A 57,671-nucleotide genomic window follows, 5' to 3' on the forward strand; every position below is an offset into this window, starting at 1 on the left:
AAAGGCCGCTGGTTCCAGCGGCCTTTCGGGACAGGGTGGTAATCGGTTTTAGCGGGTACCGTACACCACCATGGTCTTGCCCTTGACTCGCACCAGGCCCTGGTCTTCAAGGGTTTTCAGAACCCGTCCGACCATCTCCCGGGAGCAACCCACGATCCGACCGATCTCCTGGCGGGTGATCTTGATCTGCATGCCATCAGGGTGGGTCATGGCGTCCGGTTCCTTGCACAGGTCCAGCAGGGTGCGGGCAACCCGTCCAGTCACGTCCAGGAAAGCCAAATCACCCACCTTGCGGGTGGTCTGGCGCAGACGTGAGGCCATCTGCTCGCCGATGAAGTACAGAACCCTGGGGTCCTGCTGGGCGATTTCACGAAACTTGGTATAGCTGATCTCGGCAACTTCGCACTCCGTCTTCGCCTTTACCCAGGCGCTGCGCGAATCCATGTTGTCGAACAGCCCCATTTCACCGAAGAAATCCCCAGCGTTCAGGTAAGCCATGATCATCTCGCGGCCATCGTCGTCTTCAATAATGACGGTAACGGAGCCCTTGACGATGTAAAACAGGGAATCGCTTTTGTCCCCTGCATAAATAATGGTGCTCTTGGCAGGGTAACGCCGGCGATGGCATTGCGAAAGAAAATAGTCCAGATGCTTGGTTTTCTGCTCAACCGGCTTGACGATAGTGGCCATAGTGCGAGTCATGCCTCCTTTGTACTGGCGGGATCCCAATGTTTTTATTCACCCTGCTTTCCCTGCGGGTTTATTCATTATGAGCGCAACTTATAACAAGATGGCCCGGTTTCGGCAACCTGAAACATTATAGACCACATCAGCGGGGCTGCTTTTCAGCGGGCTGCTGGTGCTGACGGGATGTGCTAGCATCGCTGCCAATCGTACGTTATATCCCACTCGGAGCGCGAAATCAGATGAAAGCAACCATTGACTGGACCGGCGACGCCAGCTTTCGGGCAACCAGCGGCAGCGGCCACTCGGTGCAAATGGACGGGCCACCCGACCATGGCGGCAAGGACCTGGGGCCACGCCCCATGGAAATGATGCTGATGGGGCTGGGCGGCTGCTCGTCCTTCGACGTCATGAGCATTCTGCAGAAAAGCCGTCAGGACGTCACCGCCTGCCATGCCGAACTCGAAGCGGAGCGGGCCGACGCCGTTCCGGCAGTGTTCACCCGCATCCATCTGCATTTCGTGGTCACCGGAAACAACCTCAAGGAAAACCTGGTGAAGCGGGCCGTCAGCCTGTCGGCCGAGAAGTACTGCTCTGCGTCTATCATGCTGGAAAAGGCGGGCGTTGCCATCACCCACAGCCATGAGATACGCGACACCGCCTGAACCGGCAAACAACAGGTTCCCACAACGCGGTCACAGCGGCCTGCCAGTCTGTGGCAAACCGGCGGTTATTACGGATGCTAGAATGTTGCCCCGTACTCTACCCAAATTGAAGGTCGATGTGCATAATACGCACCCTTCTCCGCCGGTCTGCGCAAAAGGTAAACAATCCGGTCAGTTATCGGTGGCGGCCTTGGTGGCATGCATCAGACAGACATGACCACTGACATTCATCTCCAGACAATTGGGGGGGCTGAACATGGAAACCAAACTACAGTTACATGGTTTCAATAACCTGACCAAATCACTGAGCTTCAACATCTACGACATCTGTTATGCGCAGACCGAAGAGCAACGTGAAGCTTACATTGACTACATCGATGAGATGTACAATGCCGAACGCCTGACCCAGATCCTCACCGACGTGGTCAAGATCATCGGTGCCAACGTGCTCAATATTGCCCGTCAGGACTATGAGCCCCACGGCGCCTCTGTCACCATGCTGATTGCCGAACACGAACTCAGCAACGGTGAACCGGACAACGAAGAGTCACCCGGCCCCCTGCCGGATGCCATCGTGGCCCACCTGGATAAAAGCCACGTAACAGTACATACCTACCCGGAGAGCCACCCCTACGAAGGCATCAGCACCTTCCGGGCGGATATCGACGTGTCGACCTGCGGTTTGATCTCGCCGTTGAAAGTACTGAACTACCTGATCCACAGCTTCGACTCCGATGTGGTCACGGTGGACTATCGTGTGCGCGGCTTTACCCGCGACGTGGACGGCACCAAGCACTACATCGACCACGACATCAACTCGATCCAGAACTACCTGACCGAAGACACCCAGAACGCCTACCAGATGATTGACGTCAACGTGTATCAGGAAAACCTGTTCCACACCAAGATGATGCTCAAGAATTTCGATCTGGATAACTATGTGTTCGGAGTCAATGCCAGCGATCTTGACCCCCAGGAAGCACAGTCCATCGAGGATCGTCTGCGCCGGGAAATGCTGGAGATTTTCTACTCCCGCAACGTAGAGTAGTAACACGCACAGAAAGATTGAGCCTGCGCCTTACCGGGGCGCGGGCCAACTTGTTCAATTTAACTGAACAACCATTCCAAGATTCTCCGATTTCATCTTCTTCCGTCACGCAGTTCAATAGCCTCATAGCGTTCTAATCAACCAAGAGGCTCTGAACATGAAGAATATTCTCATTATTACCGCAAGTATTTTTGGTCAGGACGGCCAGTCATCCAGACTCGTCAGTCAGACACTGGACCAGCTCCGGCAGACCTACGGCGACATCCAGGCCACCTATCGGGATCTCTCCGCAGAGCCGGTACCGCATCTGGACGCCGAACGGTTCGGTGCCTTCCTGACCAACGCGGACGACCGCGATGGCTCACAGCAAGGCGTCGTCGATTATTCAGATTTGCTGATCAGTGAAGTTGTCGACGCAGACGTCATTGTTATGGGTGTGCCGATGTACAACTTCGGTGTACCGTCGGTGCTGAAAGCCTATTTCGACCACATTGCCCGTGCCGGCATCACTTTCCGATACACGGCAAGCGGCCCTGTTGGCCTTCTGGAAGATCGGCCGGTGTACATCCTGGCGGCGCGCGGCGGCCTATACGCCGGCACGCCGAACGACTCCCAGACGCCGTTCATTCGATCCTTCCTTGGTTTTATCGGCCTCAAGGACGTTCACTTTGTCTACGCCGAGGGCCTGAATATGGGGGATGATAAAAAAGAGAATTCCCTGCAAGAGGCCGGACGAGCCATTGAAACCCTGACCGCCTGAACCCGGCGATTTTTGGCATTGGAAGGAGATCCGTCATGATAGAACGAACCCTCAGACAGGTTATTCCCGGTACCGAAACGTCCGATGGCGCCGGCGTTCGTATCAAGCGCTCCCTCGGACAGCAGCAGAACGTCCGTCTCGATCCCTTCCTGATGCTGGACGAATTCGGTTCCGACCAACCGCAGGATTACATGGCCGGCTTCCCGTCACATCCGCATCGCGGATTTGAAACGGTGACCTACATGATCGAAGGGCACATGCTGCACGAGGATCATCTCGGTAACCGGGGCAACCTGAAGAATGGCGGCGTGCAATGGATGACCGCCGGGCGGGGCATTGTCCACTCTGAAATGCCCCAGCAGGAATCGGGGCAAATGCGCGGTTTCCAGCTGTGGCTCAATCTGCCGGCTGCGGAGAAAATGAAACCGGCGGGTTACCGCGATATCCAGCCTGATGAAATACCAGCCATTACCTTCGATGGTGGAGTTATCAAGCTGGTGGCTGGAGAGCTGACCGTTGACGGCCAGATACACCAGGGCGCCGTCACCGGCTGTAGCACACGGCCTTTGTATGCAGATATCCACCTGGAACCGGGACAGGAAACCCTGCTGCCGATCGATCCGGAACTGGAAGGCCTGCTCTATCTGTACGCCGGAGAAGCGTCCCTGCATTCAGCGACAGACCCCCAGCCCCTGAAACGCTCAGCGGCAAGCATTCTTTCCGAAGGTGACAGTGTCCACATTGGCGCCGGTAAGAACGGAGCCCGAGTGCTGCTGATTGCCGGCAAACCGATTGGCGAGCCTGTGGTGCAGTATGGCCCGTTCGTGATGAACAGTCGTGAAGAGATCGAGCAGACTCTGCGGGACTACAGGGACGGCCGCCTGACGGCCTGAAGGCCTTCAGGCAAAGGGCTTATGGGCGATCAGTTCCTGCACCAGCGGGCGCATGGTCAGATCCATGGCCAGCGATAGCTTGGTTCCCGGGATGACCAGCGTGTCGTACCGGGACAGGCTGCTGCCGCCAATCATTTGCAACAGATAGGGGAAATCCACCTCCGATGGGTCTCGGAACCGGATGACGATCAGGCTCTCGTCTTCTGTCGGCACATCGCGGACCACAAAAGGATTGGAGGTATCCACCAGCGGAATGCGTTGGAAGTTCACATGGGTGTGCGCGAACTGAGGGACAATATCGTGCACGTAATCGTCCATACGGTTGACGATGGTCTGAACGACGGCGTCCTGTGAGTACCCTCGCTTGTTGGTGTCGCGGTGAATTTTCTGGATCCATTCCAGGTTGACGATCGGTACCACTCCCACCAACAGATCCACGTACTGGGCAATGTTGTAGGCATCGCTGACCACGCCCCCATGCAGCCCCTCGTAGAACAGAAGATCGGTTTCCGCCGCCAGCGGTCCCCAGGGGGTGAAGGTACCCGGTTTGTGGCCGGCCTCAATCAACCGCCGGTCTTCGTCATGCACATACTGGCGGAACTGGCCGTTGCCGGTGTGCCCATAGTCATAGAACAGGGCTTCCAGCTTGTCGACATGGTTCGCCGCCAGGGCAAAATGATTGCGTTCACCGAACTGCCCCTTCGCCGCGAGGCGGGCCATCTGCTCACGGTTGTAGCGGTGGAAGCTGTCACCACTGACCATGGCGGCCCGCAGCCCTTCGCTGGCAAACAGGCGGCTGAATATCTCACCCGTAGTGGTGGTTCCAGCGCCGGAGGAGCCGGTAACCGCGATGATCGGATGGCGTTTAGACATAAGCAGGAGGTCCGGAAAGTCAGTCCAGGCTGGTCAGCAGCCGCGGCTTTTCGATGGTGAAACCCTGAGCGTAATCCACACCCAGACTGGTCAGCATATCGAGAACCGCGCGGGTTTCAACCCGTGAAGCAATCACTTCCCGTTTCATGTAGTGCGCCATATCCACCATGGACTTCACCATGGCCTGATCGGTTTCACTGGTGTCCAGTTGGCTGGTGAAGGCGCTGTCCAGCTTGATCATGTCCACCGGCAGGCTGCGCATGAACTGGAACGACGTTGGCCCACTGCCAAAATCCCCCAGGCAGAAACGGCATCCCAGCTCCTTCATTTCCTCAATGAATTCTGAAATGCCCTGAATGTCGTTGATCGCGGAGGCCTCGGTTATTTCGAACCACAGTCGTTCAATGGGTGCGTCCTTCTGGCTCAGCTTGTCGTAAATAAACTCCATCAACTGCTGATCATTCAACGAGTGGCCAGAAAGGTTGATGCAAATCCCCCCCATGTGCTTCGGATCCGGTGCGTGGTCGCGCAGCCAGTCCAGCATATGCCCCACCACCCAGCGGTCCACCGCCTGCATGCGATCATAACGCTCCGCCATGCGGACAAAATCCTTGCCGGTGATAAGGTTGCCGTCATCACCATACATACTGATGAGAACCTCATACTGCGCTGCCATGGACGTACGCGCGTGCAGCGGGATGATCTTCTGGCAACGCAGCAACATACGCTCCTCGTTGAGATCCCCAAGGTTGGCCACCTTCGCTGCAATCTGCTCCTGACGGGCATGGTCATGCGCATCCAGGGTGTATTCCATCACCTTGCCATGGCCGCGTTTCTTGGCCGACTTCATGGCTTCCTCCGCCGCCTTCAGCCAACGTTCGGCATTTGCCAGCGCCGGCAACTCAGGTGCCAGGCCAACACTGGCAGAGAGATGGTAACTGCCACTGTCGAACACAAATTCCATGGCTTCTATGGCTGAGACTATCCCACGGGACGCGTCCAGGGCGTTTTCCGCCGGCAACATAAACGCGAACTCGTTCCCCGAGAACCGGGCCAGCGGCATGCCATCACCAACATGGCTGCGAAGCACATCAGCCACCCTGCGCAATGCTTCATCACCGGCCTGATAGCCGGCCGTATCGTTGAGCAGACGGAACTGCCGCAGGTCCAGCAACACAAGAGCCCGCTGGTCCTCGCGCCTGGCCAGTTGCTGATCCAACATACGTTCAAATTCGCGGCGCCCCAGCAAGCCGGTCAGCTCGTCATGGGTGGACGCCCACGACAACTGGTCATAGACCTTACGCACCATCCGGTCGATGCTCTCATCCACCAGGGGCCGGTCGTACTGGTTGTCCGGAACGATAATGCCTTTGCGCATGTGTTGGGCCAAAGCCTCCAGCGCCAGCTCGACCACGCGCATACCCTGATGATTGACGAATACAAATCGACTGAAGCCTCGGGCTACCCATACCAGGCGGATATACTGGGGCTCATCCGGTTTTTCCTGATCCCGCAACCAGTCGCCGGTACGCAGTTGCTGTGCCCGGTTGATCCACCGCTGCAGGCTGCGCTGATCACGCTCGGACATTGCCTGACGCTTGTCGTCCTCGCTTTTCGACGGTGGAATCTCCACCATCTCGGGCGGGTTTTCAGGGCTGCGCACCAGAAACTGCTTGAGCTCGTCGCGTATCTGGGAGGACGGCATGTGGTTGCTGGAAATGGACGCCAGTCCATCCTGGATCACCCGCAGCAGCTCGGGCAGATTGATATTGCTTTGCGGATCCTCCGCGAAGGTCATCAGCGAATCGATCACCGAGAGGTAATCCTGCCACAGAGGGCTGTCCTCTCCCTGGCGTATCCAGGTCAGCGACAGCAGGTCTCGCCAGCCGCCATCCAGCAGACTGACCACGGCTTTCGGCACTTTTTTCCCGGCCAGTTTAAGCTCCAGCACCCGGGCAACCGCCTTCTTGGATTCAGAAACCTTCTGGGCGCCCTCCGCTGCTGCCGTTACCCTTTCCACGTTGCGGCGGTAGACCAGGTTCTGGCGATCAATCAGCGAGTCCAACTCCTGCACCGCGTTCTCGAACACGCTGGTATCCTGTTCAAAATCGGTGGCTATCCGCTGGATCAGCTCATCAATACGCCGCTGAACAACCGGATTGATGCGGCCGCCTTTCACACCCAACTGGGCCAGCCGGTTCATCACGCCGCGCACCGGGCTTTCCTGGTCGTCGAAGAATTCCGGGTCGCGCATCACCACTTTCAACACTGGCACTTCCAGCTGGCGCATCCGCGACTGGGCGTATTCACTGAGTTTCGGGCTTTCCACCACACTGTTGAAGAAGCGGTCCACCACGTCCAGCGTGCCCTGTTGCTCTTCGCCCAGGGCATGTTCACCGCTTTCCTTCACTCTTTCCACGACACGTTCGCGGAGGGAGGGCTGGTCCGGAGCCACCGTCGCAGCCTGTACCTGGAGCTCCTGCAATTGCTTCTGTAACTCTCCGGCAGACAGTTCCCTCGCACCAGGGGAAAAATCAGCAGGAGCAACGTCGCCCCTTGCCAGGCGGCTGGCAGACAGGGTACCGAGGAGGTTTTTTACCGTGGCAAAAGCGTTCTGGGCGGCGCTGGCATAGCCCCGAAACTCGGTCACCGACTTACGGGATGACTGCTGGCTGTTCTTTTGCGCCGGGGCCTGCTGTACCGCCGTTCCAGAGTCGTCCGGTTGCCGTGCTTCCGCCGGTGGAGCTGTTTTTTTCTCGCTCTGTTCAGATGTCTTTGGCGCCTGCTCACTGAGATACTTGCTGAGATCCAGGTCCGGCAGCACACCATGGCGGATCAGGATGCTGTTCAACTCCCGGTACAGCGGCCCCAGGTGCATCAGCACCGATTTTTCGAAGACACGCAGGCAGACTTTTTCTACCTCGCGATCCGCCTTGAGCTGGCTCAAGCCAACATGGAATGACTCACAGATCAGCGAAGGCCCCAACGGATTATGATGCCCCGTGGAATTGGCAATGCCCAGTTTATCGAGCCGCAACTTCAGCTGAAGCAATTCACCCCGATATTGGGTATCCGCCTTCGTGACCATCACCCGAATCGTCAGCCAGTCTTCGAACTCGCCCTTGTCGACAACCGACAATTCAGACCCTGGAAACCCCTTCGGAGCAGGCTTTAGTGGCGATTCCAGGCTACGCGCCATCTGATGCCAGATGACCCGCTGACGGGCCTGAAGCTGGCCAGAGGCGTCCATGTACTCATTCGCCTGCTGGTCATTACCGGCCTTCTGGGCAGCATCCCGCAAGGCGGTTGTCATCTGCACAAGACAGGCATCCATCAACGGCTCAATATACTGAATCACCGCCTTCGCGGATTGATGCAGAACAAACTGGACCTTGTCACTGGGTGCCCGTAGTGACGCACGGTCCTGATGACGGTTGGCACCACATTGCTCCAGCATGGCGCTGACGGCTTCCGGGTTGGAGCGGGTAAAACTCACGCCCATGGCGCCCTCTATCCGCCGCCTGATATTCACATGAAGCTCATGGCGCTTACGGCCGTCAGGGCTGCGAAAGCGTACCACCAGTTCCTCGGCACCCCGTGAGAGCACCTGATCCAGTTTTCTGGACGTTTCCCCGGAATAACGTACAAACAGGCCTTCCGCGCAAAAGTCGGCGATCTGGCACGGTAGATTGTCACCACTGCCTACATCCAGCTGAGCAGCGAGTTTAATCGGTTGGCGGGGACTAGAACGACGTTCTTTCGGATCCATGAACTACCTGATATCTGGTAAAGCCGAGTGACCCGATAGGGTAAACTGTTTCTGTCACCGGCCGGTATCCCTGAAAGGCAGCGGTAGCTACCTGCTACTTGGGGGAACATGGCTGTAATATAGCGTCTGGCAGCTATGCCAGCCAGCCACAAAATAACAGCCTGGACTATGAAACAGCTTAGTCAGATCTACTTCGTTATGCTACTGATAACGACACTTTCAGGGTGTACGACTTTAGGTTATTACAGCCAGGCGGTCAGTGGCCACCTGTCACTGATGATGTCCACGCAATCCGTGTCCGGACTGATCGACACACCATCAACACCGCCGGCGTTGAAGCAGAAACTCCTGGTGGCGAACGAAGCCCGTCAGTTTGCCGCGCATCGTCTGGCACTGCCGGTGGGAGACGCCTTTGCAGAGTACGCTGAGCTCGGGCGGCCCTGGGTGGTTGTCAATCTGGTGGCCGTTCCGGAGTTTTCCCTTCAGGCCCATCGGTGGTGCTATCCAGTGGTTGGCTGCCAGGCCTACCGGGGCTACTACGAGCTGGAGAACGCCCGGAACGAGCAGCAATTATTCATGGCGGACAACTACGACACGTTCATTGGTGGTGTCACCGCCTATTCAACCCTGGGCTGGTTCGACGACCCTCTACACACCGGCTTCACGTCGTTGCCAGACAACCGCATGGTAGCGCTGATGTTCCATGAACTGGCGCATCGCGTGGTCTATATAAGCGACGATACGGCCTTTAATGAGAGCTTCGCAACTGCCGTGGAGTTGGAGGGCCTCCGGCTGTGGCTGGAGACAGAGGGCGATGGTTCGGGGTTCCAGAGGGCGCTGGCGCGTCTACGTCAACGCAACCAGACCCTCGCCCTGGTCGAGGACGTATCACGGCAGCTTGAAGCACTCTACGCCCAACAGGGCACACTGCCCAAGACGGAACTCCGACATCAGAAAGCGCAGCTGTTCCAGGCCCTCCAGGACGATTACCTGGCCCTGTCAGCAACCTGGGAGCAGCCAGGACCGTTTGGAGAAAATCCGACCGGACTGAACAACGCCAACCTCGCCCTGTTCAGCCAGTACAACCAGCATGTGCCCGCCTTCCGACAGTTACTCCGGGACCATGCTGGCGACTTCAGCGACTTCTATAAAGCGGTGGAGACCCTGGCAGATCAGTCCCAAGACATTCGACAGCGCCGGCTATCCGATCTAGGACAACGCTTTCACGAAGACCTTTGAGTTACGCTGGGTGTTGTAGGACGCCAGCTTCGGCCCCGGCAATTCACGCACCGTGGAAGGTTGGAACCCCCGTTCCCGGAACCAGTGTTCGGTCTGGGTGGTCAGCACGAACAACCGTTGGATGCCCTGGCCCCGGGCCAGCTTTTCAACCATCGCCAGGATGTCATCACCGCGACCGGCACGGCGATAGGCCTGGTCCACGGCGAAACATGAAAGCTCGCCCGCACCTTCATCGGGGTAATGGTAAAGCGCAGCGCATCCCACAATCGTGCCGTCCCGCTCAGCCACCACGAACCGACTGATTTCAGTTTCCAGCATTTCCCGGGAACGGCGCACCAGAATGCCCTGCTCTTCCAGCGGCTGGATCAAGCCGAGAATACCGCCAATGTCCTCCACCCGGGCCTGGCGGATCTGCTCGTAGTTGTCACCACTGACCAGCGTGCCCGCACCGTCACGGGTAAACAGCTCTTCCAGCAACGCGCCATCATCGACGTAACTGATAATATGAGCCCGACGCACACCTTTCACGCAGGCGTCACAGGCTGCCCGCAGCAGATCGCCATCATGCCCCTGCACCATACCTGCCGCCAGACGATCAGATGCCTGACGAGCGGACAGTTCACGGATCAGTCCGGCATTTTCATCCAGCAACCCCTGATTCTCGGCAAACATGATGAGCTTCTCAGCCTGTAGCGCAGCGGCCACCTGGCTACCCACATCTTCATAAGACAGGTTAAAGGCATCTCCGGTCGGCGAATACCCAAGCGGCGGCAGCAGTACGATATGACCCAACTCCAGCAATTTCTCGATTCCGGCCACGTCTACCCGACGAACCTGCCCGGTATAGCCAAAATCGATGCCGTCCAGAACGCCTACCGGCCTCGCGGTGACATAGTTGCCGCTGCTTACCCTGATTCGTGCGTTATGCATGGGTGAGTTCACCAGTCCCATGGACAACTGGCTTTCCAGATACGCCCGCAGCCCACCAATGGCTTCCAGCACCGGCGTCAATTGTTGTTCCGGCGTTACCCGCAAGCCTCGGTGGAAAGTGGATTCTTCGTTTGCCGCGTCCAGACGCGACTGAATCTGGGGCCTTGCACCGAAGGCCACCACGAGCCGGATACCCAAACTGCTTAGCAAAGCAATGTCATGAATGATGTTGATCAGGTTGTCATGGGCAATCGCATCCCCCCCAATCGTCAACACCACAGTGCGACCACGGTGTGCATTAATATAGGGCGATGAGTGGCGGAATCCATGCAACCATTCGTTCGATTTCAAACTCTTCTCCTGCGAGTTTTCAGCTTATGGAGCGTTCCGGGTATTGGCGGGAGACTCTCCCAAAACACGCCCGTGAATACGTCCCTGTAGGGCTCGGTCGCGCCATCCCTGGCGCTCCACGGTTTTGGGAGAGTCTCCCGCCAATACCCTCGTTATACCTCTGAGCTACCTTCCAAACGATCAAAGGCAGAACCTTGTGATCAATCCTTTGAGGATTTTTACCGCCGGGTCCAACTGCGACAACTCCAGGAATTCATCGGGTTGGTGTGCCTGATCGATGTAGCCGGGGCCCATAACCAGGGTTTCCATACCCAATTTCTGCAACCACGGTGCTTCCGTGGCAAAGGCTACCGCTTCCGCAGTATGGCCTGTCAGTTTCTCACAGGCGCGGACCAGTTCGGCTTCGGCCGGGGTTTCAAATGGCGGCACACCATCGAACAACGGCTCAAATGTCAGCGACAACTCACGGCTTTTGGCGACCGGCTGCAGGGTGTCGAGTATCTCCTGGCGCAGTGCCTTCATGTCCATGCCGGGCAAGGGGCGCAGATCAAAATGCAACTCGCAGCGGGCGCAAATGCGATTAGGATTATCACCGCCGTGGATGCAACCCAGGTTCATGGTGGGTAACTGAACCTTGAAATTGGGGTTGCTGTATTTCGCCTGCCACCCCGACCGCAGCGCGAGCAGTTCACCCAGCGCTTCGTGCATGCCTTCCATCGCGTTGCGGCCAAGGGACGGGTCAGAGGAATGGCCGGACTGGCCCTCGAACACGAGGCGCTCCATCATGATGCCCTTGTGCATGCGCACAGGCTTCAAGCCGGTAGGCTCACCGATGACCGCATAGCGGGCCTTGGGACGACCGGCCTCGGCCAGCGCCCGGGCACCATCCATGGAGCTTTCCTCGTCGGCGGTGGCGAGAATGATCAGTGGCTGCTTCAGGTCCTGGTCCACAAAGGCTTTGGCCGCTTCAATGGCCAGCGGGAAGAAGCCTTTCATGTCGCAGGTGCCAAGGCCATACCAGCGGTCGTCCCGTTCGGTCAGGGTAAACGGGTCGCTTTGCCAGCGCTTGTCGTCAAACGGGACGGTATCGGTATGGCCCGAGAGCACCAGACCGCCAGGGCCGCTGCCCAGTGTCGCGATCAGGTTGTACTTTCCGGGCAATCCGGGCACTTCCAGTATCTCGACCTTGAACCCCATGGGCTCCAGCCATTCGGCCAGGGTACGCACCACCGGTTCGTTGCTGTGATCCCACTCGGCAGACGCACTGCTGATCGACGGCTGTGAAATCAGCCTGGTGAGCATCTCGCGAATGCCAGGCAGGTGTTGGATGGATCCGGACATAGAACACTCTCCGCCCCGGTGTGGGGCTAGCGGGCCTGGCCTTGGCGCCAGACCTCAAACGTTGCAATCAGTCTGATGGCGATCGGATACGCCACTTCCCCGCCATCAATCAGTCGTGCGACTTCCAGTCGTTCGTCACCCACGCTGACCAGGCGGCCTTCCACAACATTACCATTGTCCAGCGTAACTCTCACCGTGCGCCCGACCCAGGTTTCAGCATTCTCCGTGTCGGCCAGGTTCCAGCCATCGACGACCGGGGCACCCTCTCCCGGCACTACCGGTTCAAGCACTTCCTGAGGCACATCCGGCACCGCGGGCTCGATGCGCTCAAGATAGACATCGGGCACCACCGAACGGTTGTAGCGGACGGCCAGGCTGGCGTCTGCGGATTCATCGCTGCGAACAGGCACGCCCCATACCGGTGCCGAAGGATTCAATTCCAGGGTCAGTTCTCCGCCTTCTGTCAGCCACTGTCGGTAGAGGGCCAGCAACTGGTCACTGGCGCCAAAGCCACGAGCCGCCAGCGAGTCGCGAAACGCTGCCATGACGATACCGGCCCATTCCCCGGTTTCCACACCCGATTCCCTGGCACAGTAGGCCGCAACACGACGCATCAGGCCACCATCCCGCAATGTCACAGTAACCGGCGACTGCGTGGATTCCGGCAGGGCCGGCAATGACAGGGGATTCAGGCGAGCGCCGGGCCAGTCCAATTCCACGCTGCCGGCGTTGGCGGTCGTCAGCTCCGCGTAGAGACCATCGCCACTCTGAATGACCATAGCCTCCCCGGACACACCATCGACACCCAGACGCATCAGATCACCGCTACCCAACTGCTGGCGATGATCAGGACCGCAGACCGGTGAGAACAACGCCGGGGTTGCGTCGCCTGCTGCCGTCACCCAGTTACGGAACATGTTGGTGTCGAGACCCAGGCTCAGGTTCTCCGCCACCAATGACCAATGCGGGGGCAGGTCAGCAGGGTCCAGGAGCGCACGCACGAGGGCGACCGGAGAGCCTGCATTGAACATCAACCGGTCGAACGCCACCGGGCGGGTAAGCCGGAAATCCTGGTAGCTGCCATCACCCAGCACCAGTCGGCCGACGAGGTCCGAGCGAATATTACCCCGATCAATAACGCCCAGTTCCTCAATCGCCTGCTGGGCATCGGCCAGCCGCTGGTCAGCCAGCCACCAGACCGCCCCTTTGAACGACAGGTAGCCTATCAGGGCCAGGATAACCAGAAAGGTCAGCAGGCGCTTCATGATGTGGTCCTCTTGGGGCGTGACGCCAGGATGTTACCTCGCATTGCGAGGCAACAGGCGGCATTGGTCAGTTACGGGAGATCAGGGTGCCGACACCTTCATCCGTGAAGATTTCCAGCAGCGTTGCATGGGCTACGCGGCCATCAATGATGTGGGAGGTTCGAACACCATTCTCCACAGCGCTCAGGGCGCAGCGGATCTTGGGCAGCATACCGCCGTGGATGGTGCCATCGTCTATCAGCTCGTTGACCTGTTTTGCGGTCAATCCGGTCAGCACTTTGTCTTCCTTGCTCTTGAGGCCGGACACATTGGTTAGCAGGATCAGCTTTTCTGCCTTCATGGCTTCCGCCACCTTGCCCGCTACCAGATCGGCGTTGATGTTGTAGGACGCACCATCGGGACCAACACCAATCGGAGCGATCACCGGAATAACATTGCTACGGGTGAGCATGTCGATCACTTCCACGTTCACGCTGGCAACTTCGCCCACGTGACCGATATCAATGATTTCCGGACGCTGCAGCTCCGCGGAACGGTTCATGACTTCCAGCTTGCGGGCGCGGATCAGATTGGCGTCCTTTCCGGTCAGGCCAACTGCTGTACCGCCATGGGAGTTGATCAGCGAGACAATCTGCTTGTTAACCTGGCCGCCCAGCACCATTTCCACCACGTCCATGGTCTGGCTATCGGTAACGCGCATACCGTTCACAAAATTGGATTTGATGTTGAGGCGCTCGAGCAACTCACCGATCTGGGGGCCGCCACCGTGGACCACAATGGGGTTGATACCCACCAGCTTCATCAGAACGACATCACGGGCGAAGCTGCTTTTCAGCTCCTCATTTTCCATGGCGTTGCCGCCGTACTTGATCACTACCGTTTTTCCGGTAAACCGCTGGATATAGGGCAGCCCCTTACTCAGTACGGCCGCCACCTGCATTGCTGTTTCACGATCCAGAGCCATTCATCTTGCCTTGTTAGTCAGAAAAGTCGGTTCATTATTTCAGAGCTGTCAGAAATCCGCGACAAGGTCCGGAGCCGCCTTTTGAAGCTGCTCACGGAACACCGCCTTGATACGCTCGAGCGCCTCTTCGGTTTCAGCCTCGAAGCGGAGTACCAACACCGGTGTGGTGTTGGAAGCACGGCACAGGCCCCAGCCATCGGTAAATTCAACGCGGATACCGTCAATGGTGCTGATGTTTCCGTCACCGAAGTCCCCTTCGCGGCCCAGCTTTTCCATCAATGGGAACTTGGTCTCGTCGGAGACCTCCACGTTCAGCTCCGGGGTGCTGATATCTTCGGGGAAATCCTCAAAGACCTCATCGCAGTGCCGGTCTTCGATGCCAAGGATTTCCAGCAATCTGGCAGCGGAGTACAAGCCGTCATCAAAGCCCATCCAGCGTTCGCCGAAGAAAATATGCCCGCTCATTTCACCCGCCAGCAAGGCACCGGATTCCTTCATCTTGGCCTTCATCAACGAGTGACCGGTTTTCCACATGATTGGCCGGCCACCAGCCTCGGAGATCACACCCGCAAGGCGACGGCTGCACTTTACGTCGTACAGCACATCGGCACCGGGGTTGCGCGACACCACATCCCGGGCAAAAAGCATCAGCAGGCGGTCCGGCCAGATGATCTTCCCGGTGTTGGTCACAACGCCCAGGCGGTCGCCGTCGCCATCGAAAGCCAGGCCGATATCGGCGCCTTCGGCCTTCACGCGCTCGATAAGGTCCGCCAGATTTTCCGGCTTGCCAGGATCGGGGTGATGATTGGGGAAATTACCATCCACCTCACAGTAGAGCGGTATCACTTCGCAGCCCAACTCTTCGATCAGTAGCGGTGCGAGCTCTCCTGCGATGCCATTTCCAGCATCCAGCACCACCTTCAAGGGCGCCGCAACCGCAATGTCACCCACGATACGATCCAGATAAGCGCGGCGCACGTCCTCTGAAGACTGGGCACCATGGCCACTGGCAAAGTCACCCGTACGGATTCGCTGCAGCAGTTTCTGGATTGCCTCGCCGGACAGGGTTTCGCCACCCAGCATGATCTTCAGACCGTTATAGTTGGCCGGGTTGTGGCTGCCGGTCACCATAACACCGGAACCGTTATCCAGCTCGTGGGTCGCAAAGTAGAGTACCGGGGTGGGCACGGCCCCCACATGGATGACGTTGCATCCAGTGGCCATGACGCCCCGCGCCAGCGCATCGGCCAGGTCGGGGCTGGAATGCCGGCCATCGTACCCGATGCACAGACTGTCCACTCCCCGCTCAATAGCCTCACTGCCGATGGCACGGCCGATGACGGTGACAATATCCGCCGTCAGGGTATCGCCAACAATGCCACGAATGTCGTAGGCCCGGAATATGGTGTCTGAGACCTCGGCCTCAGGCAGGCTGACCTCTTCGACGTCTGGCGTATCGTCAAGGCCATCGGACCCGCCGAAGCCCAGCACATCGTCATCGCCATCAAGCATATCAATGTCCAGTACATCCTTGTCCTGGAACAACGGCTCATCAGCGGTTGATGGGGATGGCTGCCGACTGCCCGGTTTCGGCCGCGCCGATTCACCGGCCTTGGCAACCCGTTTTTCCACCATCTGGGCGAGCCGGTGCAGCACTTCAGCCGTCGACGCCACCATGTCCCACTTCAACGTCGGTGGCTTCACCCGCTCACCACCAAAGACCTTATGGGCCCACTGGATAACGGCCGTTACGTCCTGTCGCAGCCCTTTCTGGGCATTGCCGAGCAAGACCCAGACAATGATTGCGGCGACCAGGGCCGGAACCAGCGCAAACACAATAGCCATCGTGCCACTGAAAAGCGGCGCGGGGGCAGTGGCAGGTTTGTATCGGAGCTTCCAGTCAGGGTTGATAAGATCCCGCTCGTACGTCGGGCCATTGCCACTACCGCGGCTGACGATGTTGCGGGTTGAACCATTTACCGACTGTACCAGGGAAAACTCTCCGCCCAATGCCGAGTTAACACCGGTCATCAGGGGTTGCAGCCGTGCAGCATCAAACACCACCAGGACACTGCCAGTGACGGCTCGACTCTGGGGGTTGCGAACCGGGGTCGACATCTGCAGATACCACTGGCCGTTGCGCGGAAACGCATCCGGGAAAAGCCTTTGCCCCGTCTCGGCGCGACGAGCAAGGTCCAGGCCGGAAAAACCCAGTGTGGGTTCGGAGGAGGTACGGGGGATGTCTCCGTAGGGGAAAAGGTAGACGGCCTCAATATCCGGCAACACCTTGGCAAGATTTGCTGCGGCGGCACTCAGAGAAGCCTCCCCTCTCAGGGCGGCGCGCACATAATCCTGATCGGCGACACCCTCAACCGTGGACTGCAGCAAGGCAAGCTGCTGATTGACGCGCACGGCCACGGCGTCTGCCTCCAGGGCAGCCTGACTGTCGTAACGACGGGACTCTGCCGGAACCGCCAACAGAAAATACAGCAATGCTGCCGAAGCCACGCCGGCAAGCACCACCACGACAGCCTGGGAAACGGCAACGGACGTCAGCCGTTTATGCCGTGGGCCGGTGGCTGATTTTTTCTCCTTGCTCTGTTTTTTTGTCTGCTTCCCGTCCGGTTTGGCATCGGGTGCAGCGTCCTCAGAGTTCTTCTTTTTACCAAGCTTCATAGTCCATCCTGCAGGTGTTATTCGCCCGAATTCTTCAATTATCAGGGAAGTATAGACCCTGAGCAGCGATCTGCGCCTGACGCCTCATCGCGTTCCCGTGGAACCAAAGCCGCCGTCACCTCGCACGCTGGCGTCAAAGGAAGACACCACTTCGAAGTCTGCCTGTACCACTGGCACCAGCACCAGCTGCGCAATACGCTCACCCACATCGATGGTGAACTCGCTTTGCCCCCGATTCCAGCAGGAAACCATTAACTCGCCCTGATAGTCGGAATCGATCAGGCCCACCAGATTGCCCAACACAATGCCATGTTTGTGGCCGAGACCGCTGCGGGGAAGAATCATTGCGGCCAACGAAGTATCCGCGATGTGAATCGAGAGCCCGGTCTTTATCAGTTCGGTCTGCCCCGGCTTCAGTGTGAGCGGTGCGTCCAGACAGGCGCGCAGGTCCAACCCTGCAGAGCCATCCGTCGCATACTCGGGAAAAGGGACTGAACGACCGATCCGGTCATCCAGAATGCGTACCTGAAAGGTTTTGCGGGTCATTGAGTTTCCTTGTTACAGAGCGCCGGCTGCGCCAGCCTTTGATTTGAGGTGTTCGCCAATCAGTGCCATCAGTCGCTGAGCGATGGCCACCTTGGTGTCAGGCCCGATCGCCTCCTGGCCCTGGGCCCAGAAAGCAATCACTGCGTTACTGTCACTGTTGAAACCCAGCCCTGGCGTAGACACGTCGTTGGCCACAATCATATTCAGCTTTTTGCGTGTCAGTTTGTCGAGGGCATAATGCTCTACGTCCCGGGTTTCTGCCGCAAAACCCACGGTAAAGGGCGCATCGGCACGCGCAGCTATGGCAGCAAGGGTATCGGGATTACGCACCAGCGACAGACTCATGCCTTCATCCGTTTTCTTGATCTTGTCGCCGGCACAGCTGTCGGGGCGATAATCCGCCACCGCCGCCGTCGCAATAAACAGGTCGCAGCCTTCATCCACAGCGCCACTGGCACACTCCAGCATGTCCTGCGCGGTTGTCACACCGCGAACCTCAACGCCCGCCGGCGCTTCGATGGACACCGGGCCACTGACAAGGACGACGTCCGCACCGGCCATTTTTGCGGCTGAGGCCAACGCATACCCCATTTTGCCAGAGCTGTAATTGCTGATATAGCGCACCGGGTCAATCGGCTCCCGCGTAGGGCCCGCGGTTATAACCACACGCCGGCCCGCCAGCGGGCCTTTGGTGGCACCGGAAATCAGGTCAAACAACACAGTGGGCTCCAGCATTCGGCCCGGCCCGACATCACCGCAGGCCTGCGCGCCCTGGTCGGGCCCCAGGAGGGTCACCTGGGCATCCGCCGCCAGCAGCTCAATGTTTCTCTGGGTTCGGCGATTACCCCACATGGCTTGATTCATCGCCGGAGCCACTGCAATGGGGGCCTCTGTGGCACAACAAAGCGTGGTCAGCAGATCGTCAGCCATGCCCTGGGCCAGGCGGGCTATGAAATCCGCGGAGGCGGGCGCAATCACTACCTGATCGGCCCATTTTGCCAGTTCGATATGCCCCATTCCGGACTCTGCTTCCGGATCCAGCAAAGAGGTTCTGACCGGCTCACCGCTAAGCGCCTGAAACGTCAGTGGTGTCACGAAGGCCTCGGCACCACGGGTCATCACAACCCGTACCTCGTGACCGGATTTTTTTAGCAGGCGAACCAGTTCTGCGCTCTTGTAGGCAGCGATGCCACCGGTCACGCCCAGCAGAATTCGTTTAGCGGCCATCAACGGCTCCGTATTCATCACGAAATGAAAGGCTTATAAGATAGCATGCCAGAGCGCTGCCGGCAGCCTCACAGCCATGCTAGAATTCCAGCCGTCCACCGGGCGACCCCCACCCCGGTATTTAAGGCGCAGGATGCGCGCAATAACGGTAGAAAGGACTCCACCATGTCAAATTCAGACTGGCCCACCGACGAACGCCCGAGGGAACGCCTGCTGGCCCACGGCGCCAACAGCCTGTCGGACGCGGAACTGCTGGCCATTTTTTTGCGAACCGGCACTGCCGGCATGCCCGTGATGGCGCTCGCCCGCCATCTCACCGAAGCCTTCGGTGGCCTGCGAGGATTGATGACCGCTTCGCGCAGGCAATTCTGCGACGTCAAAGGGCTCGGTACTGCAAAGTACGCCCAGGTCCAGGCGGCTATGGAAATGGCCCGACGGGTCATGGACGAGCCACTTCGCCAGGGGGACCCATTGCGCTCGCCGGAGGATACCCGTCGTTTCCTGTGCAGCCGCCTTGGCACCTACCCCCACGAGGTTTTCTCAGGCCTGTTCCTGGATAACCGGCATCGGGTGATCCGCTATCAGGAGTTGTTCCGGGGGACCATTGACGGCGCAGCTGTCTACCCGAGGGAGGTGGTCCGGCAAGCCCTGGAGTTTAACGCAGCGGCGGTTATATTCGCCCATAACCACCCGTCAGGGGTCGCAGAGCCCAGCCAGTCGGACATTTCACTGACTCGGAGATTGAAAGAGGCACTGGGATTGGTGGATATCAGGGTTCTTGACCATATGGTTGTCGGCCATGGTGAGGTAATATCACTTGCAGAACGGGGACTGATGTAAAGAGGCTGATGTAAATCTGTTGGCGCTTCATCGGAAAACTGGCCAAATTCCCAACAAATTTTTGCGTTGGGGAAGCAGTTCTGGTATAAAAGCGTCCCTTTCTGGCGGCGTCTGGCGAGCAGCGTGCATTTTTTGAGGCGCAGGTAGCAACCAGAGACCCGATTAAACGATTTAAATACGCATTTTCAGGACCAAAGCTCAGGTCGGAGGCAAGTATGTCCAGAGTCTGTCAGGTTACCGGTAAGCGACCGGTCACCGGTAACAACGTTTCTCACGCGATGAACCACTCACGTCGTCGTTTTCTGCCCAACCTGCAGAACCATCGCTTCTGGGTTGAATCAGAGAAGCGCTTCGTAAAGCTGCGCGTATCCACCAAGGGTATGCGTGTTATCGACAAAAAAGGCATTGACGCTGTGCTGGCCGATCTTCGTGCCCGCGGCGAGAAATTTTAAGGAGCCGCATCATGCGCGAGAAAATCAAGCTGGTTTCATCAGCAGGTACTGGTCACTTCTACACGACCAAGAAGAACAAGCGTAACACCCCGGAAAAAATCGAGATCAAAAAGTACGATCCGGTTGTCCGCAAGCATGTTGCGTACAAGGAAGCGAAGATCAAGTAAGATTTTCGTTACCCAAGAAACCCGGCCATGGCCGGGTTTTTTTGTGCCTGGCCTTAAAATGTTTCCAGATACCCTTTGGGCAACTTGATGTCCATGGCGATCGGCAAATGATCCGACACCGGATAGCTGACCACCTCTGACCGTCGTATCTCCAGGCTTGGGCTGACCAGTATGTGATCCAGCGCCCTCTCCGGTCGCCAACTCGGAAAACTGTGGGCCGTCTCGGGCAGCGGGACCAGGTTCGAATGCTTCAGCGGCGTATTGCTCAACAACTGCTCTGCGTGGTTATTCAGGTCCCCCATGAGAACCACATGCTGATACTCGGAAATCAATTCCTGAATATACGCCAGTTGCCGCTGCTGAGCCGCCTTGCTGAGCGAGAGGTGCATCATCACCAACACCAGGGGGTCTTCCTCTGCCCCGTAACGGGCGATAATGGCACCCCGCCCCGGAATCAGTCCGGGCAACCGGTGCTCCTTCACATCCAGCGGACGATAACGACTCAGCAGGCCATTGCTGTGCTGAGCCAGCTGCCCAAGGTTCCGATTGAGCTGCTGGTACCAGTAAGGAATGCCTGAAGCCTCGGCCAGATACTGAACCTGATTGATGTAACCACTGCGCAGACTGCCACCATCACACTCCTGCAGGGCGACCACATCGTAGTTACTCAGCAGGGTGGCGATACGGTCCAGGTTCTGGATGCGGTTGCGGTGAGGCAGAAAGTGCTGCCAACTCCGGGTGAAGTAGTGGCGGTAGGAGGAGGTGTTGATGCCGACCTGGATATTGAAGGTCAGCAGCCGGATGTGACGATGCGCCTCAAACTCGGGAACGTGCTCATCGCCAGAACAAGCCCCGCGCGGGCCGTTCGTCGACCTGAGGATACCATTCAGCTGCTTGCGAATACGGTTGTACATGATGGCAGCTCAGACTCCTGACAAGGCCCGGTCACGGCCAGCGGACCGGGCCCATGCGTTTACTCGGCCTGACCAGCACGCTCCTGCTCAATCAGGTAATCGACAACCTCCAATGCCGCTTCATGGCTACCCGCCATGGAAGCCGTAACCCTGTACTTGCCATTCACAAGCATAGTCGGTGTGCCGGTAACACGCGCACCCCGAATCTTGGCCTGAGCCTGCTGCATTTTGGCATTAACACCAAAGCTGTTGTAATTCTTGAGGAATTCTTCGCCGTCGACACCGTGCCCGGCCACGAAATCAGCAAGAGCTTCACCCGAATTCAGCGGGCGGCGTTCTCCCGCAAGCGCATCGAACAGGGCGTCATGAACCTTGTCCAGTTCTCCCATGGCTTCCAGCGCGTAAAAGGCCTTGGCATGGGGTTCCCAGGAGCGGCCGAGGGCCGCAGGAATTTTCACGTAGTTGACGTCTTCAGGCAGATCCTCCGCCCAGCTTTCGACCAGCGGCTTGAAGGTGTAGCAGTGGGGGCAGCCATACCAGAAGACCTCAGCCACCTCGATACCACTCTCACTGGCGGTTCTCACCGGGGTGTCCAGCACCTGATAGTGCGTCCCTTCTTCCCAGTTGGCGGCGCTGGCCTGCGCAATAAACGACATGGCCAGGATGGATAGTGCGGCGTTCCGGATTAATCGGATCATTCATGGTCTCCGGTTATCTGATTGGATGATGTGAAAGGATTATGACCCAGCAGGCACGAAAAGTTCCACCGGGCATGGATTAAACAGCAGCAACTCATAAAAAACCCCGCATCAGCGGGGTTTTTTTTCAGTCGTAGCGCGTGTCAGAGGTTACTGAAGACCGGACACGTAGCTCGAAACGGCCTTGATCTCAGAGTCGGTCAACTTGGCGGCGACATCCATCATGATGGATGCGTTCTGGCCAGCATCACGCTCACCGTCTCGATATGCCTTGAGCTGCTTTTCGACGTACTCGGCGCTCTGACCACTGAGCCTGGGGTAACCGGCAGGCCCATTCCCCATGCCTCGAGGATTGTGGCATCCGGCACACGCCGGCACGCCAGAAGCCATGTTGCCACCGCGGTAAAGCATCTGCCCCTCTTCAACCAGATCGGGGTTGGCCTGGGCCACGGTAATGTCCTGACTGTCGAAATAGGCCGCAAGATCCTGCAGATCCTGGTCAGACATGTCGCTCAAAAGGCCCGTCATTTCGGCAATTTCACGCTTGCCTTCCTTGATCGCAACCAATTGCTGGTACAGATACTCTTCGCCAATGCCCGCCAATTTCGGGTAAACCGCCATGACCGGCTTGGCACCACCCTGGCCATGACATCCGGCACACACCGCTGCATTTGCTTCGCCTGCTTCAGGATCTCCCGCCCCGTGAGCCATCGCTGTGAGGCCAACACCGAGAACAACTCCTGCGATCAGTTTTTTCATGCTCGCTCCGCTTCTCTCATCCAAAAGTATTCTTCGTTATGCAGCCGGCAGGCACTGGCCAAGAAGGCACAAACCGGGGCTGTTCAGCAGCAACGCTCAGCGTACTGCCCGGATTTGGTGTAGCATTATACATTAATCCCTGATAACTGAAATCCAATAGGAATACCAACACCCGTGTCATCAGACCTGACTCAAAAAAGCCTCTCGTTCAACAGCGCCCGGTTCCTGATCAGTGCCTCACGCTTGGAGGAATGCCCTCCGGACCACGGTTCCGAGGTGGCCTTCGCCGGCCGCTCGAACGCGGGCAAATCCAGCGCCATCAATTGCATCACCACCAACGGCAAGCTGGCCCGTACCAGTAAGACCCCCGGGCGCACCCGGCTGATCAATTTCTTCTCACTCAACCGGGAAAACTGCCGGATGGTCGATCTGCCCGGGTACGGTTACGCCAAAGTGTCCCGGGATATGAAAGACGACTGGCAGAAACATCTGGGCCACTACCTGAATGATCGCCGCTGCCTGCGGGGGCTGGTACTGGTCATGGATATACGCCACCCATTAACGGACTTCGACCAAATGATGGTGGAATGGTGCGAACATAACAACCTTCCACTGATGATTCTTGCCACCAAGGCCGACAAGCTGAAATTTGGCCAGGCCAAAACGGCCATGATGGGCATTGCCAAAAAGTTGGAAGAGTTCCAGTGCGTGGAGCACCTGATTATGTTCTCGGCAACGTCAAAACGGGGAGTCGAAGAGTGCCGGGAGGCACTGACCGCCTGGCTGGAAACCGAGGACTAACTAGAGCGTGCCTCCACGCTCTATCCGGTAGCCCAGATCGATACGCGGCTCGGTGATGCCGGCACCGCCCAGGCGGGCCAGCAGCTCCTGGGCCGCCCTCTGGCCCACGGCCTCTCGTGGTGTGATCACACTCGCCAGGGGAGGTACCATCACACGGCCAACGTCGTGACCATGGAAACCGGCGATCGCAATCCGCTCTGGCACCGGAATACCCCGGCGCTGACACTCGAAAAACGCACCAATCGCAACGTCATCGTTGGTGCAGAAGATGCCATCAACGTCCGGATTCTCCTCCAGTATCCGCGCCATCAGGGTGGCACCCACACTAAAAGACGAGCGTTGCTCGCTGCGCAGGGTGACTGGCGTCAGCCCCTGCTCTTCCATTGCCCGGCTGTACCCTTCCTGACGTTGCAGGGTACGGGCATCCAGCCGCACGGCGAGATAGACCACGCGCCTGCGTCCAAGCCGGATCATCTCCCGCACCATGTCATAAGCCGCGCTGACGTTATCAAACCCGACAGCCTGCTCGAACGGGGCCGAATGCGTGTCCATGATTTCCACGGTGGGCACCCCAGCGGTCTGAAGCATCCTCAGCGTGCGGCCCGTGTGCTGGCTCTCGGAAAGAATCACGCCATCCACGTTGTAGGACAGCAGCGATGACAGGCTGCGCTCCTCAATCTCGGGGCTATAGCCGTAGTGAGACAGCATCAGGTGGTAACCGGCGGGCTCGGTAACCGCTTCCACACCCTTGATCACATCCGCAAAGACCTGGTTGGTCAGGGACGGAAGCAACACACCAATGGCGTGGCTGGTGGACTTGGACAACAGGTCCGGCGCGCGATTGGGGATATACCCCAGTGCTTCGGCTTCGGCAAAGATCCGCTCCCGCATGGGCTTGGAGACATTGTCTGCGCCACGAAGGCAACGGCTGACCGTCATCTTGGTAGCACCAACCCGGTCCGCAATGTCCTGCAATGTGGGACGTTTGTTCTTTACCATTTACGGCTCCAGCCAGAACGTTCAAAGAGGCCTATCATACCCGAGCCCGACAAGGCAGTGACGGATCACTTGCTCCGGCGTACCGGAGACATCGACGGCCACCGCGTTTTCACCTGGCCCCGGCTCCTCCAGCAAATGGAACTGGCTCTCCAGCATCGCGTGACCATTGAAGTAATGATCGGTTCGGCTGGAGTGGCGCGCCCAGATGGTTTCAAAATCCCCCTTGAGATAAACGAACCGGGTTTCCGGGCTGCCCCCCTGCAAACGCTTGCGGTAGACGCGCTTCAAGGCGGAACAGGCCAGCACCAGGCCACCCTCTTCCCGCCGGATCAACTTGGCGAGGTCATCCAGCCAACCGAGACGATCCTCATCGGTCAGCGGAATACCGGCTGCCATTTTCTCCACGTTGGCACGGCTGTGGTAATCGTCCGCGTCGAAAAACGGAACGCCGAGTTCCTGTGCAAGCCTGGCCCCGGTGAGGCTTTTGCCACACCCGGACACGCCCATCACCACGATTTTTGGTGTCTTTGGTGTCATCCTTTCACTCATGTCACTGCCACCATAGCGCCAATTGAGGGAACACAATCAGCAGACCAAGGGCGACCACCTGAAGCGCGATAAACGGCAGCAGGGCACGGAAGATCTCCCCCAGGGAGATGTCTTTTGGCGTCACGGTCTTGAGATAGAAGGCCGCCGGGCCAAACGGCGGTGACAGGAAGGACACCTGCATGTTCATGCAGAACACCACCCCGAACCAGATCGGGCTATAGCCCAGTTCCGTCACAATCGGCACGAAGATCGGCATGGTGAGCAAGGCAACGCCGACCCAGTCCAGGAACATACCCAGGATGAGCAGGATCAGCATCATGAACAGGATCGTCGTCAGGCCATGGCCACCGCTGACGGCGAAAACCATGTCGCGGACGAAATCGATACCGCCCATGAGGTTGTAGACGCCCACCAGAGCGGTTGCGCCGATACCAATCCAGATAATCATGCCGCACACCCGCAGCGTGCTGATGGTGGCCTTGCGCACCATGGCAAGGGACAGCTCACCACGAATCCAGGTGCTGATGGCAATACCCATCACACCCAGGGCCGAGGCTTCCGTGACCGACGCCACACCGCCATAGATGCTGCCCAGCACCACAACCACGGACAGCAGGGGAAACAGCAGTGCCTTGAAGAAATTCGGCATTGGTGTTTCAGGTGTGTCCTGATCCGAGGGCAGCGGCGCCATCTCCGGCTTCAGCCAAACCCGGATCAACACATACCCCATATAGAGCAGCGCCAGTATCAGTGCGGGCAAGAAAGCCCCTTTGAAGAGGTCGCCGATGGACACGTTGGCGGTCAGCCCGTAGATAATCAGTACGATACTGGGAGGCAGCATGGTGCCGAGTGCCCCACCGGCACAGGTGGTGCCGATGGCGAGTTTGCGGTCGTACCCTAGGCGCAGCATTTGCGGCAGCGCCAGGATGCCCAGCAACACCGTCTCGCCACCGATCACACCGGACATGGAGGCGAGGATCACCGCCACCACCAGCGTCTGGATGGCCACACCACCTCGGAGTTTGCGACCCAGGCGGGCCATGGCATCGAACAGGTCCCGGGCAATGCCGGAATGATCCAGCAGCGAGGCCATCAACACGAACATCGGCACCGCCAGGAACACATAGTTGCCGATAAAGCTGTACAGACGGCTGCTGACAATGGGCAGGGCATCCGGGCCAAACCAACCGAGCGCGAACACAAGAGCGACCAGACCGGTGGCAAACGCCAACTGCATACCGGTCAGGAGCAATACAATCAGCATGACAAGCATCAACAGGCTGCCATAGCCGATACCAAGGGAGGCCAGTTCAAACATCATTTATCTCCCTTGCCACGAAGGTCGCGAATAAGGTGCAACAGGAACTGAAGCGTCATGACCGCCACCGCAATCAGGATGACCACCTTCAGCAGCGCGGGAAACGGCGGGTTCCAGGCAGAGCCGGAGGTTTCCAGTCGCCAGCCACCCCAGGGCGCCCGCACGGCTTCGGTCGCCATCGACCAGCTGGCGAACAGCAGCATGCCGCAGAAGGCAAGTCCCAGCAGATGGTGGACAACCCGCAACCAACGCTGGGCACGGTGAGAGACGGCGCCATAGATCAATACAATACGCACGTGTCGATCGGTAGCCAGGGCATAAAGCCCGCCAATGACAAACAGTGTGGCACCTGCAAAGGTCACGGTTTCGTGCACCCAGAGCGTGGGGGAATCAAATACATAACGGCGGACAATCTCGTAAAACGACACCACGACAATCGCGGCAAAGACCAGGCTCAGCCTCTTGCCAAGCCAGACAATGGCCTTGTCCAGCCAGGTAAACCCGACATCCTCGCCCTTATCAGGCTGGATATCTTCGCGATCAGAACCGGACGCCGGGGCATCTGTGTTGTTTTCAACGGACATAATGAACTCCTCGCTCCGGGGCCTTAGGGCGCCCGGAGGCTGATATCGAGGGAACCTGTTTTAGAGGAGGCCCTGGGACTCCAGGTACTCAGTCACCGACTGGTAGACCTTCTCGGCATTGGGCGACTGTTCTGCGTAGACCTGCCACTGGTCACGGGCAATGGTGCGGAACTTCCGACGCTCTTCGGCGGACCAGTCGTGGATGGTAATGTCCGGGTTGGCCCGGGCTTCGTTGACAGCTTCACGATCGGCCATCGCCAACTGGGTGCTGATATCCTGGGCAAAGTCTCGGGCGGATACCGTCATGATGGCCTGAATGTCCTCTGGCAGCTTGTTCCACTCCTTGAGGTCCATCGCGATTTCAATCAATGGCAGCGAATGGAAACCAGGGTTGACCGGGTGCGGCGCAATCTCGTTCAGACCGGCCTCATGGTTGGTGGAGAACACGGTGTAGTCCGCGGCATCAATCACACCCTTGCTCAACGCCGTGTAGACTTCAGACCCCGGCAGGTTCACGGGGGATGCGCCCGCGGCGGCAAAGACAGACTGCACCAGCCCTTCCGGTGCGCGCATCTTCAGCCCCTTGAGATCCTCGACGCCATCCAGCGGTTTCTTCGACACAAACGACTCCACGCCGGTACCGCCACCGCCGACAAATTTCACGCCATAGGGCTTGTAGAGCTCGTTCATCAACTCATAGCCGCCACCATGGTTGATGTAATCAATGAGCTGGTCCGGGCTGGACCAGGCACCAACGGTGTTGCCGATCAGGCCGAATGCAGGATCCTTTCCCGAGAAATACCCGGTCACGGAAATATGGCCATCCAACACGCCCATTTTCATGGCGCCGAGGGTTTCGGTGTGGCTGACAACGCTACCCACCGGCAGCAGGTCAATCTCGACACGACCACCGGTCATCGCTTCTACCCGGTCGGCCCACGCCTGCTGGATCTCGAAGTTCTTGACGCCGGAAGGATCTGAAGACTGGAACTTGAAGGTGAAATCGGCGGCAAGGGCATTGCACGCCAGGGTGGCTGACAGAAGGCCAGCTGCGAGTCTTGTCGGGAACATATTGGTATCTCCTGATTGTTTTTGTGCCGGCGCATGTTACCGGTAACATTCACGAGTTTATTGGATTTAAAACGCTCTGACAAGGATGCAATGGAAGGTCGGTTTGGGGTTATGAGGGGAGGGCTGGCATAAAAAGCCGACCTGCCAGAAGACAGGCCGGTGAAACGTCAGGGTTTGCGACGTGCTAAAACCTGAGAACTCACTCAGGAGACACCGAGAATGTCCGAATCCCCGATGTCGTAACTATTGACACGCCAATTGATCAAAAGTTCCTCAATGATTCCAGATGGGTTCGCCCTGCCCTGAAACCGATGCGTCAGCCGCATCCGGCAAACGCGGACGATACTTCTCCCGCAACGTCATCACCTGCTCCCGGTAATCCGCCGTCAGATAGGGAATCTCCAGGGTCAGCACCTGATAGATGCCCTGCTTCAGCTCGGTCAGAGTCAGGCTCGCAGAGGCCTCAGAGGCGTGGGCGGTTTTCAGGAAAGCCATCCAGTTGGTAATGACCAACCATACGTTCAGGGACATCGCGGAACGCAGCTCTTCAGGCTGAGGCTCGATAATTCCCGCCTCCGCCAGCTTCTCGAATATCCGGCTGATCGCCGCCAGACAGCGGTTGGTGAACTCGCGGTAGTCCTGGCGCAGGCGTTGATCACTGTCGAGCAGGTATTCCAGGTCGCGGTGAAAAAACCGATAGCTCCAAAGGCCATCGAACACCGATTCGAGATAAAAGGTCAGGTCATCCAGAGTAATGGGCCGGTTCTCCGGGATATCCAGGTAAAAATCCACCAGCTTTTCATACTCGAGAAAGATCTCGTAAATGATGTCGGACTTGTTACGGAAGTGGTAATACAGGTTGCCCGGCGATATCGCCAGGTGGGCGGCGATATGGTTGGTGGTTACGTTGCGCTCTCCTCTTTCGTTGAACAGATCAAGGCTCGAAAGAAGAATCTTGTCTCGGGTTTTCATAGGCTCAGCAATGCGTGTTGTTGTGTGGGTGCCTGTGCTTTGGCGCTGCGATCCGTGGATGGCCCGATCAGCCATTAGGGCCAGCTTGACTACCTAGAGTATATACTCTAATAATAGCCCCAAGCGCAAACTGAATACTTTTTCACCACCGCATTCAGGAGCTGTCACAGGCTCCACGAACAATAAGGGCGGCGACCCGGCAGGCCGGGGCCGCGAGGAGAGAGCGATATGGTAGCCACCGTTGTCCAGCTGACTGAAAGCAAGAAGCACATCCAGCACACCCACCGTGTGTTTGAGGACCAGAAGAAGGCGTTTCGCAACAACCCGATGCCATCGCTAACCGAGCGTCAGGAAAATCTGAAGCGCCTCAAGCGCGTACTGCTGTCCAATCAGGATCGGTTACTGGACGCCATCGACCGGGACTTCAGCTGTCGTTCGAAGGACGAATCGCTGATTGCGGAAGTGATGCCGTCCATTCAGGGCATCAACTACACCCTGAAAAACCTGGAAGGCTGGATGAAGCCCTCCAAGCGGCATGTGTCCGTGTTGTTCCAGCCCGCCAGCAACCGCGTTCACTACCAGCCTAAGGGTGTTGTGGGCGTCATCGTGCCCTGGAACTACCCTCTGTATCTGGCCGTTGGGCCGTTGGTGGCCTCACTGGCTGCGGGTAACCGTACGATGATCAAGATGTCGGAGTTCACGCCGCACACCTCTGCTTTGTTCAAGGAGATTGTCGAATCTGCGTTTCCGGAGGACCTGGTCTGTGTGATTAACGGTGAAGCGGATGTCGCCGCAGACTTTTCCAGCCGGCCCTTCGATCACCTTCTGTTCACCGGCTCCACGTCGGTGGGCAAGCTGGTGATGCGGGCAGCCGCGGAAAATCTCACGCCGGTGACTCTGGAACTGGGCGGCAAGTCGCCTGCCGTCGTATCGCCGGATGTTCCGATGGAAGACGCCGCCCAGCGTATCGCTTTCGGCAAGGCGCTGAATGCGGGCCAGACCTGTGTGGCACCGGATTATGTGTTGTGCCCGGCAGACCGTGTGCAGGCGTTTGTGGATGAGTATCGCCATCAGTTTGCGGCGATGTATCCGAGCCTGCGGGATAACGAGGATTACACGGCGATTATCAATGAGCGCCAATATGACCGCCTGCAAGGCTATCTTGACGATGCGCGGGAAAAAGGGGCCGAGCTGATTGAGATCAATCCGGCCAATGAGAACCTGAAGGATGGCACCCGCAAGATGCCGATTACGCTGGCGCTGAAGACCACGCCGGATATGAAGATCATGCAGGATGAGATTTTCGGGCCGATTCTGCCGATCATCAGCTATGGCAACCTGGATGAGGCGATCCATTACATCAATGACCGTCCTCGCCCGCTGGCGCTGTATTTCTTCGGTTACGACAAGTCGATGCAGGAGCATGTGGTCAACCAGACCCATTCCGGTGGCATGTGCATCAACGATGCACTGATGCACGTTGCCCAGGATGACCTGCCATTTGGTGGTATCGGTGATTCGGGGATGGGGCATTACCACGGCAAGGAAGGTTTCCTGACGTTCTCTCATCAACGGGCCATTTTCAGTAAGCAGAAGTTCAACAGTGGCAAGTTTGTGTATGCGCCGCACGGAACGACGGCTCACAAGATGGTATACAAGTTGTTTATTCGGTGACTTGGGTGCTGGTAGTCGCCGGCCAACAAAAGACAATAAGAACAAGAGAGTCGTTATGCCTGAAAGCCTTTCTCGATCCGTGCAAACGGACCTTTCCGATACCGCGATGGACCGTCGGAGTTTTCTCCGGACCGGGCTTGGTGGAGCCATGTTCCTCGGCACGGTGAGTGTGACCGCTGGCCTGTCCGGCTGTGCAACCGCGCCCGCCGGGCGGGACTATCCGATGCCGGGGGCGATGGACCAGAGCTACGAGTTCCAGTTCCTGACCCGCGACGACATTGTGCTGTTTCAAGCTCTACTGCCGGCCATGGTGGGCCCTGGGCTGACTGAGGAGCCCGTGGTTCGCCGCCAGCAGATTCAGGCGACGATTGAGCGCATCGATGCCGGGATTCACCAGTTCGGACCCGCCAACCAGAAGGAGTTGCGGGGTCTGTTTGACCTGCTGAACTTCGGGCTGACACGGGTGACGGTTGCCCGGGTCTGGTCGAGTTGGGAGAACGCCAGCACGCAGTCCGTGGATGCCTTCCTTGAGCGCTGGCGCGCCAGTGGTGTTGGGCTGTTCAACAACGGCTACATCGCCCTGACCAAGGTCAGTAACGTGGCATTCTATGGCCACGAAGACCACTGGCACCTCTCCGGCTACCCCGGACCACCCGCCTGGGCCGTGGACGCCCTGCCCCAGTTCAAAGACAACGCCTGAGCCAACCGGAGCATTATTATGTCGTTAACGGATCGTATCGCCCGTGGGCTTGAGGCTGGCTGGAAGGTCACCGACGGCGCCACCCTGACACAGAACCAGACCCACGAAGCCGATGTGGTGATCATCGGCACCGGCGCCGGGGGCGGCACCACGGCGGAGATTCTGGCGAAAGCCGGGCTGTCGGTGATTCTGGTGGAAGAAGGCCGCCTGTATCACCAGAAAGACTTCAAAATGAACGAGCTGGACGCCTATGCCTCCCTCTACCAGGAAGGCATGAGCCGGGTCACCAAAGACGGAGCAATCGCCATTCTTCAGGGCCGGTGTGTGGGCGGCTCTACCACGGTGAACTGGACGTCCAGCTTCCGTACACCGGCACCGACGCTGAATCACTGGGCCAGCCGTTTCGGGCTCGACGACCTGACCCCGGCATCCATGAAGCCTTGGTTCGACGGCCGCGAGCAACGACATAACATTGAGCCCTGGCTGGCCGAGCCTAATGTGAACAACGACATCCTGCGCCAGGGTTGCGAGGCGCTGGGCTGGTCCTGGGAGGTGATCCCACGCAACGTCAAAGGCTGCTGGAACCTGGGTTACTGCGGCGTGGGCTGCCCCACGAACGCCAAACAGGGGGCTCTGACCACCACTATTCCCGGCGCCCTGGACAACAATGCCCGACTGTTCCACGGCCTGCGGGCCGACAAACTGGTGATGGAGCAGGACAAAATCAGTCACCTTCAGGCCTCGGCCATGGCGGCGGACGGTGTCACCCCGTCTGGCGTCACCGTGGAACTGCGAGCCCGGCATTTCGTGGTGGCCGCCAGCGCCATCGGCTCACCTGGCCTGCTGCTGCGCTCAGATATTCCCGACCCCCACGACCGCATTGGCAAGCGCACCTTCCTGCACCCGGTCAATGCCACCATCGCGGAAATGCCTGACACCGTCGATCCTTATTACGGTGCACCTCAGTCAATCTATTCCGACGAATTCAACTTCTCACAAGGCGTCGACGGCCCCGCCGGCTTCAAACTGGAAGTACCGCCCCTGCACCCGGCCATGTCCGCCGGCGTGGTTCCCGGCCACGGCGAACAACAGATCCGCGACCTGTCGAAACTGCCCCGGCTGAACTCCGTCATCGCCCTGCTGCGCGACGGCTTCCATCCCGACAGCGTCGGCGGCACCGTCAGCCTCCGCGACGACGGCAGCCCGATCCTGGACTACCCAGTCAGCGACTACCTCTGGAAGGGCCTGAAAGACGCTTTCTACAAAATGGCCGAGATCCAGTTCGCCGCCGGCGCCCAGAAAGTCCGCATCATGCACCTGGATTCCCCTTGGTACACCTCCTGGGCCGACGCCAAAGCCGGCATCGACAACCTCGCCATGGAACCCCACCGCGTCCGCCTGTTCACCGCCCACCAAATGGGCGGCTGCGGCATGGGCCGCAACCCGGAAGAATCCGTCGTCAACGGCTTCGGCGAACACCACCACGTGACCAACCTCAGCGTCCACGACGCCTCGATCTTCCCAACAAGCATTGGCGCGAATCCGCAATTGTCGGTTTATGCACTGGCTGCAAGGAATAGCACCAGGCTGGCTCAGAAACTCAGGAGTTAAAGAAAGGAGCCCCACAGGAAATTTGAGGTCTTCCTAGGCAGGTACGCAGTCCGAAGTGTCGCGTGAGGAGGGCTTCCCAGGATTGTGTAAAGCCAGGGACGGCTTTACTCAAGCGCACATGGATGTGCTCGTAGCGTATCCTGGGAAGCCCTCCTCATGCGGCACAAACTCCCAAGCAAGCAATCCAAAGTCGTAACCAGCGCGAAAGTGGAACATTTTGGTTCAAGACGAAGGCTGCTATCCTGTGCGCTTCCGGTGAAAAGGAGCTCCGAATGCCAAAAGTCATCTACCCGGGTACGTTTGACCCGATCACCAACGGCCACACCGACCTCATCGAGCGCGCGGGCCGACTCTTCGACGAAGTCGTCGTCGCCATCGCCTACAACCCCAAGAAGTCCCCGCTACTGACATTGGAAGAACGCTGCGAACTGGTGGAAAAAGCCACCTCCCACCTGCCCAACGTCAGCGTCACCGGCTTCAGCAACCTGCTCGCCGATTTCGTCCGGGAACAGAACGCCACCGTGATTATCCGCGGACTGCGAGCCGTCTCCGACTTCGAGTACGAATTCCAACTAGCCGACATGAACCACCGCCTGGCGCCGGAAGTGGAAAGCGTGTTCCTGACACCCTCCAACCACCTGTCGTACATCTCCTCCACCCTGATCCGCGAAATCGCCTCACTGGGCGGTGACGTCTCCGAATTTGTCGACCCGGCTGTGGAAGCCGCGCTCAAACAGAAATTCATCAAGGACTGACAGACGGGAAAGCGCTGCCCATCCCGGGCAGCACAGAACAACGGATCAGAATATCGGTGGCAGCGGGATCACGTTGCCATTGATGTCCAGGGCCAGATCTTCCAGTGTGCCCTGGATTCGCAGCCGGTCACCCTCCTGCACCACCATGCCCTGCTTGATCAAAGGCGCAACCTGCATCCCCAGCTCCGGATGCTGTTCCACCAGAGCCAGCGGCATGCTGACATCCAGATTGCCGGTCAGCTGCTGCATCACCATCATCATCTGGTCTTTCTCGTCGTCAGACAGCGACGGGTGCTGCACCATGATCTCGCCATTGACCGGGCCATAAGGCGTGGCAAAGGACAGCTCCGGAAACCCGAACGAGAAACCGTTGGCCGCAAGGCCCAGCATGGCCTGATTGATGCGATTCATGGATTCCATCTGCTGCTGCATCATGGCACTCGAATCGCCGCCTGCGGTGTTCAGGGCAGCCGCCTGCATGTCCGTCATTGCCGTTGTCAGGTCACTCCAGTTTTGCACGTCCAGGCCACTTAACACCATTTCCATACGGTGAGGGCCGAAGCTCTCGTCGTCCGCCGTTACCTTTTCCAAGGTAACGACAGCCTCGGAATCAATGCTCTTGCCGTCATCGTCGGTGGTAGTCTCACCACTCATCGAAAAGTCATCAAAGCGAAGGGTCGGCTCGCCCCGTGCCGCCACTTCAAGTCGCGCCAGCGACATGTCCCCGCCACCCAGCCAGACGTCGCGTGTCAGGTGTTCCATTGTCTGTTCAAGGCGAAAATCCTCGATACTGATGCGCAGGTCTGGCCCCCGAATCACGGCGCCCGGCCAAAGCATGAGGATATCAGCCTGTGAACCGTTGCCACTGATTTCTGCTCGGCTAAAGCTTTCCGACATATCGAAGGATTCGCCGGTTTCCTCGTCGATCACACTCACAGCCGGCACGGAAAGCTCGGCGATCGCCGTTCCCCACAGACGGGTCTCCAGGGTCAACCGGGGCTTTTCGTCGGGGAAGATCTTCTCAACTTCAGCGCCAAGCTCAGGAGGTGGGGTAAAATCAATCAGGCTGCCGGTAACCCCATGGCTTACCCGGGCCTGATAGTCGAATGAGTGCTCGTCACCGGTGTCCGGATCCTGGATCGTGATGGTGCCGGCGAACTCGGCTCCCATGTAGCCCCTGTCATAATCGCGGGTTTGCAGCTTGAACAGGGGCTGCGCCTGATTAACGTCCGCAGTGACCCTCTGCCACTGCTGTTCGGTTACATATCCAACGGCCCAGGGCGCAGCCACACCAACCGCCAGTACGGCTGCACCGGCAACCATCCATTGTTTTTTCAACTGCCTTTACTCCATTACAGCGCCCACATCGCCTGCACTGGGGCAGGCGATGTGGGTTATCGTTATTTCCCGGTCAGGCGTTCAAGCAGGACCAGTTGGGACGCCAGGCGATCCTCGCCCTCGGCTGCCTGATTCTGAATGTAACTACCGTCCGGCTGCAAGACCCAGGACTGGCAATTGTCCGCCAGATAGGTGTCCAGGTCTTCGCGGACGCGGGCAATCAACGCCGGATCCTCAATCGGAAACGCCGTTTCCACGCGGCTCAGCAGGTTCCGTTCCATGCCGTCGGCGCTGGACCCATAGACTTCCGGCCGGCCGTTGTTGCCGAAATAGTAAACCCGGGTGTGCTCGAGGAAACGGCCAATGATGGAGCGCACCCGGATGTTGTCCGACAGCCCCGGCACTTCCGGCCTCAGGCAGCAGATACCGCGGATGATCAGGTCGATTTTCACGCCTGCCTGGGACGCACGATACAACGCCTTGATCAACTCGCGCTCAGTAAGGGCGTTAAACTTGAAAATAATCCGGCCTTTGGGCCCCAGTTCCGCTTCACGGTCCACCAGGCCCAGAAGACGGGTATGGAGTGTGAAGGGTGAGTGAAACAGTTTCTTTATTTTCAAGGCCTTGCCCATGCCCGTCAGCTGTTGGAACAGCTTGTTGACGTCGTCACCGATGGATTCGTCGCTGGTCATGTAGCTGTAATCGGTGTAAAGGCGGGCGTTACCGGCATGGTAGTTCCCGGTACCCAGGTGTACGTAACGCCTCAGCTTTCCTTCCTCACGGCGTACGATCAGGATCATCTTGGCGTGGGTCTTGTAACCCACCACGCCGTAGACCACGATCACACCCGCTTCCTGCAGCCGGCTGGCCAGCTCCAGGTTTTCCGCCTCGCTGAACCGGGCCCGCAGTTCGATGATCGCAGTCACCTCCTTGCCACGCCGGGCTGCATCCATCAGCGCTTCGACAATTTCCGAGTCGGCACCGGTGCGATACAGGGTCTGACGGATAGCCAGGACCTGTGGGTCTTTTGCAGCCTGCCGCAACAGGTCGGTCACGGGACTGAAGTTTTCATAGGGATGCAGCAACAGCAGCGGGCGCTTGCGGATGGCATCGAACATGGATTCCTTGGCACGGATCTGCCTGGGAATCGACGGCGAGAAACCCGAATAGGTGAGGTCCTGGCGATCCACCAGCCCACCGACGGCCATCAAACGTGTCAGGTTGACCGGGCCGTGAACCTGATAAAGGTCACGATCCGTCAGTCCAAACTCGCGCAGCAGAAAATGCACCAGTTCTTCCGGGCAGTTGTCCGCCACTTCCAGCCGCACGCCGTCACCGAAGCGCCGGCTCAGCAACTCGCCGCGCAGGGCGGAGGCCAGATCTTCAAGGTCGTCTTCCAGTTCAAGGTCGGCGTTGCGGGTCAGGCGGAACTGATAGCAGCCTTTCACCTCCATGCCTGGGAAGAGCTCATCGGCATGGGCGTGAATCATGGAGGACAGGAACACCAGGTTGTCGCCACCGTTACAGACGTCATCCGGAAGCCGGACCAGACGCGGCAGCGAACGTGGCGCAGGCACGATGGCCATCCCGGTTTCGCGACCGAAGGCATCCTTACCGTCCAGCTCAACAATGAAGTTCAGGCTTTTGTTGACCAGGCGCGGGAACGGGTGGGAAGGGTCCAGCCCGATGGGGCTGACCACCGGCAGGATTTCCTCTTCGAAGTAACGGCGCACCCAGTCGGCCTGAGCTTCCGTCCATTCACGACGCCGGACGAAGTGAATGTTTTCCTGCTCCATCTCGGGGATCAGCACGTTGTTCAGGATGTCGTACTGTTCCCGGATGTACTCATGGGCCACCCGGCTGATTTCGCCCAACACCTGCTCCGGCATCATGCCGTCGGAGCCCAGGGTTTCACGGCCATACTTGATCTGCTGGCGCAGGCCCGCCACCCGGATCTCGAAGAACTCGTCCATGTTGCTGCTGAAAATGCAGCAGAACATCAGCCGGTTAATCAACGGATGCGTGGTATCCAGAGCCTGTTTGAGCACCCGGTAGTTGAACTGAAGTTGGCTCAGTTCGCGGTTGAAATAATTTTCCTGGGCGGCGACATCAACTTCCACGCCGGGGGATGGTGCTTCCACGGGAGCCGGCACGTCCGGAACATCGACAGCCTTTAGCTTGTTTGCAGATTCAGTAGTCATTGCTTACTGCTTCCATTTATCAGAGACCTTAAGGCACCCTGCTGTTGACTGTAACCTGTCAGGTGCGGTTATCACGCATCAGCCGTGCAGCCCTGACGGCAAAATAGGTAAGGATGGCGTCTGCACCGGCACGGCGCATGGCCATCAGGCTCTCCATCATCACGGCGTCGCCATCCAGCCATCCGTTCTCGGCAGCGGCCATGTGCATGGCGTACTCGCCACTGACCTGATAGACGAACGTTGGCACCTGCAGTTCCTGTTTTACCCGGTGAACGATATCCAGATACGGCATGCCGGGTTTGATCATCACCATGTCGGCCCCCTCGGCGATGTCCATCGCCACTTCCTGGAGCGCCTCATCACTATTGGCCGGGTCCATCTGATAGGTGGCCTTGTTGCCCTTGCCCAGGTTGCCCGCTGAGCCGACCGCATCGCGGAACGGCCCGTAATAACTGGAAGCATACTTGGCAGAGTAGGCCAGAATACGCGTGTTCACATAGCCAGCGGACTCCAGGGCGTCGCGGATGGCAGCGACCCGGCCGTCCATCATGTCGGACGGCGCCACAATATCCGCACCCGCGTCGGCATGGGACAACGCCTGATTAACCAGCGCTTCCACGGTCACGTCGTTCAGCACATAGCCGTCGTTGTCGATAATGCCGTCCTGGCCATGGGTGGTGAATGGGTCCAGTGCCACATCGGTAATAACACCCAACTCAGGGTAGGCGCCCTTCAGCGCACGCACCGCACGCTGGGCCAGACCATCGGAATCCCACGCGCCAGATCCGGACAGGTTCTTGTGCTCCGCAGGCACCACGGGAAACAGCGCCACGGCCGGAATCCCAAGCGCCACCAGTTCCGCCGCCTGTTCCACCAGAAGATCAACGCTCAGGCGCTCGACGCCGGGCATGGAGGGTACCGCCTCCCGCTGACCCTCGCCTTCCAGTACGAACACCGGAAAAATCAGGTTGTCGGCACTGAGCTGATTCTCCCGAACCAGACGCCGGGAAAAACCGTCAACCCGGTTACGACGCAGACGAGTGGCTGGGAACATGCGATTGGCCGAAAAGCTCACGGAATACCTCCTGTGGAAAATGGGGCTACCGCCCCATCATACACGCCCATAAGCGGCGGTGGCAGGGCCTACAGCCGAGCCACACCATCAGGCTACTACGTTCAGATGAAAGGACTGTTACCGGATGGAATCCAGGGCCTCGGCACGCAGCTTTTCAGCGCCCTCAAAATAATCATCCCTGAGCGCGTCAATGGCGGCTTTGCGCTCCGGGCCAGCAAGCCCCATGTCGTCAAGCTCCGCCAGGTCCTGGCTATAGGCCTGCCACTTGGCTTCCCATACCTTTTGTTCGGCTTCCACCTTCTCCAGCTCACGGGCAGCCTCGGCACCAAAGCGTTCCTCCCTCCAGGCGCGCAAGGCGTCGGGATCATCTGCGAATTCCGACTGCGCACGCTGGTAGTCGGCGAATTTGCGGGTTTCCCGACGAGCCTGACGAAGCGGTTCCGGGAGTGCCTTCTCGGCTTCCGCCAGCGCCTGCTCCCGCTCTTTTTCAGACAGAGACTGATCGGTTCGGATACGCAGCTGCTCAACCTGGAACTGGTCTACGGCCTCGTCCATTGCAAAAAAGGCGTCGGCGGTTTGCGCATTCATCCAGGTGCGTCGCAGGGCGCGTATTTCTGCCATTCGCCGTTGCATGTCCTCTGCATTCGTCGTGGCGTCATGACCATAAGTGGCTTCCAGGTCGCCCAACGCCAGCTTGTAGTCCAGATAATCCCCCAGAGTGTCGAGAGCTTCTGATCGGGCCGGCTCTTCAAGCCGGGCCAACGCCTGCTCTATCCGGGCAACCAGTTGGGGTAACGTCTCCTCGCCCAGAGCCGCCAGGTAATATTCAAACAACTGGCGCAACTGCGGCGTGGGGACCAGGGAGCCATTAGCATCGGCTTCGGCCCAGCCACCGGGCACGCTGGTACCCGCCAACGACGCTGGCATTGTATCCGGCACCGCAACCGCGGTTTCGCCGACCAGTGTTGAAGGCACTCCACGTCCTGACGTGGAATCCAACATTGGCACAACGCTGCTTTCTGTATCGGCGGTTGTATCAACTGTCTCCTGGGCGGGGGTCGGGGTATCACCAAAGAAAATGACCATGCCTGCCGCGATCAGCGCCATGACGACGAGCGCCGTGGTTGCAAAACGAAGGAATCCTCTCATGAACGCGGCCTGTTTAAGGGTCGAATGTGGGGTGAGTAACGGTCATGGTGCACGGAACACGCTATCCTGCAGAACGCAGCATAGAGGAATACGGGATACAGCGGTGAGACCGGCGTCAAAACAACCGTAAGCCACGAACGCAAACAAGCCGCAGCCTCAGAGGCTGCGGCTTCATGAATTCAGAGGGAGCGATTATTGAAACCGACATCCACCTTGCGGGAAGGGTCCGAACGGAATGCTGTATCCACTTCCTGAATTCTGCCGCCCTGGCTCAGAAACGATTCAATATCCTGCTGAAGCTGAGCGCGGATTCGCGCACGGCCGGCAATGGAATGTGTATCGTCGCTGTCATGTGTCCAGCTACCGGATTGCTCCAGATTGCTTTCGTCGAATTCACTCATGATTTTCTCCATCAACGAAAACAGTACAACGAGCGCGCCAAGCCTGTTATGGCACGGCCGCCCCATCTCGGCGGATGCGTCTTACTACCTGCCTTGGCGTCTTTATAATCCGCTTTCAGTTGCAACGCTATTTACTGACAACGGCTTTTTTGTAAATTTTTGTAAGCAACTCCACGATATTGTTTTTAAAGAATAATATGAACCAAGCTATACTGGTCTATTGATTGACACAAAGAATGAATAATGATTCACTACTTATAAGGAACCCGCATGGCATATCGGGAAACGGAAAAGATGCGCAATCGCAAGGCAGAGGCCCGCAAGCGCATTATCGAATGCACATACGGATGCGTTGCCGACGGCGGCTTCCGCAGCGCCCAGATAACGCGCATCGCAGCGTGCGCCGGCGTTGCTACGGGAACCATCTACCGACACTTTGAGTCCAAAGAAGACCTGTTTGCAGAGATCTTCAGGATTGCGACACAACGGGAAGTCGACAAAGTCGCTGAGGCACTGGCCGCCGAAGATAACGCCGTTTCCCGTCTGGAAGTGGCCCTTCGCCAGTTTGCGGAGAGAGCCCTGAGAGGCCCGGTGATGGCCTGGTCGCTGATCGCAGAGCCGGTAGACCCGAAAGTTGAGGAAGAGCGCCTCAAGTTCCGCCGCGCCTACGCTCAACTTTTCGAGCAGGCCATCCGGGACGGCATCAAGGAGGGCTGCCTCCCGGATCAGGATGCCAGGCAAAGCAGTACCTGCCTTGTAGGTGCCATTGCCGAAAGCCTTGTGGGGCCTCTGTCCCCGGCACAGGCTGATACCACGGAGCAGGCAGAGACCAACGACCACGATCCGCTGGTCAACTCCATCATTTGCTTTTGCATGCAGGGGTTGACTGGCACCAGGAGATAAACATGAAGGCCCGCCAGCCCCTGCAGCAGGAAACCGCAACCCCCTCCAGTGACGACCGCTACCTGGCGGTTACCCACGAGGTCTTCAATCAGCCACCTGCTCTGGAGGATTACAACCTCTTCGAACAGGACAAGGCCCTGCAGGAGGCGGTCGCCCGGGAGGGCGCCGCAGCAGCGACCAGCGACCTTAAGCAGTTTGGTGCTTTCGCCGGCGCGGCGGACACCATCGCACTCGGCTTCCATGCCAACGAGAACAAACCGGCGTTCAATACCCATGATCGCTTTGGCCATCGCACGGATCAGGTGGACTTCCACCCCGCCTACCACCAACTGATGTCCACAGCGATGGAAAACGGCCTCCACAGCAGCCCGTGGACCAATCCCGGCGCAGGCGCCCATGTCGCGAGAACGGCCAAGTACTACATGCACTCCCAAATTGAGGCCGCCCACTGCTGCCCCATTACCATGACCTTTGCCGCCGTTCCATCAATCCGCAAACAACCGGAACTGGCCGCGGCCTGGGAAAACAAAATCCTCGCCAATAGCTACGACCCCCGAAACCTGCCGGACAGCGAAAAACAATCTGTCACCATCGGCATGGCAATGACGGAAAAACAGGGTGGCAGCGACGTCCGGGCCAACACGACTCGTGCTTACGCCATCGGTGCAGAAGGCCCGGGGCAGGCCTATGAACTGGTCGGCCACAAATGGTTTGTATCTGCCCCCATGTGCGACGCCTTCCTGGTGCTTGCCCAGACCAGAAGCGGCCTGTCCTGCTTCCTGATGCCACGCTGGCGGCCGGACGGCAGCAAGAACCCCTGGCAGATCCAGCGCCTGAAGAACAAGATGGGCAACGTCGCCAACGCCTCCAGCGAAGCCGAACTGCGCGGCGCCCTGGCGTGGATGGTGGGCGAGGAAGGCAGAGGTGTACCGACGATCATTGAAATGGTCGCCATGACACGCTTCGACTGCATGATCGGCAGCTCCGCCGGCATGCGCCAGGCACTGGCCCAGTCGTCCCACCATTGCCGCCACCGCAGCGCCTTCGGTGGGCGACTCAGCGAACAGCCGCTGATGCAGAACGTCCTCGCCGATCTTGCACTGGAAAGCGAAGCCGCCCTGGCCTACACCATGCGAATCGCAAAATCCCTGGACAGCCAACATCTGGAGCACGAGCGCCTGCTGGCACGACTGGCCACTCCGGTTGGCAAGTACTGGATCTGCAAACGCACCCCCAACCACGCCTACGAAGCCATGGAATGCATCGGCGGCAGCGGCGTGATGGAAGACTGCATCATGCCCCGACTGCTGCGGGAATCCCCAGTCAACGCCATCTGGGAAGGCAGCGGCAACGTCCAGTGCCTGGACACCCTGCGCGCACTGCAGAAAGAACCAGACACCCTCGACGCCTTCTTCAGCGAAGCCGCCGAAGCCCGCGGCGCCGACGCCCGCTTCGACCGCTTCCTGGCCCAGTTGCAGAACGACTTCGCCGACATCAGCGACTTCGAATACCGCGCCCGCAACCTGGTGGATCGCCTGGCCCTGTTGATGCAGTCGTCACTGCTGCTGAGAAACTCCGACCCTGCGGTCGCCGACGCCTTCTGCGCCTCCCGCCTGGAACACAACGGCGGCCTGAACTATGGCAACCTGCCCTCCGGCACTGACCCGGCCGCCATTATCAAACGGGCGACGCCTGTAGTAGGCTAGAAAACAGACTGCTGGACAATACATAATGTCTGGCGAAGCGGACTCCACCTGAAAGGTTCGCGAACTGGAGGCGATGGGCTTTCCAAAACTGTGCGGAGCCATGGATGGCGGAGCCCAAGCGTCACATGGATGTGCCGCAGGAGCGTGTTTTGGAAAGCCCATCGCCTCCAGTTCCAGCACCAAAATCGGAACACCTATGTCTGAAGCTCTAAGAAGGCTGCTAAAAGAGGGCAATACGCCCCAGCAAACAGTCATCACGCCCCACGTGGGCATCCTGACCCTGCATTTCCAGCTCTACGGCTGCGAAGACCTCAAAGCCAAACGCAAAGTCTTCACCGCCCTGAAAGCCGTCTGGGGCAAAGAACCCGACCTGGCCGTCGCCGAAACCGCCGACCAGGACGCCCTCGACTGCGCCACCTGGACCATCGCCGCCCTCGGAGGCTCATCGCAACAGATCGCCCAGCGCCTCGACCAGATCGAAAAAGCCATACAGGAACGCATCGACGCTGCCATACTGGACGTACACCGAGAGATACTTTGACCCTCCCGCCATGCAGGGCCCATGCTGTAGCGTATGGTTTCACGACACCGTATACTACGCCCCCTCAGGGAGAACGGAACGCCCGGGACAGGCTTTGCGAATGACCACTGATAGTGTGTGGCACCTATGACCGGAAAGAAAAAATCCGCCCAGGCCTCGGTAGAGGCCATGTATCGTGTATTCACCGTGCCCGAGGCGCCTGAATCCACCTTGAGCAGGATTGACCAGAACATATCCCGCAACCTTGCCGGATTCCTCCAGGAACACATCGTTGCGGTCGAGCGGGATCTTTCCGAAGTCGAGAAAGACTTCTCGGACTACGCCATTCCGGAAAAGCCCATCTTCGTCTCCGAACAGGCCCAATTCCTGCTCGACAAGCTGGTGGCCAACTCGGTACACACGGCGTCTCCCAGCTTTATCGGCCACATGACCTCGGCACTGCCCTATTTCATGTTGCCGCTGTCCAAGATCATGATTGCCCTCAACCAGAACCTGGTCAAAACCGAAACCTCCAAGGCCTTCACACCCATGGAGCGCCAGGTACTGGGCATGATCCACCGACTGGTGTACGAGCAGGACGGTGCCTTCTACCGCAAGTGGATGCACGATCCCCGCTACGCCCTCGGTGCCATGTGCTCCGGCGGCACCGTGGCCAACCTGACCGCACTCTGGGTGGCACGCAACAACGCGTTCCCCGCCGAAGGCAGCTTTCGTGGCATCCATCAGGAAGGCCTGTTCCGGGCACTACGCTATTACGGCTGCGAGGGTGCCGCCATTCTGGTCTCCCGCCGCGGCCACTACTCACTGCGCAAAGCCGCCGATGTACTGGGTCTGGGCCGGGACTTCCTGGTGCCTGTCGACACCGATGACGACAACCGCATCAACACCGATGCACTGCGGGAGAAATGCCTGGAGCTGCACCGCCAGAAAATCCGGGTCATGGCCATCTGCGGCATTGCCGGCACCACCGAGACCGGCAACGTCGACCCGCTGGACGCCATGGCAGACATCGCCCGGGAGTTCAACGCCCATTTTCATGTGGACGCGGCCTGGGGTGGGCCGACACTGTTTTCCCGCACCCACAGGCACCTGCTCAGGGGCATCGAAAAGGCCGACTCGGTGACCTTCGACGCCCACAAGCAACTCTATGTTCCCATGGGGGCTGGGCTGGTGGTGTTCCGCGACCCGGGCCTGGCAAGCGCTGTCGAGCATCACGCCCAGTACATTATCCGTAAGGGCTCGCGGGATCTGGGTAGTACCACCCTGGAAGGTTCGCGGCCGGGCATGTCAATGCTGATCCAGTCGGGGTTGAGAATCCTGGCGCGGGAAGGCTATGAGATCCTCATCGACCAGGGCATCGACAAGGCACAAACCTTTGCGGAAATGATCAACGCAGAAACGGATTTCGAGCTCATCACCAAACCAGAGCTCAATATCCTGACTTATCGCTATTGCCCGGAGAAAGTGCAGCAGGCACTGGCAATCGCGGACTCGCTACAGGCCGAACGGCTCAACACCTGCCTGAACCGCATCACCAAGTTCATTCAGAAAACCCAACGTGAACGGGGTAAAGCCTTCGTTTCCCGTACCCGGCTCGAACCGTCGCGTTATTATCACTTCCCCTGCATCGTATTCCGGGTGGTATTGGCCAACCCGTTGACCACGAAAGAAATCCTCGCGGACATACTGAAGGAACAGCGGGATTTGTCATCGGACGAGGGCATCCAGGACGAAATCACCATCCTGGACCAGATGGCCGATGCCGTGTTGAAGCAGCATCAGCCGGGCGTTCGGCAGGCCTGACAAAGATCAGTAAAGCGCCTCTTCGTCATCCAGGACTTCGTCCAGGATATCGAGAAACATGTGGTCCGCCCGACTCCAGCTCTCTGGGATACGGATCGTGGTGTTGGCGCTGATCTCACGGGCAATCAACTCATTGGCATTGGGCTGATTGCGATATTTGCGGGCAATTTCCACCGATTTCACCGCAATGGTCGGATCACTGAGGACCTTCTTGATAAACACCCTGAGCTCGTCAATGACCTTCGCCTGACGGCTTTCTTCTGCTGAACTCATGAATCAATCCCCGGACAGAGTGGCAACGTATTGGGAGGCAAACGCCTCCCGTATTGAAGAATAGTATGGGCCAAACAGGCACCTGACAACCAGCGCGACAATCCCTTACAGCATCAGCCCGCGCAGGGTGAAGAACAGGATGGCCGCCATACAGGCCGACGCAGGCACCGTAATGATCCAGGCAGCAACGATACGAGTCAGGTGCGAACGCTTGACCATCTCCTCGCGGTAGATCTTTTTAAGGCGCTTGCGCTCCTTCTTGGAGAGCGGTACCTGTTTCTTTTTCTTGGCTTGTTGGAGCAGGTTTTCCATCTGCTCAACCGAGGCGTTACGGAAATCTTCCAGGAACGGGCGCAGGCGCTCACGCTCCTCTTCCTCATGGCTGTCCATGATGTTGTGGAGCTGGGTGGCGTAGTTTGACTTCAGGTACTCCCTCAGGAAACCAACACCAAACACACCACCGATGGCAATGTGGGTGGAACTGACCGGGAGCCCCAACTGGGAGGCGATGATGACGGTAAGCGCCGCCGACAGGGCGATACAGAACGCCCGGGTTTTATCCAGTTCAGTGATCTCAGTCCCCACGGTCTTGATCAGGCGTGGGCCGAACAGCATCAGACCAACGGCCAGACCAAGGGCACCAACCAGCATTACCCACAAAGGAATGGACGCTGCGGTGACCACTGCACCAGCCGACAGTGCATCGTTAATGGCCGCCAGCGGGCCGATGGCATTGGCCACATCGTTCGCCCCATGGGCGAAACTGAGTAATGCCGCGGCAAATATAAGCGGCCAGGTAAACAGGGTATTCACTCCGGCAGAGCTGTTTTCCATGGTTGCGGCACGGCGGCCGACCAGAACCCGCATCAGGAAGAAAATGACTGCGGCGAGCCCCAGACCAACCAGAGAGGCCCCCAGGAAGTCTACTTCAACGACCTTCTTGACCCCCTTCACCATCAAATAGGTGCCAAAGGCCCAGGCCATGATCGCCACCAGCCAGGGCACGAAGATTCTTGCCGCCGGCACCACGTTCTTGCGATACAGCACGGTCTTCTTGATGGCATACAGGAACAGCGCCGCCAGCACGCCACCCATTACGGGGGAAATCACCCAACTGGCGACAATTTTGGCCATGACGGCCCAGTCGGCAATGCCCCAGCCGCCGGCGGCAATTCCGGCCCCAAGAACGCCCCCGACAATGGAGTGGGTAGTGGACACCGGAGCACCCATCCAGGTGGCCAGGTTCAGCCACAGGGCGCCGGCAAGAAGTGCGGCTGTCATCAGCCACACGAAGGCGCTGACATCATCGAGCCTTTCAGCGGCAATAATGCCCCCTTTGATGGTCGAAACCACGTCACCACCGGCGACAATAGCACCGCCGGCCTCAAACACGGCGGCGATCAGAACCGCGCCACCCAGAGACAGCGCCCCGGACCCCACCGCCGGGCCGACGTTGTTGGCGACGTCATTCGCGCCGATATTGATGGCCATGTAGCCACCGATGACCGCAGCTGCCATCAGCAGCATGTTGTTGGGCATGCCGTCGCTGATCTGTCCCACGGCTATAAATATGCAGAGCAGGAACAGGAAGCTGAAGCCAACGCGATAACGCTCGGTCGATGGGCTGGTCAGGAGAGTATCGAGGAATCCGTTTTTGCCGGCCATAATACGTCAGGTCTCGCAACAGGGAGGATACGGGAAGCTACAGTTTCACAGTACTTACGGCGGCAACTATAAATTTTTTGCCATGAAATTGAAACATAACGGTCATAATGGTGATTGCTTGACCAAAGTCGCTGTACAGATTTCCCGCTTCGACTAATCTGATTCACTATCCCGGCTCACGCAGTCTGGACAAAGCACCAACAACAAATCGACAACAACAAAAGTGTCATGACCAGACTCCCCGATACCAGCCAACAAGTAGCCGACGAAGGCGAGGAGGAACGCGTCTCCCGCCTGCTGACCGGTCTGTCAGCCATGGCCATCCTCTTCCTGCTGGGCATTGGCGCCAAGGCGTGGTTTGCAAACCACACTCACCACGCCTTCTCGCTCTGGTTCTTTGCGGGACTGGTGGCAATGAACATGCTGTCCTTTGCCCGTTCCCGCAACCGCCGCCATCAGAAGGCTGGCATGATCTCCATTGTCGGCCTGCTGTTCGGATACCTGATCATCACCGGTGGCGAGAGCAACACCGGCCCACTCTGGTTCTACGTGTTCCCGCCGCTGCTGTTTTACCTGACCGATCTGAAAACCGGCACAGCGGTATTGTTATTCTGCTGCCTGCTGGCGGTCGTGGTTTTCCAGTTCCCTGAACTACCGTTGGTGACCGCCGAATACAGCACAGACTTCAAGATCCGTTTTTTCGCCACGCTGACGTTCGAGTCCATCTTCTGTTTCGTGCTGGAAGCCAGTCGCCTGAAGGCACGCAATGAGTTGATGGATATGGCCCGTACCCACCAACATGCAGCCCGTACTGACGAACTGACGGGCCTGTCCAACCGCAGGGACATGCAGCATCGGCTGAACGAGGAGTATTCAAGGTACCGGCGTTCCGGCCACCATTTCTCCATCGTTCTCATCGACCTGGATCTCTTCAAGCGTATCAACGACGACTACGGACACGACGCCGGTGACCACGTACTGCGGGCCTTCTCGGAATTGATGCAAACCGTTATCCGCCAAACGGATGTGGCCGCACGCTGGGGCGGAGAGGAGTTCCTGATCCTGTTGCCGGACACGTCACTGCTACAGGCTCTCACTCTCGCAGAACGGCTACGTTCCGAGGTGGCCAGTGCCGAGTTCTCCTTTACCGGCCAGCGCATGCCCGTCACCATCAGCGCCGGCATCTGCTCCATTGCCAAGACCGGCTCAGTGGATGAATTACTGAAACAGGCTGACGTCCACCTATACAGCGCCAAGGAAGACGGGCGCAATCGCGTTGCTCCCAGAGTACGAACCTCCCCTAGGGAAACCAGCCCTTCCGGAGCCGGATCTTGAGCGTTACCGCATCACCGGCTATGATCGGGCCCCAACGCAGACAGCCGTCAAGGGACGGTTGTCGTTACGAATCAACAGGACCATTCATGGCTTCAATCCGGATTCTGGTCGGCAGCGTTTATGGTGGCGCCCTGCTGACGGCACGTACCTTGAAGAAAACCCTGGAACCGGAAGGGCATCGGATCACGATCCTTGAGGAACCCGACCTGGAGGACATCACCGGGAACGACGAACCGCTTTTGGTGTGTACATCAACCACTGGCCAGGGAGAGCTCCCCCCCAACCTGCTACCGTTCTATTTGCGGCTGCGCGAGCAACTGCCCCAACAACCCGCGCGTCCGTTTGGCGTAATTGTGCTTGGCGACAGCTCCTACGGTGACACCTTTTGTGGTGCCGGTGAGCTGATGGAAGAGGCTTTATACGAAACTTCAGCCCGGAAAGTGGGGGATACCTTGAGGATTGATGCCCTGGAAACCACCGAGCCGGAGATGGAAGCCGTTCCCTGGGTACGGGAGTGGCTTGAACAGCTGTAACACCTGACACAAGTGACGTTCGAAAACCGGCATTATCAGCCTTGAGCCCCCCGGCAGATAACGCCATACTGAGCCAGACAATCACAACAAGATCGGTACTACGTGCGCCATATTGCTCAGTTTTTCGCCCTGGCGGGCGCATTGATCATGATGGCTTTCGGAACCCAGGCAAACGCGGCTTCGCCCGGCTTTGCAGAACCGGATATGGACTATATTCGGGTGGCACCTTCGGAACAGATGGATCTCAGGGAAGCCCTTGCTTCCGACCGATGGCAGTCACTGGAAGGCGAAAGCCCCAACTTCGGCTACATTCGCGATACCGTGTGGCTCCGCGTTCCTGTATCCGCCATACCCAGTGACCGTAAGCTACTGGAGATACGCTACCCCCAGCTCGACGATATCACCTTCTACCTGATAGAGAATGGCGTCGTCAGGCAACGCATCTCAACGGGCGACCACCTTCCCTTTGCGCAGCGCCAGATTCAACACCGCAACTTTCTGTTTTCCTTCGAAACCGATCCGCTAAGCGATTACCAGGTGTTTTTGCGTGTTCGGACTCAGGGCGCCATGCAGATCCCCATCAGACTGTGGGACCCTCGAACCTACTTCGAAGCCACGTCCATCGAAGACCAGATGCACGCGATCTATTACGGCATCCTGATCATGGTGATCTTTTTCAACCTGTTTATCTTCCTGGCACTGAGAGAGCGCATGTACCTGCTGTACGTGCTCTCCACCCTCAGCTATCTGATGTTTATTGGCAGCCTGAATGGCAGCACCTACCAATTGCTCTGGCCAGAGTCGCCCTGGCTGCACAACCAGACCATGGTTCTCACCGTGCCGGTGGCATTGATATTCACCCTGTTGTTCTCACGTGCCTTCCTCAACCTGCGCGTCACCAGCCCGCGCATGGACAAGCTTGTGTGGTATATGGTGTTGGTGAACGTCGTGGTGGCGGTGGCAACGTTCGTTACCGACTACAGCGTTGCCAGCCGGCTCACGGTTGCCCTGGCAATCCCCAGCTGCCTGCTGTTGACCGTTATGGGGCCGATACAATGGATTCGGGGCAACCCCCAGGCCGGCTACTACACCATAGCCTGGGGCCTGCTCACCCTGGGCAGCGCCATCACCGCAGCCAATAAATACGGCTTCGTGCCCAACAGCTTCGTGACGGCCTACGGCATCGAAATCGGCTCCGCGCTCGAAGCCGTCCTGTTGACCATCGCCCTAGCCGCCCGGCTCTACCAGGAACGAGAAGACAAGGTTCGCGCCCGCGAAGCAGAGATCACCGCCATGGCGGCACGGCGCTCGGCAGAGCTGCGACTGATCGAACAGGCCCTCCACAACCCGCTAACGGGATTGCCCAATCGCGCCTGCCTGGAAATGACCATCAACGAACTGATCAACCGAGAGCCGGAAAAGCGCCTCTCCATTGCGGTGATCCACCTAAGCAACCTTCCAGCTATTACCAAAACCCTGGGGCATCGCAACACCGACCGGCTGCTCGAGCTTGCCGCCCGGCGTTTCAACAGCATCGTCAGCGAACTGCCCGGCATCTGTGCGGTCGAGACCAATGATCGGAAGAGTTTCTACCTGGCCTCACTGGAGTCGGCCACCTTCGGGTTTATCGTGGAAGCAGATGTTATTTCGGAAACACCCCGTGCCATTGTTCGTGCCCTTGAGGAAATCCGTGCACCGCTGGACTATCTGGGCATGCAATTGCCGCTGGCCCCCCACACTGGCTCGGCGATCTACCCGGATCACGCCACCGACACCAATACCCTGATCCGGCGCGCCTTTATTGCGCAGGGCTCGGACGACGCCCGAGACCGTGGGCTGGCCTATTATCAGCCGTCGCGGGACTCCTACAGCGCGGACCGCCTTACCCTGGTGTCCGAGCTGCAACGTGCCCTTCAACACGGTGAACTTGCCCTATACCTGCAGCCAAAGCTGTCACTGAAAACCAGGGAGGTGGTCGGCCTTGAAGCGCTGATTCGCTGGCCCGGCCGGAAAAAGCCAATACCCGCCGACGAGCTGATTGCCCTGGCCGAGCAGTCCGGGCTGATCAAGCCATTGACACGCTGGGTACTGGAACAATCACTTGCGCTGAGAGGGCAATTGCTGGAGAACGGCTACCCGCTCAATATCTCGGTGAACATCTCCCCCAACAACCTGCGGGAACCGGACTTCCCGTTATACGTCCAGCGCCTGATGAGCAGCCATCACACGCATCGCGGAGCGATCATCCTGGAAGTTACTGAGACCTCAATGATGCAGGACCCGGTCAACTCACTGCGCGCCCTCAATTCCCTGCACACCACAGGTATCCCGCTGTCCATTGACGACTTCGGTTCCGGCTACTCTTCGCTGTCGTATATCAAGCGATTGCCCGCCAGCGAGATCAAGATCGACCGCTCACTGGTCACCGACCTGGCATCCCAGGCTGGAGACCGTGTCATCGTCCAGACCACGATCGAAATGTGCCACAGCCTGGGTTATGCCGTTGTGGCCGAGGGTGTGGAGAGCGCAGAGGCAATGGAACTGCTGGACAAGATGGGCTGTGACATGATCCAGGGCTACATCCTGACGCCGCCACTGCCGTTCGACGACATCATCGTTTGGCTGGCCGACTACAAACATCATGGGAGAAGCCACAAGCTTGGCTAACTATCTCCGCAAACCTATCCCCGTTGACGGATGAGGGCTTCCTGGGTGGTCGATGCTACCAACCGGCCCTGGCGATCAAAAAAGTTACCGCGATTGAAGCCGCGTCCGCCAGAGGCGCTGGGGCTGTCCTTGTCGTAGAGCAACCACTCGTCCATACGGAACTCACGATGAAACCAGATGGAATGATCCAGACTCGCAACCTGCATCTTCTTGTTCATAAATGACACGCCATGGGGGTTCAGCGACGTCCCCAGGAAAGAAAAGTCTGACGCGTAGGTCAGCAGGCAACGGTGCAACACCGGATCGTCTGGCAGGTGCCCCTGGGTACGGAACCAGCTCTGCTTGTAAGGCGGCCGCGGTTCCGGCTTCAATGGATTGACCGGGTCTACGGGACGGATTTCGATGGGACGATCCCGGGTCAGGGTGTCGCGGAGATGTTCGGGAACATGGGGAGCCAGCAGTTCGCCGTACTCCTGCTCGGATTTAAGGCCTTCCGGATCCGGTGCCGAGGGCATGTCGAGCTGATGTTCGAAGCCTTCTTCGGCCACCTGGAATGACATGGAGCCGGTCAGGATCTCCTTGCCACCCTGACGTGCAATCACCCGTCGGACGGAGAAACTGCCACCGTCCCGAACCCGCTGGACCTCGTAGTCGATGGGCATGCTGTGATTGCCGGGGCGCAGGAAGTAGGCGTGCAGCGAGTGCGGCAGGCGACCTTCCACCGTACGGCTGGCGGCCATCAGCGCCTGCCCCAGAACCTGGCCGCCAAACACGTTGGGAAAGCCGAGATCTTCACTGTCCCCCTGGAAATGGTCGTCACCGATGGGGGAGAGATCCAGCAGATCCACCAGTTTTCTGGTTACTTCAAGCATGCCAGCTCCTGTCAATATCGTTAGCTCACGAATGAGTTTCTACCGCAAGCTGGGGATTTTCGCAATCCTGATACCACCCTCAGTTATGAATCGGCGGCACCTCCTTCGACAGGGCCTGCTTCTCCATCGCATAACCACCGGTTACCGCAAAGCCCAGAACCTCGCCAGACTCACTCTTGAACAGGGCACGGACATCCTGGCCGTCCGCATCCACTTCCCAGTTGCCCGACGCATTCGCCGGTGGCGGACACACCGCTGTTGGACAACAGGGGGTCTTGACCATGACCGGCATGGTGCCGTACTTCACTTCAGTGCGCTCACTCACCAGTGTTTTTGCCAACGCACGGGCGCACGCCATCAGCGGCAGCACATACAGCAACACGTGACCGTCGACTTCAGCGCAGTCACCCAGTGCATAAACATCTGGCATTGAAGTCTCCAGGGCGCGGTTGACCACGATGCCACGCTGGGTCTCCAAGCCCGCTGCTGCAGCCAGCTCCGTGCGTGGTCGCAGCCCGACCGCGGAAACAACCAGGTCGGAGTCCAGTTCCTCGCCATTGGCCAGGGTCAGGCGGACACCTTCCCCGCTATTGGCAATGTGCTCCACAACCGTTTCCAGATGAAAACGGACGCCCAACCCTTCCAGTCCATCGCGCACCGCTGCCGCAGCAGCCGGTGGTAGAAGTCCCGGCATCAGGGCATCAGAAGGAGCAATCACATCCACGTCGACATCGCCGTTGCGAAGGTCGTTGGCAAACTCACAACCGATCAGGCCTGCGCCCATGATGGCCACCCGCTTCTTGCCCTTCAGAGCCTTGCGAAAGGCACGGTAGTCCATCAGGTCGTTGATGGAAAAGACACGCTCATGGCCGTCACCGGCAATGGACAGGCGAATCACATCGGCACCCCAGGCCAACACCAGTTTGCTGTATCCTAGCCGTTCGTCCCCCAGCACAAGTTCGTGGGCATCCGGATCAATGCCGGTCACGGTGGTGTAAGTACGCAGCTGAAGGTTCAGTTGCTCCACCATTGCCTCCGCCGACGCCTGCGCCAGTTCATCGGCCTCTTTGCCCTTGGTAAAGCCAGTGGAAAGCATGGGCTTGGAGTAACTATAGCCATCGTCCGCCGTTACCATGACGATTGGTATGTCCTTGTCCTGCTTACGGATTTCCTTAGCCAGCGAATAGCCTGACAATCCGGTACCCACAATCACGATGGGGGCGTCTGCGTTCATTACTGCTCTCCAAACCTGTTCAGCGGTACCGGCGTATCAGCCGATTTCAATCATCTCGAAGTCTTCCTTACCCACGCCGCAGTCCGGGCATTCCCAATCTTCCGGTACGTCTTCCCAGGCGGTTCCGGGCTCAATACCGTCTTCCGGCCAGCCTTCCGCCTCATCGTAAATAAATCCACAGACAACGCACTGCCACTTCTTCATGTCATTCCTCCGAAACTCGTTGGGGCGCGATAATAATTGTCAGACAATTGTGCGCGCAAGTCTTTCATGCACCGAGTTGGCACCATTCACACTGGGAAACCATCATACCCACCGCTGCGGCATTGACCAATGCCGTCGCCGACGGCTATTCAACGGGTTTTCTGCCAATCGCCAGAATTTCCATCAGGCGAACCGGGAAACGCCCCTCCCTTCAGCGTGCCACCTCCGGTATAATCGGCCGTTTTACGATAGGACCCCAGTGCTATGACCGACACCGTCGCCGAACTGAATCAGGTAATGGCCGAAGCCGACTGCCTGGTGAGCGAACAGCAGGTACAGGCTGCCATCCAGTCTCTTGCAGAAGAGATCACCGGGCGCCTCAAGGACACCAACCCGCTGTTGTTCTGTGTGATGAATGGCGGCCTTATCCTCACCGGCCACCTACTGCCAAGGCTGACGTTTCCCGTGCAGGCGGAATACCTTCACGCCACTCGCTACCGCCAGGAAACCACCGGTGGCATCCTGGAGTGGAAACTGCAGCCGGAAGCCAATATGAATGGCCGCACGGTACTGATCGTTGACGACATCCTCGACGAGGGTACGACACTCTGCGCCATTGCAGATTACTGCCTCGCCCATGGCGCCAGCGAGGTTCTGACGGCCGTATTGGTCGACAAACAACACGATCGCAAGGCAAAGCCAAACCTGAAGGCAGACTTTACCGGCCTGGAAGTTGAGGACCGTTTCCTGTTTGGCTACGGCATGGATTACAAAGGTTACTGGCGCAACGCCCCGGGAATTTATGCCGTCAAGGGACTTTGACCGGTACGCACCCAGCATGTTTGAGGGTGAAAACGCCATCTCCACCCCCGCTACGGACTGGTACCGCTCTTTTTCAGCAGCCGCGCTGAAGAACCCGGCCATCCACGGGCCGCTCAGCCACTGGCTGACGCTGGAGGGCTCACTGACCCGGGCGCTTCAACTCCGATGCCGCGAGCACTTTCACGTGGATATCCTCCAGGAAGGTTTTGCCCGCCCCACTGTGGAGGAGGCCCATACCCTGGGTATTCCGGTGCGCCAGAATGCGTGGATCCGCGAGGTCTGCCTGAACGGCGACAACACCCCCTGGGTGCTCGCCCGTACGATCATTCCATTGGCTACCCTATCAGGGCGTGGACGCCGCCTGCGCAACCTGGGACGCCGCCCTCTCGGCGCCTATCTGTTCAGCAACCCACAGTGGCAACGGGGGCCGTTCGAGATCGGTCTTTGCCATCGGGCTAACCGCCATCAACCCATGGCGGCCCGCCGCTCCCGTTTTTTCAGCGGTCATCATAGCCTCTTGGTCGGCGAGTATTTCCTGCCCACGCTCTGCCCCTGACGCAGCGGCTCTTTTAACCGAACCTCACCGCTGGCTATAATCCCCGCTCAGCCTCAGCAACATCATCCCGGACGGACCAGACCTATGCTGCCCAATGCCGTGCCAGATCACATCCAGGCCCGCCTTGCAGACTACGCCCGACTGCTGCGAGTCGATCGCCCCATCGGCAGCCTGCTCCTCCTATGGCCAACCTACTGGGCACTTTGGCTGGCTGCAGACGGCTTCCCCAGCGTTGGCAACTTTATCGTCTTTACCCTCGGCGTATTCATGATGCGAGCTGCCGGTTGCGCCATCAACGATTTTGCCGACCGCAAGGTGGATCGACACGTCAAACGCACCAAAGACCGCCCACTGACCTCCGGTCGCATCGAAGCCTGGGAAGCCGTGGCCCTGTTCGCAGGCCTCTGCGTGACCGCTTTCCTGATGGTAGTGCTGTTCACCAACACGCTGACACTTTATCTGTCGCTCGGGGGTGCAGTACTGGCGTTCATCTACCCGTTCATGAAGCGTTACACCCATCTGCCGCAACTGTTTCTTGGGGCCGCCTTTTCCTGGGCCATTCCCATGGCCTGGGCCGCCGAGGCCGGTGAGGTCACAAAACTGGCCTGGCTGCTGTTTACCGCCAACGTGCTCTGGACCGTAGCCTACGACACCCTGTACGCCATGGTGGATCGTGATGACGACATCCGGATTGGCATCAAATCCACGGCCATTCTGTTCGGAGACGCCGACCGGGCGGTTATCGCAATCCTGCAGGCCCTGGTGGTGCTGATTCTCATCCTCGTGGGCCAGCAGGCCGAGCTCGGCGTTTTCTATTACCTCGGGCTCGTCGCCATGGCGTGCCTGTTTGTCTTCCAGCAGCACCTGGCCCGCTTCCGCGAACGCGACGGATGCTTCAAGGCCTTTCTCAACAATAACTGGGCGGGCTTTGCAGTTTTCACCGGTCTGTTGATTGACCGGATCATCAGTTAGTCGAACAAATCCAGTCACAGCCTGCTACTGTCATATACTTGTAACACTACCCGGTTGTAATGAGGCAGCAACAATACTCGGTATGACACAGGTTAATGCTCATGACTGGAAAAACTGTCCTGATCGTCGATGACGAGGCACCCATCCGCGAAATGATCGCTGTGGCCCTCGAAATGGCCGACTACGACTACCTTGAGGCAGCGGATGCCCGCGAAGCGCATGCCCTGATCGTTGACAAACAGCCCGACTTGATACTCCTTGACTGGATGCTGCCAGGCACCAGCGGCGTGGAACTGGCCAGGCGCCTGAAAAAAGAAGAGGCAACGGCGGAAATCCCCATCATCATGCTGACGGCCAAGGTCGAGGAAGACAATAAGATCCAGGGCCTGGAAGTGGGTGCGGATGACTACATCACCAAGCCCTTCTCGCCGAGGGAGCTGGTGGCCAGGCTGAAAGCCGTATTGCGCCGCACCACGCCGCCCGGCGTGGAAACTCCGATCGAAGTGGATGGCCTGACCCTGGACCCGGTCGGCCACCGGGTCACCACGGAAACCGGCGCACTGAACATCGGCCCCACGGAATATCGGTTACTGCAGTTCTTCATGACACACCAGGAACGGGTTTATACTCGCTCCCAGCTGCTTGATCAGGTGTGGGGTGGGAACGTCTATGTTGAAGAGCGAACCGTCGACGTTCACATACGCCGTTTGCGCAAAGCCCTTGGCGACCAATATGATCACCTGATCCAGACAGTGCGTGGCACCGGCTACCGGTTCTCAACCAGAGCAGCATAACCACAACCGGCGCCCTTTACCCCGAAAAGGGCCCGGAACTGATTCAGGGGCAGCTGTAATGCAACACAACTGGTCAAAGTACCTGCGATGGATTATCACGCTCCTGATAGCCTGCACGGCCGTCGGGCTTTTCTTTGGCGAGCCCCTCTACGGGCTGACGGCAGGGCTGCTGGCTTACCTGTGGTGGACTCTGGCCCAGGCCAAACGTCTGTACCATTGGCTCGGCAATCCCAGCGGCAGTGACGAAGCCCCTCAGAGTGTTGGTCTCTGGGGCGACATCTTCGACGGCCTACACAGGCTTCACCAGAACCACCTACGCACCCAGGACAAACTTCGCGCCCAGATCAACCGGGTCCAGGAGTCCACCAATGCCATGCGGGATGGTGTGATCATGACCGACTCGCGGGGCGCCATGGAGTGGTGGAACGGCTCAGCGGAGCATCTTCTGGGCTTTCGTCGCAGTTCGGACCGCGGGCAGTTTATTCACAACCTGATCCGCAACCCCGCGTTCAAGGCCTACTTCGACTCCCGC

54 protein-coding genes (1 of these 54 running past the window's edge) are annotated in these 57,671 nt (G+C 58.5%); 25 read left to right on the forward strand and 29 right to left on the reverse strand.

The features are described from left to right. Positions 1-48: 48 nt before the first annotated feature. Complete coding sequence (gene crp, locus ACTRWH_RS01520) at positions 49-690, reverse strand: cAMP-activated global transcriptional regulator CRP (protein WP_007153756.1); 642 nt, start codon at positions 688-690, stop codon at positions 49-51. A 236-nt stretch (positions 691-926) separates the two neighbouring features. On the opposite strand from crp, the gene ACTRWH_RS01525 reads away from it, so the two are divergent. The 4 genes from ACTRWH_RS01525 to ACTRWH_RS01540 all read left to right on the forward strand — a co-directional run bounded on the left by ACTRWH_RS01525 (position 927) and on the right by ACTRWH_RS01540 (position 4,050). After that, the gene (locus ACTRWH_RS01525) at positions 927-1,349 is read left to right on the forward strand and encodes an OsmC family protein (protein ID WP_036210899.1); all 423 of its coding nucleotides are present in this window, start codon (positions 927-929) and stop codon (positions 1,347-1,349) included. A 256-nt stretch (positions 1,350-1,605) separates the two neighbouring features. Continuing rightward, positions 1,606-2,397 (forward strand): adenosylmethionine decarboxylase, encoded by a 792-nt coding sequence (speD, locus tag ACTRWH_RS01530; protein WP_036210896.1) that lies wholly within the window; start codon positions 1,606-1,608, stop codon positions 2,395-2,397. A 157-nt stretch (positions 2,398-2,554) separates the two neighbouring features. After that, positions 2,555-3,157, forward strand: coding sequence for an FMN-dependent NADH-azoreductase (locus ACTRWH_RS01535; protein ID WP_036210893.1), 603 nt, complete (start codon positions 2,555-2,557; stop codon positions 3,155-3,157). 35 nt (positions 3,158-3,192) lie between these two features. Next, positions 3,193-4,050 (forward strand): pirin family protein, encoded by an 858-nt coding sequence (locus ACTRWH_RS01540; protein ID WP_462825806.1) that lies wholly within the window; start codon positions 3,193-3,195, stop codon positions 4,048-4,050. Positions 4,051-4,056: 6 nt separating this feature from the next. Here the strand turns inward: ACTRWH_RS01540 and ACTRWH_RS01545 are convergent, their stop codons facing one another. Then, complete coding sequence (locus ACTRWH_RS01545) at positions 4,057-4,923, reverse strand: phosphoribulokinase (protein ID WP_075194216.1); 867 nt, start codon at positions 4,921-4,923, stop codon at positions 4,057-4,059. A 19-nt stretch (positions 4,924-4,942) separates the two neighbouring features. After that, entirely contained in the window at positions 4,943-8,692 is a 3,750-nt protein-coding gene (locus ACTRWH_RS01550) for a DUF1631 family protein (protein WP_126811389.1), read from the reverse strand. A 168-nt stretch (positions 8,693-8,860) separates the two neighbouring features. Here ACTRWH_RS01550 and ACTRWH_RS01555 point away from each other — a divergent pair, with 168 nt between their 5' ends. Continuing rightward, complete coding sequence (locus ACTRWH_RS01555; RefSeq protein WP_305936490.1) at positions 8,861-9,931, forward strand: aminopeptidase; 1,071 nt, start codon at positions 8,861-8,863, stop codon at positions 9,929-9,931. Here the strand turns inward: ACTRWH_RS01555 and argA are convergent. The 7 genes from argA to coaBC form a co-directional block, all read right to left on the reverse strand. Beyond that, positions 9,902-11,212, reverse strand: a complete 1,311-nt coding sequence (argA, locus tag ACTRWH_RS01560) for an amino-acid N-acetyltransferase (RefSeq protein WP_036210878.1) — start codon at positions 11,210-11,212, stop codon at positions 9,902-9,904. The genes ACTRWH_RS01555 and argA overlap by 30 nt on opposite strands. Before the next feature lie 180 nt (positions 11,213-11,392). After that, on the reverse strand, positions 11,393-12,553 hold the full coding sequence (gene argE, locus ACTRWH_RS01565; protein ID WP_036210875.1) for an acetylornithine deacetylase: 1,161 nt from the start codon (positions 12,551-12,553) through the stop codon (positions 11,393-11,395). Positions 12,554-12,579: 26 nt separating this feature from the next. Further along, complete coding sequence (locus ACTRWH_RS01570; RefSeq protein ID WP_305936489.1) at positions 12,580-13,818, reverse strand: LSm family protein; 1,239 nt, start codon at positions 13,816-13,818, stop codon at positions 12,580-12,582. Between the two features lie 67 nt (positions 13,819-13,885). Further along, positions 13,886-14,782: an acetylglutamate kinase gene (argB, locus tag ACTRWH_RS01575; RefSeq protein WP_007153745.1), complete on the reverse strand. Its 897-nt coding sequence runs from the start codon at positions 14,780-14,782 to the stop codon at positions 13,886-13,888. A 48-nt stretch (positions 14,783-14,830) separates the two neighbouring features. After that, positions 14,831-17,458 carry a phosphomannomutase/phosphoglucomutase gene (locus ACTRWH_RS01580; protein ID WP_305936488.1) on the reverse strand — a complete coding sequence of 876 codons (2,628 nt, stop codon included), beginning with the start codon at positions 17,456-17,458 and terminating at the stop codon, positions 14,831-14,833. Between the two features lie 84 nt (positions 17,459-17,542). Continuing rightward, positions 17,543-18,004, reverse strand: a complete 462-nt coding sequence (gene dut, locus ACTRWH_RS01585) for a dUTP diphosphatase (RefSeq protein ID WP_007153743.1) — start codon at positions 18,002-18,004, stop codon at positions 17,543-17,545. A gap of 12 nt (positions 18,005-18,016) precedes the next feature. After that, entirely contained in the window at positions 18,017-19,231 is a 1,215-nt protein-coding gene (gene coaBC / locus ACTRWH_RS01590) for a bifunctional phosphopantothenoylcysteine decarboxylase/phosphopantothenate--cysteine ligase CoaBC (protein ID WP_228210049.1), read from the reverse strand. Positions 19,232-19,396: 165 nt separating this feature from the next. Here coaBC and radC point away from each other — a divergent pair, with 165 nt between their 5' ends. From radC to rpmG, 3 genes are all read left to right on the forward strand, one after another. Further along, entirely contained in the window at positions 19,397-20,071 is a 675-nt protein-coding gene (radC, locus tag ACTRWH_RS01595) for a RadC family protein (protein ID WP_041332512.1), read from the forward strand. A gap of 215 nt (positions 20,072-20,286) precedes the next feature. Continuing rightward, positions 20,287-20,523 (forward strand): 50S ribosomal protein L28, encoded by a 237-nt coding sequence (gene rpmB / locus ACTRWH_RS01600; RefSeq protein ID WP_027829915.1) that lies wholly within the window; start codon positions 20,287-20,289, stop codon positions 20,521-20,523. Positions 20,524-20,534: 11 nt separating this feature from the next. Beyond that, on the forward strand, positions 20,535-20,690 hold the full coding sequence (gene rpmG / locus ACTRWH_RS01605; RefSeq protein WP_008173465.1) for a 50S ribosomal protein L33: 156 nt from the start codon (positions 20,535-20,537) through the stop codon (positions 20,688-20,690). Between the two features lie 53 nt (positions 20,691-20,743). Here the strand turns inward: rpmG and ACTRWH_RS01610 are convergent, their stop codons facing one another. The 3 genes from ACTRWH_RS01610 to ACTRWH_RS01620 all read right to left on the reverse strand — a co-directional run bounded on the left by ACTRWH_RS01610 (position 20,744) and on the right by ACTRWH_RS01620 (position 23,061). Then, entirely contained in the window at positions 20,744-21,604 is an 861-nt protein-coding gene (locus ACTRWH_RS01610; RefSeq protein WP_036210862.1) for an endonuclease/exonuclease/phosphatase family protein, read from the reverse strand. Between the two features lie 59 nt (positions 21,605-21,663). Then, positions 21,664-22,302, reverse strand: coding sequence for a thiol:disulfide interchange protein DsbA/DsbL (locus ACTRWH_RS01615; RefSeq protein WP_036210859.1), 639 nt, complete (start codon positions 22,300-22,302; stop codon positions 21,664-21,666). 150 nt (positions 22,303-22,452) lie between these two features. Continuing rightward, positions 22,453-23,061 carry a c-type cytochrome gene (locus tag ACTRWH_RS01620; protein ID WP_036210856.1) on the reverse strand — a complete coding sequence of 203 codons (609 nt, stop codon included), beginning with the start codon at positions 23,059-23,061 and terminating at the stop codon, positions 22,453-22,455. A 174-nt stretch (positions 23,062-23,235) separates the two neighbouring features. Here ACTRWH_RS01620 and yihA point away from each other — a divergent pair, with 174 nt between their 5' ends. Continuing rightward, the gene (gene yihA, locus ACTRWH_RS01625; protein WP_036210853.1) at positions 23,236-23,862 is read left to right on the forward strand and encodes a ribosome biogenesis GTP-binding protein YihA/YsxC; all 627 of its coding nucleotides are present in this window, start codon (positions 23,236-23,238) and stop codon (positions 23,860-23,862) included. Here the strand turns inward: yihA and ACTRWH_RS01630 are convergent, their stop codons facing one another. The 6 genes from ACTRWH_RS01630 to ACTRWH_RS01655 form a co-directional block, all read right to left on the reverse strand. Beyond that, positions 23,863-24,861 (reverse strand): substrate-binding domain-containing protein, encoded by a 999-nt coding sequence (locus ACTRWH_RS01630; protein ID WP_036210850.1) that lies wholly within the window; start codon positions 24,859-24,861, stop codon positions 23,863-23,865. It lies immediately after the preceding gene. Positions 24,862-24,882: 21 nt separating this feature from the next. Then, positions 24,883-25,410, reverse strand: a complete 528-nt coding sequence (locus ACTRWH_RS01635) for a gluconokinase (protein WP_226909980.1) — start codon at positions 25,408-25,410, stop codon at positions 24,883-24,885. A 1-nt stretch (position 25,411) separates the two neighbouring features. Further along, complete coding sequence (locus ACTRWH_RS01640; RefSeq protein ID WP_036210847.1) at positions 25,412-26,728, reverse strand: TRAP transporter large permease; 1,317 nt, start codon at positions 26,726-26,728, stop codon at positions 25,412-25,414. Beyond that, positions 26,728-27,312, reverse strand: coding sequence for a TRAP transporter small permease subunit (locus tag ACTRWH_RS01645; protein ID WP_462825807.1), 585 nt, complete (start codon positions 27,310-27,312; stop codon positions 26,728-26,730). The genes ACTRWH_RS01640 and ACTRWH_RS01645 overlap by 1 nt, the downstream gene beginning before the upstream one ends. A 60-nt stretch (positions 27,313-27,372) precedes the next feature. After that, positions 27,373-28,383, reverse strand: a complete 1,011-nt coding sequence (locus tag ACTRWH_RS01650; protein WP_075194210.1) for a TRAP transporter substrate-binding protein — start codon at positions 28,381-28,383, stop codon at positions 27,373-27,375. Positions 28,384-28,656: 273 nt separating this feature from the next. Next, complete coding sequence (locus ACTRWH_RS01655; protein WP_075194209.1) at positions 28,657-29,355, reverse strand: TetR/AcrR family transcriptional regulator; 699 nt, start codon at positions 29,353-29,355, stop codon at positions 28,657-28,659. A gap of 228 nt (positions 29,356-29,583) precedes the next feature. Between ACTRWH_RS01655 and ACTRWH_RS01660 the strand changes: the two genes are divergently transcribed. From ACTRWH_RS01660 to coaD, 4 genes are all read left to right on the forward strand, one after another. Next, positions 29,584-31,029 carry a coniferyl aldehyde dehydrogenase gene (locus ACTRWH_RS01660; protein WP_036210839.1) on the forward strand — a complete coding sequence of 482 codons (1,446 nt, stop codon included), beginning with the start codon at positions 29,584-29,586 and terminating at the stop codon, positions 31,027-31,029. Positions 31,030-31,084: 55 nt separating this feature from the next. Next, positions 31,085-31,729 (forward strand): hypothetical protein, encoded by a 645-nt coding sequence (locus ACTRWH_RS01665; protein ID WP_421859492.1) that lies wholly within the window; start codon positions 31,085-31,087, stop codon positions 31,727-31,729. Positions 31,730-31,747: 18 nt separating this feature from the next. After that, on the forward strand, positions 31,748-33,340 hold the full coding sequence (locus ACTRWH_RS01670; RefSeq protein WP_462825808.1) for a GMC family oxidoreductase N-terminal domain-containing protein: 1,593 nt from the start codon (positions 31,748-31,750) through the stop codon (positions 33,338-33,340). A 272-nt stretch (positions 33,341-33,612) separates the two neighbouring features. Further along, on the forward strand, positions 33,613-34,095 hold the full coding sequence (gene coaD / locus ACTRWH_RS01675; protein ID WP_462825809.1) for a pantetheine-phosphate adenylyltransferase: 483 nt from the start codon (positions 33,613-33,615) through the stop codon (positions 34,093-34,095). Between the two features lie 45 nt (positions 34,096-34,140). On the opposite strand, the gene ACTRWH_RS01680 is transcribed toward coaD, so the two are convergent. From ACTRWH_RS01680 to ACTRWH_RS01700, 5 genes are all read right to left on the reverse strand, one after another. Continuing rightward, positions 34,141-35,433, reverse strand: a complete 1,293-nt coding sequence (locus tag ACTRWH_RS01680) for a DUF945 family protein (RefSeq protein WP_462825810.1) — start codon at positions 35,431-35,433, stop codon at positions 34,141-34,143. A gap of 62 nt (positions 35,434-35,495) precedes the next feature. Continuing rightward, positions 35,496-37,634, reverse strand: coding sequence for a polyphosphate kinase 1 (gene ppk1 / locus ACTRWH_RS01685; protein ID WP_036210827.1), 2,139 nt, complete (start codon positions 37,632-37,634; stop codon positions 35,496-35,498). A gap of 58 nt (positions 37,635-37,692) precedes the next feature. Then, entirely contained in the window at positions 37,693-38,688 is a 996-nt protein-coding gene (gene hemB, locus ACTRWH_RS01690; RefSeq protein WP_462825867.1) for a porphobilinogen synthase, read from the reverse strand. 138 nt (positions 38,689-38,826) lie between these two features. After that, a complete protein-coding gene (locus ACTRWH_RS01695) occupies positions 38,827-39,858 on the reverse strand; it encodes a lipase secretion chaperone (protein WP_462825811.1) in 1,032 nt (343 codons plus the stop codon). A gap of 179 nt (positions 39,859-40,037) precedes the next feature. Further along, entirely contained in the window at positions 40,038-40,259 is a 222-nt protein-coding gene (locus ACTRWH_RS01700) for a hypothetical protein (protein WP_075194203.1), read from the reverse strand. 270 nt (positions 40,260-40,529) lie between these two features. On the opposite strand from ACTRWH_RS01700, the gene ACTRWH_RS01705 reads away from it, so the two are divergent. From ACTRWH_RS01705 to panP, 4 genes are all read left to right on the forward strand, one after another. Continuing rightward, positions 40,530-41,162, forward strand: coding sequence for a TetR/AcrR family transcriptional regulator (locus tag ACTRWH_RS01705; RefSeq protein WP_041332505.1), 633 nt, complete (start codon positions 40,530-40,532; stop codon positions 41,160-41,162). A gap of 2 nt (positions 41,163-41,164) precedes the next feature. After that, a complete protein-coding gene (locus ACTRWH_RS01710; RefSeq protein WP_462825812.1) occupies positions 41,165-42,868 on the forward strand; it encodes an acyl-CoA dehydrogenase family protein in 1,704 nt (567 codons plus the stop codon). A gap of 196 nt (positions 42,869-43,064) precedes the next feature. Then, positions 43,065-43,409, forward strand: a complete 345-nt coding sequence (locus tag ACTRWH_RS01715) for a DUF503 domain-containing protein (RefSeq protein WP_040474714.1) — start codon at positions 43,065-43,067, stop codon at positions 43,407-43,409. A 126-nt stretch (positions 43,410-43,535) separates the two neighbouring features. Next, entirely contained in the window at positions 43,536-45,212 is a 1,677-nt protein-coding gene (panP, locus tag ACTRWH_RS01720) for a pyridoxal-dependent aspartate 1-decarboxylase PanP (RefSeq protein WP_036210812.1), read from the forward strand. Between the two features lie 6 nt (positions 45,213-45,218). On the opposite strand, the gene ACTRWH_RS01725 is transcribed toward panP, so the two are convergent. After that, positions 45,219-45,485 (reverse strand): hypothetical protein, encoded by a 267-nt coding sequence (locus ACTRWH_RS01725; protein WP_007154996.1) that lies wholly within the window; start codon positions 45,483-45,485, stop codon positions 45,219-45,221. A 105-nt stretch (positions 45,486-45,590) separates the two neighbouring features. Next, entirely contained in the window at positions 45,591-47,150 is a 1,560-nt protein-coding gene (locus tag ACTRWH_RS01730; protein WP_462825813.1) for an inorganic phosphate transporter, read from the reverse strand. Between the two features lie 228 nt (positions 47,151-47,378). On the opposite strand from ACTRWH_RS01730, the gene ACTRWH_RS01735 reads away from it, so the two are divergent. From ACTRWH_RS01735 to ACTRWH_RS01745, 3 genes are all read left to right on the forward strand, one after another. After that, on the forward strand, positions 47,379-48,485 hold the full coding sequence (locus tag ACTRWH_RS01735) for a diguanylate cyclase (protein ID WP_462825814.1): 1,107 nt from the start codon (positions 47,379-47,381) through the stop codon (positions 48,483-48,485). Between the two features lie 86 nt (positions 48,486-48,571). Further along, positions 48,572-49,018 (forward strand): flavodoxin, encoded by a 447-nt coding sequence (locus ACTRWH_RS01740; protein ID WP_075194199.1) that lies wholly within the window; start codon positions 48,572-48,574, stop codon positions 49,016-49,018. Positions 49,019-49,120: 102 nt separating this feature from the next. Beyond that, positions 49,121-51,685, forward strand: coding sequence for an EAL domain-containing protein (locus tag ACTRWH_RS01745; protein ID WP_462825815.1), 2,565 nt, complete (start codon positions 49,121-49,123; stop codon positions 51,683-51,685). Positions 51,686-51,699: 14 nt separating this feature from the next. Here the strand turns inward: ACTRWH_RS01745 and tesB are convergent, their stop codons facing one another. The 3 genes from tesB to ACTRWH_RS01760 all read right to left on the reverse strand — a co-directional run bounded on the left by tesB (position 51,700) and on the right by ACTRWH_RS01760 (position 53,995). Then, entirely contained in the window at positions 51,700-52,557 is an 858-nt protein-coding gene (gene tesB / locus ACTRWH_RS01750) for an acyl-CoA thioesterase II (RefSeq protein WP_036210796.1), read from the reverse strand. 79 nt (positions 52,558-52,636) lie between these two features. Then, positions 52,637-53,791, reverse strand: a complete 1,155-nt coding sequence (locus ACTRWH_RS01755) for an NAD(P)/FAD-dependent oxidoreductase (protein ID WP_421859468.1) — start codon at positions 53,789-53,791, stop codon at positions 52,637-52,639. A 36-nt stretch (positions 53,792-53,827) separates the two neighbouring features. Next, the gene (locus ACTRWH_RS01760) at positions 53,828-53,995 is read right to left on the reverse strand and encodes a rubredoxin (RefSeq protein WP_007154989.1); all 168 of its coding nucleotides are present in this window, start codon (positions 53,993-53,995) and stop codon (positions 53,828-53,830) included. Positions 53,996-54,259: 264 nt separating this feature from the next. Here ACTRWH_RS01760 and ACTRWH_RS01765 point away from each other — a divergent pair, with 264 nt between their 5' ends. From ACTRWH_RS01765 to phoR, 5 genes are all read left to right on the forward strand, one after another. Next, complete coding sequence (locus ACTRWH_RS01765; RefSeq protein WP_036210787.1) at positions 54,260-54,817, forward strand: hypoxanthine-guanine phosphoribosyltransferase; 558 nt, start codon at positions 54,260-54,262, stop codon at positions 54,815-54,817. A gap of 16 nt (positions 54,818-54,833) precedes the next feature. After that, the gene (locus ACTRWH_RS01770) at positions 54,834-55,373 is read left to right on the forward strand and encodes a chorismate--pyruvate lyase family protein (RefSeq protein ID WP_434049773.1); all 540 of its coding nucleotides are present in this window, start codon (positions 54,834-54,836) and stop codon (positions 55,371-55,373) included. Between the two features lie 84 nt (positions 55,374-55,457). Further along, positions 55,458-56,345 carry a 4-hydroxybenzoate octaprenyltransferase gene (gene ubiA, locus ACTRWH_RS01775; protein WP_462825816.1) on the forward strand — a complete coding sequence of 296 codons (888 nt, stop codon included), beginning with the start codon at positions 55,458-55,460 and terminating at the stop codon, positions 56,343-56,345. Positions 56,346-56,446: 101 nt separating this feature from the next. Beyond that, positions 56,447-57,139 carry a phosphate regulon transcriptional regulator PhoB gene (phoB, locus tag ACTRWH_RS01780; RefSeq protein ID WP_007154985.1) on the forward strand — a complete coding sequence of 231 codons (693 nt, stop codon included), beginning with the start codon at positions 56,447-56,449 and terminating at the stop codon, positions 57,137-57,139. 58 nt (positions 57,140-57,197) lie between these two features. After that, on the forward strand, positions 57,198-57,671 hold the 5' end (the start) of the coding sequence (gene phoR, locus ACTRWH_RS01785) for a phosphate regulon sensor histidine kinase PhoR (protein ID WP_041332498.1). 843 nt of this gene lie beyond the right edge of the window; only the first 474 of its 1,317 coding nucleotides appear in the window; its start codon is at positions 57,198-57,200; its stop codon lies off the right edge, out of view.

The sequence above is a fragment of the Marinobacter sp. G5_S1_61_S3 genome (assembly GCF_054968585.1).

Coding starts and splice junctions, on each gene's coding strand:
- ACTRWH_RS01610 (WP_036210862.1), bottom strand. CDS start 21,604: ATGTACAACCGTATTCGCAAGCAGCTGAATGGTATCCTCAGGTCGACG.
- ACTRWH_RS01635 (WP_226909980.1), bottom strand. CDS start 25,410: ATGAGTGAAAGGATGACACCAAAGACACCAAAAATCGTGGTGATGGGC.
- ACTRWH_RS01650 (WP_075194210.1), bottom strand. CDS start 28,383: ATGTTCCCGACAAGACTCGCAGCTGGCCTTCTGTCAGCCACCCTGGCG.
- coaBC (WP_228210049.1), bottom strand. CDS start 19,231: ATGGCCGCTAAACGAATTCTGCTGGGCGTGACCGGTGGCATCGCTGCC.
- ACTRWH_RS01695 (WP_462825811.1), bottom strand. CDS start 39,858: ATGAGAGGATTCCTTCGTTTTGCAACCACGGCGCTCGTCGTCATGGCG.
- ACTRWH_RS01700 (WP_075194203.1), bottom strand. CDS start 40,259: ATGAGTGAATTCGACGAAAGCAATCTGGAGCAATCCGGTAGCTGGACA.
- ACTRWH_RS01705 (WP_041332505.1), top strand. CDS start 40,530: ATGGCATATCGGGAAACGGAAAAGATGCGCAATCGCAAGGCAGAGGCC.
- ACTRWH_RS01550 (WP_126811389.1), bottom strand. CDS start 8,692: ATGGATCCGAAAGAACGTCGTTCTAGTCCCCGCCAACCGATTAAACTC.
- ACTRWH_RS01730 (WP_462825813.1), bottom strand. CDS start 47,150: ATGGCCGGCAAAAACGGATTCCTCGATACTCTCCTGACCAGCCCATCG.
- panP (WP_036210812.1), top strand. CDS start 43,536: ATGACCGGAAAGAAAAAATCCGCCCAGGCCTCGGTAGAGGCCATGTAT.
- ACTRWH_RS01765 (WP_036210787.1), top strand. CDS start 54,260: ATGACCGACACCGTCGCCGAACTGAATCAGGTAATGGCCGAAGCCGAC.
- ACTRWH_RS01660 (WP_036210839.1), top strand. CDS start 29,584: ATGGTAGCCACCGTTGTCCAGCTGACTGAAAGCAAGAAGCACATCCAG.
- ACTRWH_RS01665 (WP_421859492.1), top strand. CDS start 31,085: ATGCCTGAAAGCCTTTCTCGATCCGTGCAAACGGACCTTTCCGATACC.
- ACTRWH_RS01715 (WP_040474714.1), top strand. CDS start 43,065: ATGTCTGAAGCTCTAAGAAGGCTGCTAAAAGAGGGCAATACGCCCCAG.
- ACTRWH_RS01655 (WP_075194209.1), bottom strand. CDS start 29,355: ATGAAAACCCGAGACAAGATTCTTCTTTCGAGCCTTGATCTGTTCAAC.
- rpmG (WP_008173465.1), top strand. CDS start 20,535: ATGCGCGAGAAAATCAAGCTGGTTTCATCAGCAGGTACTGGTCACTTC.
- ACTRWH_RS01645 (WP_462825807.1), bottom strand. CDS start 27,312: ATGTCCGTTGAAAACAACACAGATGCCCCGGCGTCCGGTTCTGATCGC.
- coaD (WP_462825809.1), top strand. CDS start 33,613: ATGCCAAAAGTCATCTACCCGGGTACGTTTGACCCGATCACCAACGGC.
- ACTRWH_RS01540 (WP_462825806.1), top strand. CDS start 3,193: ATGATAGAACGAACCCTCAGACAGGTTATTCCCGGTACCGAAACGTCC.
- ACTRWH_RS01555 (WP_305936490.1), top strand. CDS start 8,861: ATGAAACAGCTTAGTCAGATCTACTTCGTTATGCTACTGATAACGACA.
- rpmB (WP_027829915.1), top strand. CDS start 20,287: ATGTCCAGAGTCTGTCAGGTTACCGGTAAGCGACCGGTCACCGGTAAC.
- ACTRWH_RS01760 (WP_007154989.1), bottom strand. CDS start 53,995: ATGAAGAAGTGGCAGTGCGTTGTCTGTGGATTTATTTACGATGAGGCG.
- ACTRWH_RS01735 (WP_462825814.1), top strand. CDS start 47,379: ATGACCAGACTCCCCGATACCAGCCAACAAGTAGCCGACGAAGGCGAG.
- argE (WP_036210875.1), bottom strand. CDS start 12,553: ATGTCCGGATCCATCCAACACCTGCCTGGCATTCGCGAGATGCTCACC.
- ACTRWH_RS01570 (WP_305936489.1), bottom strand. CDS start 13,818: ATGAAGCGCCTGCTGACCTTTCTGGTTATCCTGGCCCTGATAGGCTAC.
- ACTRWH_RS01545 (WP_075194216.1), bottom strand. CDS start 4,923: ATGTCTAAACGCCATCCGATCATCGCGGTTACCGGCTCCTCCGGCGCT.
- ACTRWH_RS01615 (WP_036210859.1), bottom strand. CDS start 22,302: ATGATCCGATTAATCCGGAACGCCGCACTATCCATCCTGGCCATGTCG.
- ACTRWH_RS01710 (WP_462825812.1), top strand. CDS start 41,165: ATGAAGGCCCGCCAGCCCCTGCAGCAGGAAACCGCAACCCCCTCCAGT.
- ACTRWH_RS01740 (WP_075194199.1), top strand. CDS start 48,572: ATGGCTTCAATCCGGATTCTGGTCGGCAGCGTTTATGGTGGCGCCCTG.
- ACTRWH_RS01725 (WP_007154996.1), bottom strand. CDS start 45,485: ATGAGTTCAGCAGAAGAAAGCCGTCAGGCGAAGGTCATTGACGAGCTC.
- speD (WP_036210896.1), top strand. CDS start 1,606: ATGGAAACCAAACTACAGTTACATGGTTTCAATAACCTGACCAAATCA.
- ACTRWH_RS01670 (WP_462825808.1), top strand. CDS start 31,748: ATGTCGTTAACGGATCGTATCGCCCGTGGGCTTGAGGCTGGCTGGAAG.
- ACTRWH_RS01580 (WP_305936488.1), bottom strand. CDS start 17,458: ATGAAGCTTGGTAAAAAGAAGAACTCTGAGGACGCTGCACCCGATGCC.
- ACTRWH_RS01755 (WP_421859468.1), bottom strand. CDS start 53,791: ATGAACGCAGACGCCCCCATCGTGATTGTGGGTACCGGATTGTCAGGC.
- ACTRWH_RS01630 (WP_036210850.1), bottom strand. CDS start 24,861: ATGGTAAAGAACAAACGTCCCACATTGCAGGACATTGCGGACCGGGTT.
- ppk1 (WP_036210827.1), bottom strand. CDS start 37,634: ATGACTACTGAATCTGCAAACAAGCTAAAGGCTGTCGATGTTCCGGAC.
- phoB (WP_007154985.1), top strand. CDS start 56,447: ATGACTGGAAAAACTGTCCTGATCGTCGATGACGAGGCACCCATCCGC.
- tesB (WP_036210796.1), bottom strand. CDS start 52,557: ATGCTTGAAGTAACCAGAAAACTGGTGGATCTGCTGGATCTCTCCCCC.
- ubiA (WP_462825816.1), top strand. CDS start 55,458: ATGCTGCCCAATGCCGTGCCAGATCACATCCAGGCCCGCCTTGCAGAC.
- ACTRWH_RS01770 (WP_434049773.1), top strand. CDS start 54,834: ATGTTTGAGGGTGAAAACGCCATCTCCACCCCCGCTACGGACTGGTAC.
- ACTRWH_RS01525 (WP_036210899.1), top strand. CDS start 927: ATGAAAGCAACCATTGACTGGACCGGCGACGCCAGCTTTCGGGCAACC.
- hemB (WP_462825867.1), bottom strand. CDS start 38,688: ATGTTCCCAGCCACTCGTCTGCGTCGTAACCGGGTTGACGGTTTTTCC.
- crp (WP_007153756.1), bottom strand. CDS start 690: ATGGCCACTATCGTCAAGCCGGTTGAGCAGAAAACCAAGCATCTGGAC.
- ACTRWH_RS01620 (WP_036210856.1), bottom strand. CDS start 23,061: ATGAAAAAACTGATCGCAGGAGTTGTTCTCGGTGTTGGCCTCACAGCG.
- ACTRWH_RS01640 (WP_036210847.1), bottom strand. CDS start 26,728: ATGTTTGAACTGGCCTCCCTTGGTATCGGCTATGGCAGCCTGTTGATG.
- argB (WP_007153745.1), bottom strand. CDS start 14,782: ATGGCTCTGGATCGTGAAACAGCAATGCAGGTGGCGGCCGTACTGAGT.
- ACTRWH_RS01535 (WP_036210893.1), top strand. CDS start 2,555: ATGAAGAATATTCTCATTATTACCGCAAGTATTTTTGGTCAGGACGGC.
- dut (WP_007153743.1), bottom strand. CDS start 18,004: ATGACCCGCAAAACCTTTCAGGTACGCATTCTGGATGACCGGATCGGT.
- radC (WP_041332512.1), top strand. CDS start 19,397: ATGTCAAATTCAGACTGGCCCACCGACGAACGCCCGAGGGAACGCCTG.